The following is a 57,671-nucleotide window of genomic DNA, read 5'->3' as shown; positions in this document are numbered from 1 at the left end:
TTGAATCATGCAAGGTAGCCTACAGCTTTGGTATTGCTGATGATGTTTCCTGGGACAAGTATATGGCAGAACGTGGTATAGATGTATATATGTATGACCACACTATAGAAGGCCTGCCTGAGGAGAATCAACATTTTCATTGGCAGAAGACGGGGGTAGCAGGTGTCTATGACAGTGCTGTCCCCGAGCTTCGTACCCTGCCGCAGCTTATGGAGGACAATGGCCATACGGGCAGGAGCGGCATGATACTGAAGATGGACGTGGAGGGGGCAGAATGGGAGGTTTTCAGGAACCTGCCTGCAGGCTTCCTGAATTGCTTTGACCAGATACTGCTGGAGCTCCATGACATGAATTCCCTGGAGAAGTATCAGGATATCGCTGCTTCCCTGAAGACCCTGAATGAAACACATCAGCTGGTACATGTGCATGGCAACAACTGTGCCCACTACCTGATGTGCAATGGCCTGGTAGTGCCAGGCGCAATGGAATGCACCTATATCAGCAAGGAAAAATACAGCTTCAAGGAAGATGAGACCTTCTATCCTGACGAGCTGGATGCCAGCAATGACCGCCGCTGGCCTGACATCATGCTGGGGCGCTGGGGCTGAAACGAACAGACCCGTGTCTGCATAAGTTTTGATGGGTGATTTGACAGAATGAGGTTTTTAACAAATGGGGATTATAGATATCAGCAATTCGATTGCCGATAAGGATGAATTGATTAGCAGGATAGAGGCAAAAGCAGAAGAGAAGGGCCTTTACCTCGGAGATGGGGGGGAGGGGTACATTGGCAGCGTGACGAAGCTGGCAGAGCAGCTGGCGTTATGCAAGCGATATGCAGCCCTCATGAAGAGTAGTGCAAATATCGGGGAATGGCCGATTACTTCCCACAGGAGAAAAATAGGCTGGCTGATAGTATTCTGCAAAAAGGTAGTCCGCAAATTATTGAGGTGGCTCCTGAACCCATATTTTGAACAGGTATCAAACTTCAATAAGAATGCAGTGCTGGCTGTCGATAATCTTGTCAGATTGCAGGAAAAAATTATTGCCATGGAAAAACAAAAGAGGATGTTTTAGTTATGAATATCAATCAATTCCATTCGGGGGTGGCTTATGGGGATGCCATCACCAATCAGATGCTGATGTTGCAAAAGTTGCTTAGGGAACGAGGCTTTCATTCTGAGATATATGCCGAGCATTTGTCATCTGAAGTAGAAGGGGATATAAAAAGCATCTTTGCATACGAAGGCAATCCCAATGATATTCTGATAGTACACCATTCCATGGGGATGGATGCCTTCGACAAGATAGAGAGCCTGCCGGACAAGAAAATACTGATATATCATAATATCACCCCGGAAGAGTTCTTTGAAGATGAAAACACCAAAAAATATATTCGGAAGGGCCTGGAACAGCTGAAGGAATATAGCCGGGTGGCGGATTATTACATCGCCGCTTCCAACTATAACCGCAGGGATATGATTAAGGCCGGCTTTGACAACCAGATTGATGTCATGCCTGTGAACATATCTGTAGACAGGTTCGACAGAGTCAGGGAGAATAAGACCCTGCTGAAGACTCTTGAGGGAAAGACAAATATCATCTTTGTAGGGCGGATAGTAGGCAACAAGAGGCAGGATGATGTCATCAGAAGTTTCTCTGTATACCATAATATCTACAATTCCCAGAGCCAGCTGATTCTGGTAGGAGCCCCGGGTTCTCCCCAGTACATGGAGGAACTCAGTGCTGAGGCAGCAGCCTTTGGTGTGAAGGATGCTGTCATTTTCCCGGGAAAGGTGCCGGAGGAAGACCTGAAGGCATATTATATGGCTGCTGATGTTTTCCTTTGCATGAGCGAGCACGAAGGCTTCGGGGTGCCACTTCTGGAGGCTATGCACATGGGGGTGCCCGTGATAGCCTACAGGGCAGGGGCGGTAGCAGAAACCTTAGGTGGCTCAGGCATCGTGGTGAATGAGAAGAATCACGATTTCATTGGTACGCTGATAGATGAGCTTGTGGAGAATGATGAGCTGAGAGAGAAACTCATCAAACATCAGCATCAGACGATAGAGCGCTTGCAGGAGAGCAATGCGGAAGAAGTGCTCTTTAGGGCTATTGACAATGTAATCAGTGGTGCCCGCAAGCCTAATGTGCAGATGCAGGGCCCGTTCGAGACCTCATACAGCCTTGCCATTGTGAACCGCAAACTTATAGAAGCCATCAACGAGAATGACAAGGTTGAGGCATCAATATACTGCACCGAAGGACCTGGTGATTATACGCCCAGGGCAGAAGACCTGAAGGATAAGCCGGTGGCAGAGAAGTTATGGAAGAAATCACGCAATGTGAAATATCCTGATGTGACAATCCGTAACATGTATCCTCCCAGGGCACATGACGCCAATGGAGGCTTGAATTTTTACGCCTTTGCCTGGGAAGAAAGCGTTATTCCCGAAGCATACATCAATGATTTTAACAAATATATTGATGGCATAGGCACAACAGCTCGGTATGTTACTGATAAATTGATTGAATGCGGTCTCAAGATACCCGTCAGGACTATTGGCAATGGTGTGGAACTGTGCCCTGACTTTGAAAACATCAAGCCTTTCGGTCTGGAGAGCAAAAAGAAGACGGTGTTTCTGCACATAAGCTCAGCCTTCCCCCGTAAGGGCGTAGATGTACTGCTGAAGGGATATTATGAAGCCTTTACTGGTGATGATGATGTCTGTCTCCTGCTGAAGACCTTCCCCAATCCCCACAACAAAGTGGACGAAATCATGGCAGAACTGAACAGCCAATATGGCAATCCGCCGGAGGTAGAGTGGATTAACCGCGATCTGCCGGAGGAGCAGCTTTATGGTTTGTACAAGGCTGCCAGTTGCTATGTCTCGGTGGCCAGGGGGGAAGGCTTTGGGCTTCCAGTGGCAGAAGCCATGTTGGCCAGGGTTCCTGTAATCGTATCTGCCAACAGTGGCATGAAAGATTTCTGCAATGACAAAACGGCATTCCTGGTGGCTAACCATCTGGAACTGGCTGACACCCATCTGAGCAACAACACCGGCAGCGGCCGGAAATCCTACTGGTATGAGCCGGAAATACCCTCCCTGGTAGAAGCCTTGCAGAACTTTGCTGCTTGCACGGATCAGGGGCTCATCAAGGACATGGTTGAAAATGCCCATAACCTTATTGCCAGTGAGTATAACTGGCAGGCAGTGGCCAGAAAGTGGGAGGCGTTTGTCAGGGATGTCGGGGCTGCGAAGTATGTGCCCAGGGTAGATATGGTGACCTCATGGAATACCAAATGCGGTATAGCAGAATATTCCCGGTCCTTGGTAGAATATACAGCCAACAGGGCAGATTACAGGATATATCCCAATTATGGGGGAACTGTCATACGGGAGGATGAGAAGTTTGTCCATGAGCGTTTGTGGCAGAATCAGTTTGATGTGGATCTGAACGCCCTTACCGAGGCATTATGCAGATCTGCCAGTGAAATTGTTCATGTCCAGTTCAACTTCAGCTTTTTCAGCCTGGCCAATCTGGCAGCTATGATTGATGAAGTGACCAAAGTAAAGAAGATGGTCATAACCTTCCATTCCACCAAGGATGTCTTGGATGGCGGTAGAACATATTCACTCAGGGATATAATGGACTCCCTGAACAAGCTTTCTGCTGTTATCGTGCACCAGCCGGAGGATGAGACCAGGCTGGCAGAATTTGGCCTGGACAAGGGACTGATTCATCGTATCCCCATAGGACAGGCCATGTACCCGGAGTGCAATGCACAGGTGATGAAGCGTGAGATGGGAATAAAGACATCACTGCTGATTGGCAGCTATGGCTTCCTGCTCCCCCATAAGGGGGTAAAGGAGACCGTCATGGCAATGCCGGAGATTCTCAGGCACTATCCTGATGCTATATATATGCCGGTATGTGCCTTGTATGATGCACCAGAGTCATTCAATTATTATAATGAATGCATGACAACAGCCAAAAAACTAGGCGTGGAAAAAAATGTGAAGTTCATCACCGACTTCCTGCCGGATGAAGAATCCATCAGGTATCTGCAATGCTGTGATGTAATTGGCCTGGTCTATGCACCCACCAAGGAATCTGCCAGTGCCTCTGTACGCTTTGGGGTGGCTGCCTTGCGGCCTGTCCTGACCACCAGGCAGGATATCTTTGCTGATTTGAAGGAGTTTACATATCAGATTCCTGATAATGACCCTGCCAATGTGGCGAAAGAGATACTGCTCATGGCAGATGAAAGCTCCAGGCAGAGGAACAACGAATATGTGGAGCGTGAGAAAGCATATATAAAGGATAATTCCAGGTATGTCGTAGCAAATAAGCTCTATGACATTTATAGGACAGTTGTGCAATGATGGCACATGCGTGCTGTGATGGAGGTCTAAGGTGCGAATAGTACAGTTGGTTCCCTTTCTTACATATGGTGATGCGGTAGGTAATGATGTGCTGGCGCTTCATCAGATATTGAAAGAGTTTGATGCGGAGACCAGGATATATGTTCAGGCAGTTGATACCAAGAGGATTGATGAAAGTGTGTATTCATATCTGCATGAACTGCCGTTGCTGGATGAGGAAGATGTAATCTTCTATCACATGGCCAGCGGTTCGACTGAAATGGTCCAGGCTTTGAAGAAACAGCGCTGCCGCAGGTATATCATCTACCATAACATTACTCCGCCAAAGTTCTTTTCAGGTTATTGCGAACCTGCAGTGATAGCTACACAGCAGGCCTTTGATGACCTGGAAAAATTACGGACAATTGTTTCCGGGTGCCTGGCTGACTCCGAATTCAACAAGAATGATTTGCTGAAGCTGGGCTATGATGTGCCCATGGCGGTCCTGCCTATCGTGGTACCCTTTGAGGACTATGCGGCAGAGCCATCGGAAGAAGTTCTGTCAGCATATGAAGGTGATGATTATGTCAATATCCTGTTTGTGGGACGTATTGCGCCCAATAAGAAGCAGGAAGATATCATAAAATCCTTCTGCTACTACAAAAAATATGTTAATCCCAAATCCCGTTTGTTCCTTGTGGGGAACTGGAAGGGGCAAGAAACATATTTTGACCGTCTGCAGAGATATGCAGCAGCACTGGGGGCAGAGGATATCTTCTTTTCAGGCCATATCTCCTTCAGGGAAATCCTGGCCTATTACCATCTGGCCGATGTGTTCCTATGCATGAGTGAGCATGAGGGGTTCTGTGTACCTTTGCTGGAGGCCATGTATTTCAACATACCTGTTTTGGCCTACGATTCCACGGCTATACCTTATACCATGGGGGGAGCGGGGGTAGTCTTCCCTGACAAGGAGCCTGCCAAGGTAGCCAGCCTGATTGATCAGGTGGTTCGCAACGAGAAGCTGCGCCAGACCATGCTGGAAAGACAGCAACAGCGTCTGGAGTATTTCTCCTATGAGAATATTGCTGGTATGGCAAGAGAATTCGTTTCTACTATTGCTGAGGGCGGGGAACTGCCTGGGGCATCCCTGGAAGACTCCCGACAGGAAACAGGGGTCCTTCAGGCAGCGGCCCTGCAGGCAGCCGCTCAGGTGCAGTGTAAGGAAGAACTGCTTTCTTTCGGGCAGATTCCTGTCCATCAGCAGGAATCCCTGCGCCACAGAATCCTGGTCAGGGGCTATAGGGCCGTGCATTCGCTGTGCCCGGTCTTTGCCGATAAGGTGAAGTCTTATATAAAAAGACATATCTTGTCCTGACGGGCTATTTGACCAATTTGAATGTTAGTGTCTATGATATGGGAGGAAATAAAAATGTCTAAGAAAGCGCTTATCACAGGTATAACTGGCCAGGACGGGGCATATCTTGCCAAACTGCTCTTGGACAAGGGATATGAGGTATATGGTCTTTTGGCACGCCGTGCTACCAAGACGGACTGGCGCCTGAAGTATCTTGGCATAGAGGAAAAGGTGGAACTTATCGAGGGGGACCTCACGGATGTGACATCCATCATTCGCGCCCTGAACATCGCCCAGCCAGATGAGTTCTATAACTTAGGTGCTCAGAGCTTTGTGGGCACTTCTTGGAGTCAGCCTCAGCTCACTGCTCAGAGCACAGGTGTAGGTGCTCTGAACTGCCTGGAGGCCATCCGCATCGTAAATCCCAAGATTAAATTCTATCAGGCTTCTACCTCTGAGATGTTCGGCGGTATGCCTGAGTATCCCCTCCAGTCCGAAGAAACTCCCTTCCATCCTCGCAGCCCCTATGGTGTGTCTAAGCTTTTCGCGCATTGGATGACCATTAACTACCGTGAGAGCTTCGACATCTTCGGCTGCTGCGGCATTCTCTTCAACCATGAGTCCCCTCTGCGTGGCATTGAGTTCGTTACCCGCAAGGTCACTGATGCCGTGGCTCGCATCAAGCTTGGTGTACAGGAAGACCTGCACCTGGGCAATATTGATGCCAAGCGTGATTGGGGCTTTGCAGGTGACTATGTGGAGGCTATGTGGCTCATGCTCCAGCAGGACGAGCCTGACACCTATGTGGTGGCCACTGGCCGCACCACCACAGTCCGTGACATGTGCAAGATTGCCTTCGAGCACGTGGGCCTGGACTATGAGAAGTACGTGGTCATCGATCCGAAATTCTACCGTCCCGCTGAGGTTGACCTTCTCCTGGGCGACCCCAAGAAGGCTGAGGCCAAGCTTGGCTGGACTGCCAAGACCAGCCTGGAAGAGCTTATCCACATGATGGTGGATGCAGACCTGAAGCGCGTGCAGGATGAGTTGAAGGTGAAGGCATGAGAATCCTTATAACCGGAGCTGCAGGTTTTGTGGGAGGCCATCTCATCAGAGCCTTTGCAGAGCACGGACATACGCTTGCTGCCATAGATTTGGGCAGCAGCCCCCTGTTTGGGGAATATGGGGTCAGCCATCATCAGGCTGACCTCCTGGACGGGGAGGCAATGCAGAAGGTCTTCAGGCAGGAAAAGCCAGAGGCCATCGTGCATCTGGCAGCTATTGCCAATGTGCCCTTTGCCTGGGAGCATCCTGGGAGGACCATGGCAGTAAATGTGGGAGGCACGGCCACCCTGCTGGAAACCATGGCCAAATGTGCTCCGGAGGCAAAGCTTTTGACCATCGGCTCCAGTGATGCCTACGGCCTCACCGCCAAATGTGGCAAGCCACTCACCGAAGACATGCCCTGCGAACCGCAGAATCCCTATAGCATCTCCAAGCTCTGCGCCGAGCAGCTATCCATGCAGCTGGCGAAAAAATTCAGCCTGAAGGTCATTGCTGCCCGCTCCTTCAACCACTTCGGCCCAGGCCAGAAGCCGGGCTTCGTGGTCAGCGACTTTGCAAGCCAGGTGGCGGCCATTGAGAAGGGGGAGCAGGAGCCTGTCCTTTCCGTGGGGGATTTGACAGCAGCCAGGGATTTCACTTATATCGATGATATCATTGCTGCCTATGTGGCCTTGACAGAGAAAGAGGTTCCCACAGGAATTTACAACATCTGTTCCGGTAAGCCGCGCAAGATAGAAGAAGTGCTTCAGGGGTTGCTGGCCCTGTCCGGCAGGGATATTGAGGTTAGGAAGGACCCTGCCAGGATGCGGCCTTCGGAGGTTCCCTTTTTCGTTGGTGATGGAAGCAAGCTGAATAAAGCAACGGGGTGGACGCCGGAAACGGATTTCCGGGCTGGCCTGGAGAAGACACTGGAATACTGGTGCAGCCAAACCATGAAGTCTTGACGGAAATTAAGGAATATAATTAGCATGTATAAGAAGTTTGTGTTTTCTTTTTTAGCACTAGCTGCTGCAATGTTGCTGGTGACAGGAATTTTCAACTACCTGGCAGACCCTTACAGTATCTGGAAGGTACACAGATATCCTGGCTTCAATATGTGGGCCACGCGGGCAGATAGCGTAGAGCGCATGGGAAAAGCAATTTCTCTGCTGTCAGTTGTTCCGCAGCCAGAAGTTGTCTTCATAGGGGCATCTCAGGTAGACTGGGGTATCGATGCTGAGAATGCCGCAGAGTTGTTGGACAGGCCTGTGTACAATTTAGGGATACTGGGTATGACGGCCTATGAGCAGAGACGTTATGTTGAGCATGTTTTGGCCGTAGATCCTTCGGCCAAGGAAATTATCCTGGCAGCTGACTTCACCAAATTTGTTTCAGGCTCACGGTATAAGACTCCCTTTGATGAAAGCCTTGTCGGTGTTGAGGCGCAGATAGGGAAAAAGTATGTTACTCCAGGAAACCTGGAGAAAACCCTGTTTTCATTTCAGTCCTTGAAGGACAGCTATGAATCTGTGAGGGCAAATCGCAAGCAGTCGTGGCAGGCGCCTTACTACAAAGCTGGCAAGACGCTGACCCATGAGGCTATGATGAGCTATTTCAATCGTGAGCACTGGCGTTTCAACCGTTCCTTGTTGCTGGTGCAGAGGGAAGGATGGCTGGAGAATCCCCAGCTTAATGAAAAATGCTTTCAGGAGTTTGAACGTATCGCAGAGATGTGCCGGGACCATGGCGTGGGGCTAAAGATATACCTGCCTCCCATGCATGCCGAAGCGGCCATAGCTTATGATGACTGTCTTTATACCTATGGTGCATGGCTGAACAGACTTTTGGACATAGCGCCGGTGTGGACCTTCTTTGATATAGATGCTTTATCAACATCACCTGTCCAGGAAGGAAAATTTTCTGAGAGTACCAATGCGTATTTTTGGGATTCCATACATCATAAAAGCAATGTAGGCAGATGGATTGTGGCGAGGTTGTACGGCAGGGAAGCTTCTGGTATGCCAGATAATTTTGGACTGGAGCTATCAGAGGCTAATCTGGGCGATTATCTAAAACAACTTCGGGCTAAGCTCAGGGCCTGGGAATCAATGAATCCAGAAGCTGTGGAGAATATAAAATATTACGCTGGTTTTTCTGATATTACACCCTCCGTTATAGCTCAAAAAACGAGGCAGGTAGAACCAGTGGTGGCCATGATGCAAGCTGGCTCTGTTGATGATGTGGCTGTTTTTCGATTGCGTCGTGAGGATTATCTGGAACTGAAAGGCAATGGTTTCCTGCCCCCTGAACTGCTGCAAAAATCATATTTGAAATTATCAAACTCACAGGGGCAAAGCTGGTATACACTGGCCGAGCCTGTTGTTTCCCCGGATACAGCAGAATTCATGCACAAGCGTGCCTATGAGAATTTAGGTTTTTTTGTCAAAGAGCCTTTGAAGGATGTGCCTGCTGATGATTATGATATCGTGTGGCTTGCGGTGACCAAAGATGGCAGAATATGTGTATCAGAATCTCTGGGAAAAATTACCGTGGTTGACTGAGCATGATTTTAGCAGGTTAAAATTTAGGATGGTACAACTGTGGCACATTGGATAGAAAATTTTAATGTGCCACAGTTGTTGCTTAAGAGGAGATTTTGTTTTATGACGATTAGTACAAAGGCTTTTGGAGCCTACGATTTGCGAGGCATTTACCCCGATGAAGTTAATGAAGAGTTATACTATCGTATAGGACGCGTTTTTCCTGGTTTGTTTGCTGCTCGAAAGGTGGCCGTAGGGCATGACATACGCCTTTCTGGCACGGCTTTGTCGGAGGCTCTTATAAAGGGACTGACAGAAGCGGGCTGTGAAGTTATGGATATTGGCCTTTGTGGTACGGAGATGATTTACCATGCAGCAGGAAAAATAGATGGCGGACTGATGGTAACTGCCAGTCACAATCCCAAGGAGTACAACGGCTTGAAGCTGGTGCGTGCAGGTGCAGTGCCATTGACTAAGGAAGAATTGAAGGCGCTGGCGGCAGCGGTACAGGAAGAAGCTGAGCTTCCATACGCAGTTGAAGTTCCTGCTAAAGCCGAGAAAGTAGATATGCTGGATGATTATTTGCAGCGTATACTGTCCTTTGTGGATGTGAAAGCGCTGAAACCGCTCAGAATCGTGGCTAACAGTGGAAACGGCTCTGCAGGTCCGGTATTAGAGGCACTGGCCAAGTGTCTTCCTTTTGAGATCATTCCTGTTTATGGGGAGCCTGATGGATCGTTTCCACATGGTGTACCAAATCCTCTGTTGCCAGAAAATCGTGAAGTTACAGCCCAGGCGGTATTGGAGCACAAAGCTGATTTTGGTGTAGCTTGGGACGGCGATTTTGACCGCTGCTTCCTCTACGATGAGAAGGGGCATTTCATAGAAGGGTATTACATGGTGGGCTTCCTGGCCCAGGCATTTTTGGAAAAGAATACCGGGGCTAAGGTTGTCTATGACCCACGCTGCATATGGAACACTATTGAGCTTGTAGAGACAGCTGGTGGTGAGCCTGTGGTCTGCAAGGGTGGTCACGCCTTTATCAAGGCCAAGATGAGGGAAGTAGATGCAGTATATGGCGGTGAAATGAGTGCCCATCATTATTTCCGTGATTTTTCCTATTGCGACAGTGGCATGATTCCCTGGCTTCTGGTGTCAGAACTTCTTAGCCGCAAAGGCAAGAACTTGTCTGCACTTTTGGGAGAGCGCATGGATAAGTTCCCTGTGTCCGGAGAAATCAACACCAAACTGGAAAGTGTGGATATGGCAGTTGGAATCATGGAAAAGGCAGAGTCCGTCTACGGCAGGGAGGCAAGGGAAATCCTGCACATTGATGGCCTTAGCGTGGATATGGGGGACTGGCGCTTTAATCTTCGCCGCTCAAATACAGAGCCTTTGATTCGTCTGAACGTGGAGACCAGGGGGAATGTGGCACTTTGTCAGGCCAAGACAGAGGAACTTTTGTCATTGATAAGAAAGTGAACTATGAGTATGGGGGGATGTAGGAGATTTTCGCCTGCTGAAATATTTCTTCACTCTCTTGCTGTCCATCGATATAAGGTATGTGTGATGGGAGACCTCGCCTGTGTTCATTGCGCAGGCGGGGTTTTTATGTTACCATGAGGAAAAATGGCGGTGTTTAGCTGGGGAGGGATAAATGTGGGCATGAAAACAAAGCTGCCAGTAGGCGTTGACGATTTCAAGCGACTGAGCGATGGGAATTACTACTTTGTAGACAAGACGCGTTTTATCAAGGACCTTCTGGAAGAGCACAGCGAAGTCACCCTCATCACCCGTCCTCGTCGCTTCGGCAAGAGCATGGCTATGAGCATGCTGAAGTATTTCTTCACACTGGAAGATGCGGAGGAGAACCGGGCGCTCTTTGCGGGGACGGACATCGAGCGGGCCGGAGCCACGTATATGCAGGAGCAGGGACAGTGGCCGGTGGTGCTGCTGTCTCTGAAGGATATCAAGCCGCTCACTTATGATGCTATGGTGGAGCAGATGGCTATCCGTATGCGTGAACTATACAAAAAATATGCTTATCTTTTGGATGAGGATGTCCTGCGGGGAGGAGATCACGATGACTTTCAGGATATTATCTGCGGCCGGGCTACAGAGAGTGTGTTGCAATTTGCAGTGAGTAATCTTCTGGGCTATCTTCATGAGTACCATGGCAAGCCTGCCATCCTCCTGATAGATGAATACGATGCCCCTATTCAGGCAGCCTGGTCTGCGCCGAATAGCTACTACGATGAGGCCATTGCCTTTATGCGCACCTTCCTCACCTCTGCCTTGAAGGGCAACACTTCTTTGCGTTTCGGAGTGCTCACAGGAGTGCTGCGCATTGCCAAGGAAAGCATCTTCAGCGCCCTCAATAATCTGGAAGTTTCTTCGGTGGTGAAGGGCAAGTATGCCGATAGTTTTGGCTTTACTTTCGAGGAAATTGCCCGGATGGCCAGAGAACTGGGGCATGAGGATAAGCTCCCCGAACTGAAAGAGTGGTATGACGGCTATAATTTCTCCGGGTATGAAATGTATAATCCCTGGTCAGTGGTGAACTATTTTGCCAATGCTTGCCAGCCTGACATTTTCTGGCTCAATACCTCCGGTAATGATATCATAGCTACCCTGATGAAACAGGCGGGAAGGAAGGATGAGAAAAAACTTCTTACCCTGCTGCAGGGAGGAACCATAGAGACTGCAGTCCAAGAGGGGCTTATCTACACGGATATCTATCATAGCAAGGATGCCCTCTATACCATGCTTCAAACCACCGGCTATCTGACTGCTCGCCATACGGAGCTGATGGGAGGTAGGACCTACTGCGAGCTGGCTATCCCCAATATGGAGGTTAGCACGGTCTACGAAATGGAAATTATCAATCGTTACCGTGGGGAAATGGAGGAGTCTGATCTCTTCATCATGTTGCGTCATCTTTTGAAAGGTCAGGGGGGAGGAATTTGCCCAGGGGGTGGAGGAATATCTGAAGCAGATTGCCAGCTTCCACGATACGGCTGAAAAGGAATCATTCTACCACGGCTTTGTGCTGGGCATTATGGCCTGGTTGATGCCAAAATATAGAGTGGTGTCAAACAGGGAAAGCGGCTATGGCAGGTTTGACCTTGGCATTTTTCCAAGGGAAGCGGGGATACCCGGCATTGTTATGGAATTCAAGGTGGCAGATAGTGAGGAGGCTTTGGCAGAAACAGCTAAGCAGGCCCTGGCACAGATAGAGGAAAAGGACTATCTGGCTGAGTTTCGGGTCCAAGGGGTAGAGGATGTCTGGCGTTATGGTGTGGCCTTCTGCGGGAAGAAAATCCGGCTGTTAGCGGGGGAGGTATATCGTTAACATAGGCCAGATAGTACATTTCGTGAAAGAACTGCTGCCATCAGGTATGTGTGATTAAGAAATGGTATTTTAAGAGTCCGTGTCTCTGTCTGCTCTCATTGCGCAGGCAGAGGCTTCATGTTATCATGGGGGATATTGTTGGTTTTCTGCTCTATTAAGGTGGGCTGGTAACCAAAAACTACAGGGATAGGGTATCTTAAGATGGGAGGATGTTATGAGATATGCAGCAATCCGTGCTGTGGCAGGGTATCTGCCGCCAACAGTTGAGAAGAACGATTTGACCACCCGTTCTGGTCAGGCGCTGGGCATCAGGGAGCGGCATCTGGCTGACGGTATGACGGCCTCGGAAATCGCCGTAGAGGCAGCGGAGAATCTGTTCAAGCGTTATAAAGTGGAACCCAAAAGTATAGACTTTGTGCTCATCTGTACCCAGTGGCCTGACTACCAGATGCCGAGCACGGCCTGCCTGGTGGCAGAGCGTCTGGGGCTGGAGAAATCCGTTGGTGCGCTGGATTACAATCTGGGCTGCTCAGGCTATGTCTATGGGCTGGCGCTGGCCAAGGGGGTGGTGGAGGCCGGCATGGCGCAGAATCTTCTGCTGATTACTGCCAGCCTCTATACCCAATGGGCTGCGCCGACGGATAGCGCCACCAGACCCGTATTCGGCGATGGCGCTACGGCGACGCTCATATCTGCCGTAGAGGCGGAGAAACCTTTGCTCTCTGACTTTGTCTTCGGTACTGATGGCAAGGGGTATGACAAGATTATTGCGCCTGTCGGTGGCAGCCGCTATCCCTTCCGCACTACGCCTGAGGAAACCATAGAGGATGACCATGGCTCCCATACCAATTATGATGCCTACATGGATGGGCAGGGCATCATGTACTTTACCCTGCACCGTGTACCCGGTCTTGTCAGGGAAGTGCTGGAAAAGGCTGGACTGGAGCGCAGCGAATTGGACTATTGCGTCTTCCATCAGGCGAATCACTTCATGTTGGAATTCGTGCAAAAGAAATGCAAGCTCATGGACGTACCCTTTTTCAACGATGTGGCAGACACCGGCAACACTGTCTCCTCAACCATTCCCTTTGGACTGGAGAGCATCGTGAAAGAAAACGACCCCGCAGGTCTCAGGCATGTCCTTCTGGCGGGCTTCGGCGTTGGTCTCTCATGGGCCGGCTGTCTGGCTGATCTGTCCATGATGCTGCCATCCGGCGATTCTTGACACATTATAAAGGGATAGGGTACAATGTCGTTTGCATGATTGAGTCTTTTATTGGTTTATGAAAGGAAAGTATACAGTGGCTAATAAGATTGACGAGCAGGAATTCCTTGATGTTGTTTCCGCCAAGATTCTGGGCGGGGAAAAGATAGAGATGGATGAGAGCCTGAAGGATATCAAGGCATGGGATTCACTTTCCAGCGTCAGCTTCCTGGCGCTCATGGATGTGGAGTTTGACAGCACCATCAATCCCCTTGAGGCGCGTTCGGCTCAGACCGTGCGTGATGCATACGAGCTGGCTTGCGAAGGGGTGGAGGACTGATGCGTGCCGCTTCCTTTGACTTTGACGGTGAGCGCTACGCTGTGACGGGGGCTTCCTCCGGCATGGGCAGGGAGATTGCCCTGCGGCTTGCACAGTCTGGCGCAAAGGTGCTGGTTTTGGCACGACGCGAGGAAAAGCTTGCAGAGCTGGCCGCCGAAGTGCCGGGGATGATAATCCCTGCAGCAGTGGATGTCTGCGACACCAAGGCGATGGAAGAGGCTCTGGGGCATTTCGTGCAAGAGCAGGGGCCTCTATCCGGTACTGTCCATGCGGCAGGTACGGCAGTTTTTACGCCATTGGCGGCCTACAATGCCCGCAAGGCGCAGAAGATGATGGAGACAACCTTTTGGGCTGGCATGGCCTTGTTACAGCTGGCGACCCGTGCGCCCTATGCAGGTGAACGAACCTCTCATGTGCTTTTTTCCTCAGCAGATGCGGTCTGTTGTGAGATGGGCAAATTTGCCTATGCGGCAGCGAAAGCAGCCGTCAATGCCGGGGTGCGCTCTGCAGCGAAGGAACTGGCCAGGAATGGGCATCGCGTCAATGCAGTCATGCCCGGCTGGGTAGCGACTGAGATGACGCAGAATCCCCTGGCTCAGGCTTATGCGGACCAGGAGGCTATTGCTGTCCGGGAGCTTCTGGGGATGGGGGAGCCTGCCGATGTGGCGGGGCTGGTGCTCTTCCTGCTGTCTGACAGCGCGCGCTGGATGACAGGAGCCTGCCTGGCTGTGGATGGCGGCTATTCGGCCTAAGGGGGATAGGCATGCTTTTTAATTCCTACACATATATATTCCTGTTTTTGCCGCTGGCGGTCAGCGGTTATTTTGCTTTGTCTCGATGGGCAGGCCTGCGCTGGGCCAATGGCTGGCTTGTGCTGGCCAGCCTGGGCTTCTATGGGTACTGGAATATCTATTTCCTGCCGCTTCTGGTGGGCAGCATTCTGGTGAACTATGCCATATCGCGCTGCATCGTGAAGTATCAGGCAGAACCACAGGGCCTCTTGACAGGCAAGACTTTTTTCATGCTTGGTCTTGCTTTTGATATAGGCATGCTCTGCTATTTCAAGTACATGGATTTCTTCATCAAGAATGTGAACAGGCTTATGGGGACAGATTTTGAGCTTTGGCATGTTATACTGCCCCTCGGCATCTCCTTTTTTACCATCACGCAGATGGTCTACCTGATTGGCGTTTATTTTTATGGGGACGGCAAAAAATACAAGGATTTTGTGGATTACTGCCTCTTTGTATCCTTTTTTCCGCACCTGCTGGCAGGCCCTATCCTCTACCACAAATCAATGATGAAGCAATTTGCAGATGAGCGTCTGCACAGCCCCCAGGCAGAGAATATAGCAAAGGGTATTGCCATGTTCTCCTTGGGGTTATTCAAGAAAGTCGTGATAGCTGATGCGTTGATCGCGCCGATTGCGGACGGTTTCGCCCATGCGGGTGAACTGGGTTTTTGGGAAGGCTGGGCGCTGGCTGTATGTTTTTTCATGGAAATGTATTATGATTTCTCCGGCTATACGGATATGGCTGTGGGGGCGGCGCGGCTGATGAATATCAAGATCCCCATCAACTTCAGCGAGCCATTCCGCTCGAAGAATCTCAGCGAGTTCTGGGGGAAGTGGCATATGTCCCTAACCTCGACCATTACTGCGTACATCTACACGCCCCTGGTTCTTTGGATGGGGAAAGTTACGCTCTGGCGTTCAATGCTTGCCACCATGCTTACGATGGTTGTCATAGGTGCCTGGCACGGAGCTGGCTGGACCTTTGTGGTCTTCGGCTTTATGCAGGGTGTGGGGCTTTGTGTCTGCCAGCTATGGAAAAGGCAGTCCTGGCTGTCTTTGCCGGATGGCGTTTCCCACTGGCTGACCATGGTCTTTGCAGCCTCCTCGTGTGTACTGTTCCGCGCAGAGAGTTTGCCCCAGGCCATTGAGGTATACAAGGCCATGGCAGGTCTCCGGGGACTGGACTGGCCTTTTGCCCTGGGGGGCGGCATGCTGGATAAGGTCCTCAATGCGTCGGGGTTGCATGGGCTGCCCATCTTTACATTGTTGCTGGCTCTCTGGCTGGCTGCGTTTAGCCACGACAGCAATGTGCTGGTGGACAAGTACTTCCGTCCCAACTTGAAATGGGCAGCCTTCCTCGCCGCCCTTTTCGTCTTCTCTGTTTTGCACTTCACTCAGGTGACGGCATTCTTGTACTTCCAGTTCTAAAAGCATAAAATGATCTTAGGGGCGCAGGGCTTTTCCTGCGCCTTTGTTTGTTACAGGTCAAAATGATATGTTCGCGGAGGGGGATTTGCCTTATACCTTAATCAGGTGTATAATGGCATCCGTTAATGGGATGATTTATTGCAAAGGAGATGCAAGATTGGGTACACCACAAACTGTGATTAGAAATTTCATGACGTCTTTGAATGGTACCAGACTGAGAGGCAGGGCGGCGCTGGATGAAGCGGTGCGCAGTACCTCGAACTATGGCAGTTGGCAGGATGTGCTGAACTCCATATACAACGACTGCAGGACCATGGGGGCAGATGCCTTCCTGAGGGACAGGTGCGGCATTATTTTGGGCGATAATGATACCGGTGCCATAAGCGGCAGCAATGCTGGCGGCGGCGGGGAAAAGACTGCTGAGAGCATTGTCCCTGAGCGTACAAATGAGTGGCGTATGCCCACCAGCTGGCGAACTCGTTGCAGCGACTATAATCTGACGGTGGATTGGACCAATACCAACCTGAATAACGCAGCTCAGGTGCAGGTGGTGAAGGGATTATACACCTGGTGGCTGGACGAAGGTCTGCGCTTGATAGATAATTCCTATGGCCTCAGCTTCAATGACACTGCAGCAACAGTAAATACCATCACTGTGAAATTTGAAGATGATGATCCTGATAATTACCTGGCCAAAGTAAACTGGCATTACAATGGCGCTGGCAAGACAGATGAACTGACACTTTTGGTGAATATGCGCTATTATAACAGCATTGATGGCAATAATGTGAATGGTAAATCTGCTAATACCAGCTTCTATCTTGATCGTGTGATAGCTCATGAGCTTGTTCATGCTACCATGGCGGCTAATATCACCTATGTAAGTGATCTTCCATACTACATACGCGAGGGGGCGTCAGAGCTGGTTCACGGCATTGACGACGAGCGTCCCGGTGATATCAGGCGTCTGGCTTCCAATCCTGACCAGTTGAAAGAGGTTCTTAACACCGATGAGAAATCAGGTGGTGACGAATATGCGGGGGGCTATATTGCCCTGCGTTACTTCGCCAAGCAGGCGGCAGCAGGCTCCAGCGGTCCGGCTCCCTGTCATTGGACTAAGGTGACTGCCAACGGCAATGGCAACGTATGGCTGTCCGGGTATGATGTGCTGGCGGGAAGGTCCTTTACTCATGACCCTGCTTTTCCGGATGCTACGGAGCTTGACGGCAGCAGTGTCACCAGCGAAGTCATCCTGGCTGGCAACAGCAAGAACGATCTCATCAAGGGCGGTCAGGGCAAAACCTCCCTCTGGGGCGGCGGCGCAAGCAATGATACCCTCCAGGGGGGCTCTGGACGGGATATGTTCTGGTTCGGTGCCGGGGATGGCAACGATGTAGTGACAAATTATGCGTCCGGCAATGATGTAATCAATCTCTACAGTGGTTCCCTCACCTCTTTTGGCCGCAATGGCAATAATCTCAAGCTGAACATGAACGATGGTAGCAGTCTCACTGTGCAGTCTTCTCCTGATGCAGTGGTGCTCTATTCCACGGACGCGGTGCATATCTCCGGAGCCAAGATTGGCGATAGCAATAAGGCCAGTGTCATTAGCTATACGGAAGCGGCATCCAGCTACTTTGGAGGCAGCGGCCGTGACACGCTGCAGGTCTCTGGCGGTGGCAATAAAAATGTCTGGCTGGATGGCAGTCAGGGCAAGAGCTACGCCAGCATCGAGATCATAGACGGCTCCGAGTCCACTGGCGCAGACCAGCTGGTGGGGAGCAGTGCTGCAGAATCCATCCAGGGGGGGCGGGGCCAGTCTTCTCTCTGGGGTGGTGCGGGCAGCGCCGATGATACCCTGAGGGCAGGCGCTGGCGACACGCATCTCTTCTATGGTTACGGCGAGGGCAATGATGTGCTGCAGAATACCGGGGCTAATGACAGGGTTATGCTCTACAACATGGGCCTGGATAAGATTACTGGGGCAGACATCGGCACCAGTGAAGTGAAGATTCGCACCACGGCAAACCAGACCCTCACGGTGCAGGGGGAGGCAGCCTTCACCCTGTCCGATGGCAGCACCTGGCGGGCTAACCACAATACCAAACAGTGGTCTGCCGTGTAAGCAGTATTGTTTCGATAATATGAAGGGGACGCTTTAGCGTCTCCTTTTTGATAGGGGGATTTTGATGCCCAAGGAATGCCTGTTGTCTCTGGCCCTCATTATGAGGGATGCGGCGGAGGAGATACTTGTCTGCCTGAGCAGTGTGGCCCAGGCGGTGGACGAGATGGTGATTGTGGATACGGGAAGCGTGGACGATTCGGTGAAAATCGTCCGGAGGTTCCTGCGGAAATGGCAGCAGGAAGTTCCCGGGCGGCGGGGAAAGCTCTATGATTTTGTGTGGCAGGATGATTTCTCCCTGGCGAAGAATTATGCCCTATCCAGGTGCCACGGTGAATTTGTGCTGTTTCTGGACAGCGATGAGAGCTTGTCAGAGGGAACCCGGGAAAATCTGCGGCCCCTGGCAGAAAGCTTGTCCGCAGGTGACATTCCCTCCGGTGTGAGGCTGGTGGCTGTACCTGGACAGGCAGTGCACGAGAGGAAAATTGACCTGCTGGAAATCTGGCGCGAGAATGTGGATCTGGACGGTACTCCGGTGGCAGGGGAGGCAGATGATCTGGCGGTGCGGCTGCTCAGGCGGCAGGAACTGCTGCGGTACCGGGGGGAGGTGCATGAGCAGCTGGTGCTCACCGATGGGCGGCAGACGAAAATCGCTGCTGCAGCAAAAGGGCTTCTCTCCATACGACACACAGGTTACCGCCCTGAGGTGAAGGCTCAGAAGAACAGACGCAATGAAGAGATCCTCCTGAAAGAGGAGAGGCAGGGAGGCTCCACCTTTTTGCTGGATTATTATCTGGCGGAGACCCATCTCTCCCGGCGGGAGTGGCGGGAAGCCATAGAGTGCGCCCAGCGCTCCTTTGGCTCAACCCTGCCTGTCCATGACCGGGTGGCTCCCTACCGCATCATCTACCAGGCACTCAGGGAGCTGGAGCAGGAGGCCTGCAGCCAGGCGGGGCTGGAGATAGCCGAGGGGGAGCCGTTGCCGGAGCCTGGGGATAGGGACAATGAGCACCTGCAGGCGGCCCGCTCCCTGCGGCAGCAGGGGGAGGCTGTGCTGGCAAAGGCAATGTCCGCTTTCCCCGACTATCCTGATTTTTACTATTTCCGGGGCGGGCGCCGCTGGAACGCAGGGGATAAGCCGGGAGGCAAGGCCGACCTGGAGCGGGCCCTGCTGCTGGCAGAGGCTTTCCCAGCTGCTCACCCTGAGGCAGATTTTAGATTCAAGGAATTGCTGCCGTCTTTGCGGGCGGTTTTGGAGCAGGTGCGTAAGGAGGCAGAGACTTAAAAAAGGCTTATTATGCCCACTCCGGGGGGCTGCGGGACAAACTTAAATCTATGAAAGAATCCTGCAGTCCCTTGCTGCTGTTTTAAAATTGTTGTAAAATTATGATATAGGGGATATGTCTGTCAGCAAGGGAGTGAGTGGCATGGCAACGTCGATGGAAGTCATAAGGAACTTTATGAGCATACTGGACGCTACCAATCTGCGGGGCAGGGCAGCCCTTGATGAGGCAGCCCGGCAAATGACGGGGCTTTCCAGCTGGCAGGCAGTCATTGACTATATGTATAATGACTGCAAGAGCTACGGCAAGGAGCGGGCTTTGGATTTCCTGCGGGAGAAGTGTGGCATTATTCTGGATAATGAGGATACGGGGGCCATCAGTGGCAGTGATGCGGGAAGCGGACCTGTGAAGACCGCTCTTAGCGTGGTGCCAGAAAATGATAACAACTGGCAGCTGCCTGCCTCAGGCTCTACCACCTATGAGGAATTCGGCCTGACGGTGAACTGGCCGAATCTGTCTTCCCTGCCAGAATCCCAGCTGCGGATTATATCGGGCCTCTATACCTGGTGGATTCCAGAGAGCCTGCGTCTGATCCGGATTCCTATGGCCTGACCTTCAATGAATCCGGCACCACCGTGAACACTATTTCCAGCATAAACTTTGTGAATCTGGCAGATGATACTCTGGCTCTGGTGAACCATCAGTACCATACGGATGATGGCAAGGCCACAGCCCTGAGCCTCACCATCAACATGCGTTATTATGCCAATTTGGGGGCAGATGTGAATGGCACTGCCAAGAACACCCATCTGGACCGGGTCATAGCCCATGAGATGACCCATGCGGCCATGGCTGCCAATATAGATTTCTTCCACACTATGCCCATCAGCGTCAAGGAGGGGGCGGCAGAGCTTGTACATGGTATTGATGATGAGCGGACACTGGCTATCAAGCAGCTGGCCAGGAACGCGGACAATCTGAAGACGGTGCTGTCCAGCGACTCAAACTACGGGGAGCACTCCTATGCAGGAGGCTACATGCTCCTGAGGTATCTGGCCCATCAGCTCTCAGGTGGCAGCGCGGCTCCTGCTTCGACGTCTGCGCCAGAGCCTGCGTCCACCCCCACCGATACCACCGAAACCAAGCCTAACGTCACCAAACTTACCGCCAAGAGCCCGGGCAGCTTCTGGCTGTCAGGCTATGATCCCCTGACGGGGGAGAAAGATACTGCCTATCCAAACTGCAAGGAGCTGGATGGCAGCGAGGTGACTGGCGAGGTGATTCTGGGCGGGAACGGCCAGGATAATCTGATCAAGGGGGGCAAGGGCAGCTCTTCCCTCTGGGGAGGCGGCGCCAGCAATGACACCCTTCAGGGGGGCTCTGGTCGGGATATGATCTGGTACGGCGCCGGAGACGGCCACGATGTGGCGAGCAACTTCACCCCCGGCACAGGGGGCAGCAGCGATGTGCTGAATTTCTACAGCGGAAGCTTGTCAGGCATCACAAGATCCGGCAATACCCTCCACCTTTCCATGGCAGACGGGGGCAGCCTGACGGTGAACACCACCGCAGGCTCTGACAGTGCTGTGCTCTACTCCACAGATGCGGCGGCCCATCTCTATGGAGCAAAGATTGGTGAAAGTGCCAAGGCCAATAACCTTTCCTATCGAAATGACCTGGCTTTCTTCCAGGGCGGCTCAGGCCGGGATACTCTGACAGCCTCTGGCTCTGATAGCAAGAGCATCTGGCTGGACGGCAGCCAGGGACAGAGCTTTGTCAGCATAGAACTCTTGGATGGATCCAAGTCCTCGGGCTCCGACCAGTTGGCAGGAGGCTGGGGAGAGGAGACCATCGCAGGCGGCAGCGGCTCAGCCTCTCTTTGGGGAGGCGCAGGCAGCGCCAGTGACACACTGCGCTCTGGGTCGGGCAGTAATGTGTTGTTCTACGGCTACGGTGAGGGCAATGATGTTATGCAGAACACTTCCTCAGGGGACAGGGTGATGCTTTATAATATGGGACTGGAGCATCTGACAGGAGCCCAGGTGAGCAAAGACATCATCAGCATCACCACCACCGCAGGCCATACCCTGACCGTCAGCGGCCAGGCGGGAGTCTTCACTCTGAGGGACGGCTCCAGCTGGAAGCCGGACCGTCAGCAGGGCAGCTGGTCAGCAGTATGAATTTCCGAAGAAGGGACGCAGGTCGTCCCTTTTTTTCTGTCAGACATAGCTATGGGAAGGTATAAGGCAGGTCGGGGGCGAATTACACAGGAGTGCAGTATTTCTGCGTCATGGTGTTCTTTATTACATTGCGAGGGAGTGAAGGACATGGCTGAAAATGCATCCTGGGAGATACCGGGAGAAGAATATAGCACCGAGATTTTGCGGGATACGACGGAGGAAGAGTCCGAGGAGCCGCTCACCACTGACTATACAGTCACCACCCTTACGGTGACAGAGGCCGGGAGCTACTGGCTGACGGGCTATGACCCCATCAACAAAAAAGCGGGGGTGGCCTATCCCAACTGCCGGGAGGTTGATGCCTCTGAGTGCTCCGGCGACGTGCTCATAGTGGGAAATGAAAAAAATAATCTTCTCCTGGCAGGCACGGGCAAGTCATCCTTGTGGGGAGGGCTGGACGGCAAAGATACCATGCAGGGGGGCTCTGCCAGGGACTTGTTCTGGTACGGGAACGGGGACAGCAATGATACAGTCTGGGACTTCACCCCGGGTGAGGAGGAGACTTCTGATGTACTGGTGCTCTACAGTGGCAGCGTCGCTTCCGTCAGCAGGCTGGGCACTATCCTGACACTGAAGATGTCTGATGGAAGCGGGCTGACTGTGCAGTCCTCTTCGGGAGCAGATGACGTGATCCTCTATTCCTGGGATGCCAAAGATATACAGAAAGCCAAAATCGGCAACAGCAACGGGAACAATACCATGAGCTATACGGAGGAAGTGCTCTACTATCAGGGGGGCAGCAAAAAAGATATCCTGACCCTGAGCGGCGGCACTGAAGCCAAGCTCATTTGGCTGGATGGCAGCCAGAAAGCATCTTATAACAGCATCGATGTCATAGACGGCTCCCAATCCTCCGGTGCAGACCAGCTGGCAGGCACCACGGCTTCAGAATCCCTGGTGGGGGGCAGGGCGGCTGCTTCCCTCTGGGGAGGCACGGGCAGTGCCAGTGACACCCTGCGGGCCGGCACGGGGGAAAATATCCTCTTCTACGGCTACGGTGAAGGTGATGACGTGATTCAGAATACCTATCGGAATGATACGGTGATGCTCTACAATATCGGTCTGGACCAGATATCCGCCACGAATATCAATGGCGAGCTCATCAGCATCAGGACTACGGCAGGCCAGACCCTGACGGTAAATGGCAAGACGGAGCTTTTCGTCCTGGGGGATGGCGCCAACTGGAAGCCTGACCGCAACAGCGGCACCTGGCAGAAGCTGTGAATCTGGGGATGAGGATGATGATATGAGGGGATGCACGGGCATCCCCTTTTTGCGGTGCAAGGAGAAGTTGGGCGGAAGTTTTGTCTTCGACAAAACCTGAACTATTGCGTATAATGAAATCAGTGATTTCTTATTTATAGAAAGGATACAACTGTATGGCAGAAAACAACATGGATTGGGAAATATATATCAGTTCTCCTGATTCTCAGGGGGGGCGGGCCCTCAGGCGGCAGGTGGCCAGGGAGGGCGGCTGCTTTCATTTCTGGGAGCCTAGGACTGAGGTATCCACAGATGAAGGGAAAAAGCAGGGGCTTTTGCTGCCATTTTTAGAGATTGGGGAGGACAACCAGGAAAAGTACCTGCCCAAGGTAGCTCTCTCCCTGCAGAAGGCCAGGGGCTTTACGAGGACGGTGCTGTTGCTGCGGGAGCCTTTGCCAGAAGTGCTGTCGCTGATGGGACGCCATCAGGAAAAGGGGCTGAAGGTGACGGCGGTCTGCGCCGGCAAGGGAGAACTCTACGGAGCCGAAAAGCCAGAGGAAGCGGCCGGCCCGGTGGAGGAATTGCTGGATGCTCTGCGAGAGCGCCTGGCTTCCTCCTCTCCCAGGAAGCGGCTGGTTCTTCCCTATGGTGAGAAAGAAAAGCTCCCACTCACCTATGCAGGGGACCTGGCCAGTGCCTCACTTTTTGTGCTGCGTCATGATGAGGAGGGCGTGCCTTTGCTGGTGGAGGGGGTGCCCTTCACCTATGGGGAGATGGCAAAAGCTGTGGCAGATGGTTTGGATTTTGGAGGGAGGCTCCAGTTTGGCAAGGGGAAGCTCCCCAAGGCCACAGTGGACAAAGAGGCTTTCCGGGTCATGCAGGGTCATGCGCTGCACCCCTTGCAACTGGTCCTGCCCTATCTTCTGCAGGTTCGGGCCAGGGGAGGAAAGCTCACCCTCTCTGCCTGTGTCATCATGCGGGATAATGAGACAGATATCGGCAGATGCCTGCAGTCCCTGGCTGCTGCTGATGAGATTATCGTGGTGGATACCGGCTCTGTGGACAGGTCCATAGAGATAGCCAAAGAGTACACGGATAAAATCTATCACTTTGACTGGATAGATGATTTTGCTGCTGCCAAGAACTTTGCCCTCTCGAAGGCCTCCGGGGACTGGATAGTTTTCCCAGACAGCGATGAGTTCTTCTCACAGGAGACGGCGGGCAATCTTCACCGCATAGCCGAGGACTACGACGGCCCCGGAGGGATGCGGCAGCTCATGGTGCGCCACATGAATGTGGATGAGAAACTGCAGCCTCTGGGCACAGAAGCGGCGGTGAGCCGTATCTTCACCCGTGGACTGCACTATGTGGGGGCTATCCATGAGTACCTGGAAAACGAGCAGGGCAGCAGCGGCCTGACCTACTCCATCCCCCGGGAGCGGCTCCTGATGAAGCACACAGGCTACAGTCCGGCGCGGCAGACAGAGAAGCGCCAGCGCAATGAGCAGATTCTGCGCAGGCTTCATGAGGAGGGCCGGGAGGTGGGCCTGCAGCATTACTACATGGGCAAGATACTCATGGGGGAAGGGAAGTATGCCGAGGCCCGGGAGGAGATGCTGAAGGCACGTGAGTCAACGGTGGTGCCCGCCAACCTCCGCTCGGAGATCTATCGGATTTGGTATAACGCCAGCCGCCTGCTGGAGGATGAGGCAGCCATGGAGGAAGCCCGTGAGGCCATGGAGCGGGAGCTGCCCAATATGCCGGATTCCTACGCCATCAAAGGAGTGGCTCTCTGGAACGAGGGGCGGGAAGAGGAGGCGGCTCCCTTACTTATGAAGGCTTTGGAACTTTCCCGGGATTTCCTGAAGCTTAACCCCCGGGAGATGGATGTAGTAGGGGAAGATATGCCTGCCATCGCCAGGGAACTGACGGAGTTCTACACTAAGCGGGGGGACAAAGAAAAAGCTGCAGCCGTAAAGGAGCTGGCAGCTTCGTTTGCCCTGGAAGCATGATTGGCCCGGGATGACAATTGTCATGAAAATTGTGTCAGTAGATTAGAAATATCTTGACGCTGCCCATGTTTTTAGCCTATAATAAGGGCATGTAGCGAGACAGATGGCACGGCAGGTGCCTTTTGTTATTCTTAGGATTTATCGCGGCAGCAACCTCCGGCCCCCTGTAGTGTATCGCCCACTACAGGGGGTTTTCGTGTGTCGGAGGGGCGAATGATTCAAAATTTAATGGAAATCTAATGAAATTTTAATTTAATTTTCACCGGCAACTACCGATATATATAGCAGGGAAGCGTCAGGAGGGCTTCCTGAGAGTCACAGGTCCCATGATAATTTTCTTGTTTTAGAATTTTTATTGCACTCTTCAAGGCACTGTGATAAAATATTTGTGTTAAAACCTCTATACCTAAAAAAAGTGGGATAAGAGGAGAAGGCGATAGTGGGGATAAGCCCATAGGGCTCCTCACTGATTTATCTATTTTTGAGGAGGTTGTATTTTATGGCAACTTTGAACCTGGGGAGCTTTTCTGGCCTTAAAAATGGCAGTGTGATTGGCTACTCTTCAGAAGCAACTGACAATTATAGTGCGGCTAAGGGCTTGCCTAGTGACTATGACAAGGTAGCTACTGTGAGCTCTATAACTGGTGGTTGGGCGGTTGATCTTGGGAGTGATACGACTGCTAATACGGTTCAGACTGGTTCTTCAAGCGATGCATGGAGCATTGTTGGTTCCAGCACCGTGACTGAGATTGAGACTGGCAACAAGGCTGACAGCGTGACCATCGGCACCACTTCTGAGACTGATGTTCGCATCAGCGTGGGCGAGGGTGCTGACTATGTGTCCGTTCAGACTGCAGCTGGCAAGCTGACTGTTCAGGCTGGCGATGGCGCTGACAGCGTGGTCGTTGGCGAAGCTAAGGACAACCTGAGTGTTGAGCTTGGCAATGGCAAAGACAGCCTGACTATCGGCGCTGTGACTGGCAACGTTATAGTTTCTGGTAACGGCAGCGATGCCAAGTATGTGAGCGTTACTTCCGGTAACGAGGTCAGCATTGAGCTCGGCGAGGGCGCTGACAGCGTTTATCTCGGCAGCGCAAGCAGCACGCTCAATATTAATACTGGCGATGGCAATGACAGCATTGTCGTCGGCAGCATCAAGGAAGAGGCTAATGGTACGATCCAGGTTGGCAACGGCAATGACTTCGTCAGCGTTGGCAGTGCTACCGGCAACCTGAGCGTCGAGATTGGCGAAGGTAAGGACAGCCTGGAGCTGGGTACGGTAGCTGGTGAGCTGGTTGTTACTGCTTCCGGCACTGATGCCAACTATGTAAGCCTCACCTCTGCTTCCTCTGTGAACATCACCCTGGGCAATGGCGCAGACAGCCTGAAGATTACTTCCGTTGTTTCTGGCTCCATCAACCTGGGCGAGGGCAAGGACAGCGTAGTGCTGGGCGGCCTTGACAAGGCTACCCTGACCGCTGGTGCTGGCAACAAGTATGCCGAGATTGCTTCCCTCAATGGTGCAACCGTTACCCTGGGCGCAGGCAATGATAGCGTCAGCCTCGGTAGTTCGGTTGTTGACTCCACCATCACCCTGGGCGAGGGCAATGACAGCCTCGTTCTGAACTCCCTGAAGGACAGCACTGTTTACGGTGGTGCAGGCAAGGATACTGTCATCGTTAATGATAGCCTTACTTCTGGCCTGATTGACCTGGGCGATGGCGCTGACAGCATCACGATTGCTAATCTCACGAATAGCGAGTCCAATGTCACTGTTGCAGGTGGCGAGGGCAAGGATACTATCGATGTGTCTGGCCTCACCGCTGGTACTGTGACCCTGACAGACTTCAATGCTCTTGAAGACGTGGTGGTTATCGGCGGCAATATTGACGACAGCGTTCATGAGAGTGGTCAGATTTCCGTTGGCAGCGGCGTGGTTCAGTTCACTAAGACCAGTGACAACTACTATGTTGCCAATGTGAAGGCAACTGGCTATACGGGCGTTGTTGCTTGGGCAGCTGAAGATGGCGGCGCTCTGATTAACGCCAGCAGCATTACTGACAAGTCTGTGCTTCTCGTTGGCAACGACAATAATGAGGGCGTAGACACCCTGATTGGCGGCAGCAAGAACGACAGCCTCTTAGCAGGCGGCGGCGACTATGTCTATGGCGGCCTGGGCAACGACAGCATTGAGATTGATCATAAGGATGCCAAGGGTACCACCTATGTGGCTCTCACCAGCACTGGCGGCACGGATTCTGTTGCCGGCTTCGCATCTGTAGGCGGCAGCAGCCTTGATGGCGATGCTATCTATCTCTTCGAGAACAGCATCAATGACCTCAAGTTCGAGTCTGGTACCAAGACTACGGCAAAGGTTGGCAAGGGTTCCCTGGTACTCAATAGTGTGGACAGCTCCCAGGAAGTTACCGTCAAGGTCCTCGACAACACCGGTACCACTTACAATGTTGATGTGGTTGGTGGAAAGGCTACCGTCAAGGATGTTACCGAGATGGCTAATATCTACTACGGTGCAAGCAAGTCTTCTGCCCTTGACTTCAACACGGTTGATGACGCTCTGGTGGTTGACCTGGGCAATACCGGCATCTTCAAGAACACCAGCAATGCAACTTACTCCGGCACCTTCGCTTCCGTCACCGGCGGCAAGGACAATACCGTCCTCATGGGTACTGCTGCTAACAAGGAGACCCTGATTGCCGGCACCGGCAACACCACCCTGTGGGGCGGCGGCAGCGCAGCTGATGTGCTGGATGGCTCCAATGGCCAGAGTGCTACCGATACCAACGTCACCTACTACTACACTGCAGGCGACGGCAAGGACACCATCCAGAATGCTAAGTGGGGCAGCAAGGATGGCGATGATGTCCTCTACCTCAGCGGTGTGGATATCACCTCTGTCAAGAACGATGGTTCCAACATCGTCATCAAGACCAGCAACAGCACTGACAAGCTGACCCTCTTAGGTGCTGGCTCTGCTACCGACACTGCCATCAAGGTTACCACCGATGGTGTCAACACCACCCAGGTGAAGATCGGCAAGACCGGTACCAACAACTGGACCTACAGCGAAGATGTTTCCATCTACATGGGCGGCTCCAACAACACTCTGAAGGTTGGCTCCGATGTGGATACTGCAAACATCTGGCTTGATGGCTCCCAGGGTGTAAGCTACGATAGCGTCAAGACTGTTGATGCTTCCAGCAGCTCCGGCACCCTCGTCATTGCTGGCACCAGCTCCGCAAACGAGAGCCTCGTTGCTGGCAAGGGCGAGACCAGCCTCTTCGGCGGCTTCGGCGCTTCCAACGACAGCCTCAAGGGTACCTCTGGCGGCACCACCACCTTCTTCTTCGGCAAGGGCGATGGCAGCGATGTTATCACCGGCAGCTACAGCGATGACAAGGTTGTGCTCTACAACGTTACCCTCGACGATATCACCAGCGGCAATGTGGGCATCGACACCAGCAAGTCTGGCGTCATGACCCTCAGCATGAAGGATGGCGATGCTACCAGCACCCTGACCATCAACAGCATGAGCTCCAGCTCTGTGAAGACCTTCCAGCTGGCTGATGGCTCCACTTGGGAGTACAACTACTCCAAGAAGACCTGGTCTCAGGCCTGATTGGCAGTTGACTCTAACTGAATAAATGAATCCCCCCTCCGCAATGCGCATGCGGAGGGGGGATTTTTTTGTCAATTTCAGGTTCAATTGATACATAAAATTTGACACCAAAGGTACAAAATTGTATTATATATAACGAGTACAAGATGTCCCCCACTTCCATAAGTGGGGGCGGCAAATTACTAACAGGCGGTGAGTTAATATCTCCCGCCTCGTTGAAAGGCCAAGAGGAAGTTTTGCCTACGGCAAAACTGGAACAATGGCCTTATAAGTCTAAATGATACAAGGGGGTGAAGCGATGGAGAAAAGGGTCTATTGCGCCAAGTGCGGCCAGGAACAAACCTACCGCATCAATTCTGTGCCCATGGTGGGACGCATCAAGGATGAGATGTACAGCTATACGGGACAAGAGGCGCGGTGCAGCACCTGCGGGGAGAGACTCCAGGTGGACGAAATAAATGATATGAACCTGCGGCTGCTCTATGACCTCTACAGGAAAAAGAAGGGCATCATCTCCCTGGAGCATATCCGGGCTATCCCTGTGCGTTATGCCATCGGCAAGCGCCCCCTGTCGAAGCTCCTGGGGTGGGGGGAGCTCACCTTTACCCGTTACTACGAGGGCTATATGCCCACCAGGCAGTATTCAGAGGTACTGAAACGCCTCTATGAAGATCCAGCCTTTTACAAGGAGATGCTGGAACGCCATAAAGAGCTCCTGGGCTCTTCCCGCTCCTATGAGAAGAGCCTGAAGGCGGTGGAAAAGCTCCTGGTCCTTTCCCGGAGCCGGGAGGACAGCAAAATAGACCGGGTCACCCGATACCTGCTCTACAGGTGTGAGGACATCACACCTCTGATGCTTCAGAAGGCCCTTTATTATATACAGGGGTTCCATTATGCCTTCCTGGGGATTTTTCCCTTTGAGGAGGACTGTGAGGCCTGGACCCATGGCCCGGTGTTCAAGGAAATTTACCTGCGCTACAAGGACTACCGCTATGAGCCGGAGCAGGAGAGGAAAGCTTTCGATGCTTCCGTATTCACTGCTGGGGAGAAGGTGGTATATGACAGCGTAATAAATTTCTTCTGCTGCTACAGCGGCCGGGTCCTGGAGCGCATTACCCATAACGAAGCCCCCTGGCTGAAGGCCAGAGGCAGCCTGCCCCTTTCCGCTTATTCAGAGGAAATCATCGGTAAGGAGTCTCTGGGGCAATACTTCCTGGCGGTGAAGGAAAAATACCATATGGTAAACCCCGGTGATATCAGAGCTTATGCGGAAGACATGTTCAGCCAGTCCTGTGTAGTGCCGGTAGGGTAAAGATAAGGAGTTTATACATGGAAACAAAAGAAAACCAGGAGTATACAGCCCTGGGAGCCCTGGAGAAATGTATCTTCAATCTGGGGCGCAAGGTAGAGAAGGGGACCCTGCGGCGTGAGCATCCCAATATGTGGGATCAGAGCATCCAGTGGGTGAACCTGGAGCGGTTGGCCAAGGACTACAAGATGCGGGGCAAGGTCCAGAAGATAGGCATCGATGAGCTGCGCGAGGTGCCTGCCCCGGCTATCGCCAAGCTGAAGAATGGCCAGTATGTCATGTTGGGGGCTCACAACGATGAGTCGGTCATGTTCCTGGATATTGCCAGGGACAAGGCAGTGGCCCTGCCCACCAGCAAGTTTGGCGAGGTCTGGACTGGCGAGGTCATGACCATCACCGCCAGGCTGAACTGGGAGGAAATCAAGCACAGATTCAATCTGGAATGGTTCTGGCGGGTCATCAAGAGGTACAAGCATGTCCTCATAGAGATCCTGCTGGCCTCGGCTTTCTTCCAGGCCATGGGCATCATGATGCCGCTTTTCACCCAGGTCATCATCGATAAAGTGGTAGGCAATGGCGGCCTTTCGACCCTTACGGTGCTGGGGGTGGCCATGGTGGTGCTGGCCCTGGTGCAGGCCATGCTTTCCGGTGTGCGTACCCATATCCTGAACCAGACCACCACCAAGCTGGATGCCATCCTGGGGGCGAACCTCTTCCGGCATCTTATCTCCCTGCCGGTGCCTTATTATGAGCACCGCCGGGTAGGTGATACCATCATGCGTGTGAACATGGTGGGCAGCGTCAGGCAGTTCCTGACGGGCACCTCCATGACTGCCCTGCTGGATGCGGTGTTCTCTGTGACCTTTGTGGCAGTGATGCTCTATTATAGCGTGGGCCTTACCATCATCGCCCTGGTTATCATCCCTCTCTATGTTTTCCAGACTTATTGGGCTTTCCCGATTTACTGGGACAAGATGATGCGGGCCATGGCCATGACCATGCAGCAGAGGAACTTCCTCATCGAGGCAGTCACGGGCATGCAGACGGTGAAGGCTCTGGCCATCGAGCCCCAGTTTATAAAGCGCTGGGAGAGCCTGGTGTGCCGCCATATCCAGCGTCAGTTTGACATGGCGGCTTTCAACCTGCTGATTACCGGTGGCAATGGGGCCATTCAGCTGGTGTCCACCCTGGTGATTCTATGGGTGGGCGGCTACAAGGTCATGAACGGCGAGTTCACCCTGGGCCAGCTCATCGCTTTCCAGATGCTGGCAGGGCAGGCTATCGGGCCTCTCACCAAGCTTCTGACCATGTGGCCGGATATCCAGCGGGCCGTGCTGGGCATGAGGATGCTGGGGGATGTGCTTCACAGCCGTATTGAGCCGGTGCTTATGCCATCTCCTCCGGGATTGAAGGTCATCCGGGGTGACATCGAGGTGAAGGATGTTTCCTTCCGCTATCGTCTGGACCTGCCCCCTGCCGTGGATGGAGTGAGCTTTTCCATTAAAGCCGGTGAGAAGATTGGCCTGGTGGGCCGCTCTGGCTCCGGCAAGTCTACCCTGGCAGGCCTTTTGGAAAAAATCTACATGGCAGATGAAGGCTCCATCACTGTGGATGGCACAGACCTCCGCGAGGCGGATTATCCCTGGCTGCGGAACCAGATGGGGGTTGTCCAGCAGGACAGCTACCTTTATAATGGCTCCATCCGCGATAATATTGCGGCAGGCAAGCCCGCTGCTTCCATGGAGGAGGTCATCAGGGCAGCCCAGCTGGCCGGGGCCCATGAGTTCATACTGGAGCTTGATGAGGGTTACGATACCAAGGTGGGCGAGCGCGGGGCCAGTCTCTCGGGAGGCCAGCGCCAGCGCATCGCTATCGCCCGGGCGCTCCTGACTAATCCGAGGATAATGATTTTTGACGAGGCCACCTCGGCTCTCGACTATGAGTCCGAGCGCGTCGTCATGAAGAATATAGAGGCCATAGGCCAGGGACGCACCATGATTTTCATTGCCCACCGCCTGGTGACGGTGGAGCATTGTGACCGTATTATCGTGCTGGACCACGGCAAGGTGGCAGAGCAGGGGACACCTGCAGAGCTGCTGGCCCTGGGAGGCATTTATGCCCATCTGCATGCACAGCAGTCGGTGGAGTGAGGGAGAGAAAATGTTTAAGAAATTTTGGCATAGATTTATCGAAGGGGATAAGGAAGATACGGAAACAGAGTTCCTGCCCTCTATCCTGGAAGTAACCGAAACCCCACCCTCACCGGTGGGCAGAGCGGTGCTCTGGACCATTGTGGCCCTGCTTGTCATTGGGGGCATCTGGGTCTTTGTGGGCGAGGTGGACGAGGTAGCCGTGGCCAACGGCCGCGTCATCCCCGTGGGTAACGTGAAAATTGTCCAGTCCCAGAACAAGGGGGCCATCAAGGAACTCTTAGTGCGTGAGGGGGACTATGTGGAAGAAGGCCAGACCCTCTTGGTGCTGGACACCACCAAGACCCAGGCAGACGTAGACCAGCTGAAGAAGCAGGTGGCCTACTACGCTATGACAGTGGACAGGCTGCAGTCTGAGATGAACGACCAGCCTTTCAATCCCCCTGACAACAAAGACGGGGTGCTGGACCAGAAGGATATCGATGCCCAAGTGTCTCTGTACAACAGTCGCCGCACCAAGCTCATGGCTGATATGCAGAAGAATTCGGCAGCCATCGCCCAGGAGGAGGCGGCCATTGAGTCAGCCCAGGCCCAGCAGCAGAAATACAGGGCCCTTTATGATGTGGCCTATGAGAAGGAACAGCGATTGGAGATGCTGTTCAATGAAAGCGCTGTATCTTATTTCCAGCTGTTGGAAGGCCGGGCTACCCGCGTGGAGTATCAGAAATCTGCCGAGGCCATGGACCAGGAAATCCAGAAGGAGCAGGCCAAGCTGGCTGAAGCCCGTGATAATCAGGCTACCACTGACAGCGCTTACCGTCAGGAAACCATGACCCAGCTGGTAGAGGCCAAGAGGCAGCTGAACGCCTACCAGGAGGAGCTGACCAAGGCCAACGAGACCAATGTGCAGTCTGAGATTGTGGCTCCTGTCTCCGGTCGTGTGAATCAGCTCGCTGTTCACACCGTAGGCGGTGTGGTAACTGAGGGCCAGGCACTGATGATGGTGGTGCCTGATGATGTAACCCTGGAAATCGAAGCCTATGCGGATAATAAGGACATCGGCTTCATCCAGAAGGGGCAGGATGCTGAGGTGAAGGTTGAGACCTTCAACTTCCAGAAGTTCGGTATGGTGGAGGCCAAGGTGGCCGAAATCAGCCCGGATGTCATCGACAATACCCAGGATAAGCAGAAGGACGGCAAATATCGCCTGACTCTTTCCATTGAGGATGACAATAGCGGCATCGGCCTTTCTCCGGGCATGAACGTGACAGCGGAAATCAAAATCAAGAAGAAGCGCATCATCGATTTCTTCCTGGATCCTTTCCGTCAGTACAAGGACGAAGCTCTCAGGGAACGTTAAAGGAGATTTTGCATAAATGGCTAAAATAGATTCTGCCCTGGGATGCCTGGTGCAGGTGGCTGCCCACTTCTCCATCCCGGCGGATATTTCCCAGCTTTCTCGTGCCTACATCACAGATACAAAACCAGTGGATACCACGGGACTTCTGATGGCCTCCAAGGAGCTGGGCTTGAAATCCCGGGCTTATGAGGGTGTGAAGCTTGAGAGGCTGGAAAAAATGCCCCGGCCCCTGGTCTGCCGCATGGTGGATGGCGGCTTCGTGCTGATTACCCGCATCGACGAAGATGGTGTAGTGCTATTTGACCCCCGCCTCAAGGAGGGGGAACAGCTGCTGGTGGTTAAGCGGGACTTTTTTAGGGATAAGTGGACTGGGGAGGCCATCCTCTTCACCAAGCGCTATCAGCTGGCTAAGGTACTTGATAAAGTAGAAGGATTCGGTTTTTCCTGGTTTTTGCCAGTGGTGTCCAAGTATAAGACATTGCTTTTGAAGGTGCTTTTCATTTCCCTGATTCTGCAGGTTTTCGGCCTGCTGACACCGTTATTCACTCAGACCATCATCGACAGGGTGCTGACTCACAGGAGCGTTTCCACCATGGATGTGCTGCTGGCAGGCATGATACTGGTGGCACTTTTCCAGCAGTGGATGCTGGCGCTGCGATCCTATCTTTTCCTTAATACTACCAACAAGATAGATGTGACCCTTTCACGGCATCTTTTTAAGAAGGTGACGGAGCTGCCTGCCAAGTATTTCGATAACTGGCAGGTGGGTGATATTGTGCAGCGTATGGGCGAGCTGGAGACTATCCGGGGCTTTTTGACAGGCACGGCTCTTACCATTGTGCTGGATGTGGCACTGGCAGTGGTGTATCTCATCGTGATGTTTCTGTACTCCAATGTACTGAGCTATGTAGTATGGTTTACCATTCCCATCTATGTGGTGCTGAATGCAATAGTGGCACCTATTTATAAGCGTCGCATCAATGAGAGCTTCCTGCTTTCTGCAGAGCAGAACTCTTTTAACATCGAGACTATCACAGGTATCCGCACCCTCAAGACCATGGGGGTGGAGCGTACCTTCCTGAAGCGGTATGAGGACATTTACTCCCGCTATCTGAAGAGTGCCCTGTCTGTGATGAATGTGGCCAATGTGGCCGGCAGTATCGGCATGTTCCTGCAGCTGGCCTTTAATCTGGCCATACTTTGGATTGGTGCCTATATCGTCATGGAGGGCAAGCTTACGGTGGGTGAGCTCATCGCCTTCAATATGCTGGCAGGCCAGGTCATTGCTCCGGTGCTGAGGCTGGTGAATATGTGGCAGAACTTCCAGACCATTAGGGTGTCCATGACCCGTCTGGCGGATATCATGGACGAGAAGAGCGAGCCGGCCTTCGACCCCAACCGCACTACCCTGCCCAGCGTCCGTGGTGACATCATCTTCGACAAGGTGAATTTCCGCTACAAGGCTGACGGCAAGAATGTCATTTCTGACCTTTCTGTGCGCATCCAGGCCGGGGCCAAGGTGGGCATCGTGGGCCGCTCAGGTTCCGGCAAATCCACCCTTACGAAGCTCATCCAAAGGCTCTATGTGCCGGATTCCGGCCGTGTCATGGTGGACGGGGTGGATATTGCCCAGGTGGAGACAGCCTGGCTGCGCCGTCAGATCGGCATCGTGCTGCAGGAGAATTTCCTCTTTGCAGGCACCATCAAGGAAAATATCGCCATCGCCATGCCCAATGCCACGGATGAAGAAATCATGATGGCAGCCAAGCTCTCCGGGGCAGATACCTTTATCCAGGAAATGCCCCAGAAGTACGACACCTTCGTAGGCGAGCGCGGCAGCCTTCTTTCCGGCGGCCAGCGCCAGAGGGTGAGTATCGCCCGGGCCTTGCTGCTGGACCCGAAGATTCTGATCTTTGACGAGGCTACTTCGGCTCTGGATACGGAATCCGAGCAGCTGATTTTGAAGAATATTGATGAGATCGCCAAGGGAAGGACCCTGCTTATGATAGCCCACCGTCTGTCCACGGTGAAGAAGTGTGATGCCATCATTGCCATGGATCATGGCAGGATTATGGAGGTTGGCACCCATGAGCAGCTGATGGCCAGGAAGGGTTATTATTACCATTTGTATGCTAGTCAGGAGTAAGTGATATGAATATACTTTTTTTACATCCGAATTTCCCGGGTCAGTTTTTGCAGCTTTCCCGTTATCTGGGAGGGACAGGCAGGCATAAGGTGATGTTCCTTTCCAAGGATCAGAATGGCTCCAAACTGCCGGGAGTACAGGTGGGGATGTACAAGAAGCCCAGGGCTGCTACCAAGGGCATTCATCACTATCTGAAGATGTGCGAGGAGTCCGTGCTGGAGGGCCAGGCGGTTATCAAAGGCATCAACGCCCTTAAGAACCAGATCAATTTCACCCCTGATGTGGTGGTGGGACATACGGGCTGGGGCTCTACCCTCTATGTGAAGGATGTGCTGCCCAAGGTGCCCCTGATTGGTTACTTTGAGTGGTATTATAATGCCATCGGTGGTGATTCCTGCTACTGGCCGGATGAAACTCAGACCATCGATGATATGTGTCGCATCCGCACCATCAATGCCCACCACCTGCTGAATCTTCAGGCCTGTGATGTGCGCTATACGCCCACCCAGTGGCAGAAGGCCCAGTTCCCCAAGATGTATCAGGAGGGCATGGAGGTTATCCATGAGGGGGTAGAGACTGATTATATCAAGCCTCAGCCGGGCAGGAAGTTCATCTTGCCGGAGCAGAAGCTGGACCTTTCGGACTGCGAGGAGCTGGTGACCTATGTGTCCCGGGGCTTCGAGCCTTACCGGGGGTTCCCGCAGTTTATGGACAGCATTCGCATTCTGCTGGAGAGGCGTCCAAAGTGCCATGTGGTCATCTGTGGCAGTAACAATGCATGCTACGGCCCCCAGCACTCCAAGGAGAAGACCTGGAGACAGGTGGAGGAGGAAAAGGGCGGCTACGACAAGAGCCGGGTGCATTTCGTGGGCCATTTGAAGCGTGAAGAGTATCTGATGCTCCTGCAGGCTTCCACTGTTCACGTATATCTTACCCGTCCTTTCATCCTTTCCTGGTCCTGCCTGGAAGCTTTGGGGGCAGGCTGCTGCCTGGTGGGCTCTGCTACTCCTCCGGTGGAGGAAGTGGTGGAAGATGGTGTGAATGGTCTTTTGGCTAATTTCCGCCGCCCTGAGCACATCGCCATGCGCATTGAGGAGGCTCTGGATGATCCTGAGCTGCGGGCACGTCTCTCCAAGGCTGCCCGGGAAACGGTGCTGGAGAAGTACGACCTCAGGGACTGCATGAAAAAGCAGCTCAACATGATTTATGGAGCGATGAAATAAATGACGGATATTGCGGCACAGATACCGCCACGGGCTAGAAGAGTGGTGGAGCTTGGTGTCTCGCGTGAAAGGGCCGGTGAGGCCTTTTTGCGTATACAGCCCCAGGCGGAATACTTTGGGGTTGTGTCAGACCAGGAAGAAATGAAAGAGGCCTCGCTCTTTCTCACTCATGTCTTTTGTGCAACCCCGGAAACTTTGGATTTTGAGGCTATGGGCCTTTATGAGGCAGATGTTCTCATTATCCGGGAAAATTTCCTGGAGGGACTTACAGGGGCGCGGCTTCGGAAATGGTGCGAGGTATTGACGGCAGAGGGGCTGGTCCTCATGGAGGTTCCAAATGCCTGCTATATACGTCCTTATCTTGAGCAGCTGGCGGGAAAGAAGCCGGGAAAACTGCATGGGTTTACTGCCGGGGAGGTCCGGGAAATCCTGCAGGAAGCAGGTCTTTTCCTGTTGCATGCCCAGGGCAGGTTTGACTCCGAGCGTGACCAGGAGCTGCGCCAGAGTGAGGCCAATAAAGCCTTGCTGCAGAATCTGCAGGTTTTCACGAATCTGCTGGGGGGAGAAAACACCCAGGAGAGGAACCCCTGGTTGAAGAGTTTCTTTTTCAAAGCGGCCAGGAAAGCTTTGCAGGATGAAGACAAGCTTCTGGTGCAGACCGTGTTGGGGGAGACCATTGTCACACCCAGGGTGAGAATCGTGGACCCGGGGAAATTCCTTTCCACTGAGGCCGGGGTTACTGCTGCTTTGGTGGGGAAGGATGAAAAGGCAGCCAGGGCACTGGCTGCTCAGTTCCAAAAGAAAATTTTTATCCGCCAGCGGATTTCCTTTAACTCGGCGCCACAGGCCTTCACCACCTTGGAGGTTCTCAGGCGGGATGGGTATCTTATCTTGGGCGAGATAGACGATAATCCTCAGGCCTTCATGAAGCCAGGGGATGTGTCCTGCCTGAGTTATATGGGCACCCATGCCATGCAGGTATCCACGGAGCCGCTGGCGGAGATTCTCAGACAGTACAATCCACATGTGCAGGTCATCAGGAACCAGCTTACCAGGCTGCCGGAAAAGCGTGATTATGAAGCTGAGCGGCAGGCCAGGTTGGCTAAGGGAGAGGACTATGTTACCTTCTTCTTTGGAGCGCTGAACCGCACCGAGGAGTGGCAGCAGGTCATGCCCATCATCAACGAGGCGGCCAGGAAGTACGGTTCCCGTCTCCGCTTCAAGGTGCTGTCAGACAGGGGGTTCTTTGAGTCCCTGGCCACGGAGTACAAGGAGTATATTGGGAACGAGAAGATGTATGGCGGCCAATTTGTGCCCTACCATATGTATGAGAAAGCGCTGGGCTCTTCAGATATTTCTTTCCTGCCACTGCGGGATAATGCCTTCAACCGCACCAAGTCCGATTTAAAATTCATTGAGTCTGCTGGTTATGGGGCGGTGGCCATCGCTTCACCTACGGTGTATGAGGCTACTTTGCGGGATGGTCGTACAGGCTTTATCTATCGCAGTCCGCAGGAGTTCAAGGCTCAGCTGGAACTTTTGGTGGAAAACAGGGAGCGGCGGCTGGAGACAGCTGATGCTGCTTATAACTATGTGAAAAGGGAAAGGCTTCTGGCCAACCATTACCAGGAAAGGCTGATGTGGTATCGGGAGCTTATTGCCAGGCGTGAGGAACTGGACAAAGAGATGGTAATGCGGCTGAAAGAATGGCAGTCCAGGCACCCGGAAGCATTTGTTAAAAAGAAAGAGGACAAGGCATGACGGAAGTACAGAAAATAGTTTACGAAGGACTTATGGGGTTCTATGAGAGCCATAAGGGCGGCCCTTTTTTAGGAAGCCAGCTGGTGGAATATATGGAGCCCATTTTCAAGCGGGCAGGGCTTCGTGAAGAGACGGCTGTAAGTGGTCAGCATATATTGGTGGTAAGGGATGATGCGGCAGGGGATTTTGTACTGTTTTCTCCCTTTATGAGGGAATTGCGACGCATTTATCCCGGGGCACATATTACCCTTTTTGCCTCAGACAGAAATGCAGAGCTGGCCAGGTGTTGTCCCTATATAGACAATATACTGATAAAGAATTTCGAAAGGGATAGCGGCAGCTTTTGGGAAATATATCCTATGCTGGCCCGTCATGCTGTGGAGCAGTTTGTGCCTTATCATTTTGACCTGGCCTTTGCCGGGCGATTGGGGCTGAAGTCTGCCAGTGTGCTGCTCATGTATATGGGCGGTGCCAAGCGACGGGTGACGTACACCCAAAATAGGCCCAAGGCGGATGGTACCATGGTAGATGTTGGCTGGGATGATCTTATCAGTATTCCTGTGCCTATTCTGAATAAGCTGGAAAGCGATGTGGACAGGGACCTCTACATTCTGGAGTATATCCTGCAACTGCCCATTGCCGACCGTCACCTGGAGCTCTGGACGCTGGCTTCGGACAGGGAGGCTGCCAGGCAGGCAGTGGAACCCCTGCTGGGGAAGAAGAACATCAAGCGCCTCTATACGGTCATGCCCTGTACCAGTGAGGCCTTCCGCCAGTGGCCCGTGGAGCGCTTTATTGAGATGTTGAAGGTCATCATGAAGAGGGAAAAGGATTTGGGTCTGGTGCTCATGGGTGGGAAGGGGGATGCTCCCCGTACGGAAACCGTAGCCAAGGCTTTCCCGGGCAGGGCTCTGTCTTTGGCGGGGAAACTCCCCTTCCGGGTCTCTGCTGAGGTGGTTGGCCTTACGGAGAAGTATATTGGTGATGATACGGCACTGATGCATATTGCAGCAGCCAAGAAGGTGCCAGTGCTCACCACCTTCCCTTATCCGGCCGAGCTGGGCCTCCGTCCCATGTCTGTGCCCATCAGGTTCCAGCCTTATCAGGTACCCTCCGTTATCTTGCTGCCGCCCAAGGCTGCAGGTGATAAGTGCAGGTTAAGTCACGGCACTGGCTGCAGCGTGGCTGCAGGGCCACATTGCATCCTGGGCATTACGGTGGAGAAGATGCTGGATGGCTACAAACGTCTCAATAAGTGCATAGAAGAAGGTCGCACTGCGTCGTTAGTGTTAAAGTAAAGGAGTGGGAGATATGCGGTCGAGAAGAACGATATTTCTGGCAGTAGTTCTTATAGTGGCAGTGTGTACAGCTGCTTTGGCCTATGGCAGGGAGCGCACTCCGGAGTACGCCCTCAGCGAAATCGCCCAGGGCATTGCCTCACTGGATTATGAGAAGGTTTCACGCTATGCTGACCTGCAGTCCGTGGTGACGGCCAGCTATGATGAGAGCACCGCCATCCTCTGTCAGGATATCGAGCGCCTTTCCCGCATGTATCCCCAGGACTGGTTCTTCCGGCATGACACGGCTTTTATGACTGAGTATATGGCAGAGAGGCGGGACGCTGACCTCGCGCTGATACTGGACACCATGAAATTCTTCCTGACGGGTGATACTCCCATTACCAGACAGGAAGGGGAGGCCCGCTGGATAGCTGACGAAACGGCAAAGTTCCTGCAGGAGTATGATGCTGAGGTGGTGAAGGTGGAGGAGACGGACGGCAGCGCCGTGGCAACCATCGCCATCAAGGGCCACGACACCCCCTACGGCCAGCTGGCTCCTAAGCTTACCTTGAAAGTTGCCATGGAAGAGCAGCAAGATGGCCGCTGGAAAGTGGTCCGGGTCAGTAATGTGAAGGAGCTGTTCTATCCTGTGGTGGATGGGATAGAGAATTATTGGACTATGCAGGGCTGGCAGTGAGGAACTGTCCATAAATAATTTTGGCTTTGATTTGTCTAAATCTCCATTTGCATGGCTGCAGTCCGCATAGCCTGAGACCGGGGCAGGCAAGGAGGCCGTCAGGTCGGAGCTTCTCGGGGCGGAGAGCCATGTTTTTCTTGAAAATAGAGGGAAATATGATATAATTGTGTTACAGTTCATCGTAGCAAATTTGCCGGACACCTGGGGTGTCTGTGCGCCCTTGCGCGGAATTGGAGTCCGTTTGCGCTCCGGTGGGCCAGGCTTTTTGAGATTTCACAGCAGGGGGATGAAAGGAGGGCATTCATGGGGTACAAACAGGTTCAGCCTTTGCGGTTTATGGGGAGTGTTTCTTATAATTCTGAATTTTTCTTTAATCCTTGGAGGCTCCTGTGGAATGACATGAGGAGCCAAACTGATGCTTTGGAGCAGAAGTTTGCGGATAAGAAAGGTCTTCCCTGTCGGCAGCTGCAGAGTGACATTGCAAGCCTGGCTGCATGGATGCATAAGAAGAAGGCAAAAGATAAGGTTGCCAAGGCGAATATGCAGTGGCTCGGTATGGTGCTGAATGGTGGCGCAGCCGCTGCTGCAGCCGGCAAGCTACTGTCCTATTACCGGGATCTGTGGAGCCTGGTGCGGTGTGGCGGAGACAGCGTTGACGCTGCCTATCGCTGCATTGACTTTGTGCGCGAGTTTCCCCAGAGGATTTCCTGGGATATGGAAGAGGCGCAGAAGAGGTGCGGCCTGGCCGTGCGAAAGGGCAGTGGGAGATTTTCAGATATGGTCTTTTACTCTGCTCAACCGCACCTTTTTGAAGAGAGTGTGTATGATAATATGCATAGTTTTTATAGCGCAAGCCTAGATGATGAGTCTAGGCTTGTTGTTGCTTGAGGGGGGCTTTTGCGTGGAGTACAGAGATTTTGTAAAAACAATAGAAGTAGACCAAATCAATCTGTCATCTCTGCATGTGGAAAAGAATGAAGAGTTCGCATCGGAGCTGAAAGATATCTCTGTGGCTATGGATTTTGGGGAAAAAGACCATTATGTGAAGCAGGGGAAGCTGCATGTGCTGTCCGGTCTGGCTGTCATCGCCCTGTCGTCCAAAATCGAGATCAAAGAGGGGAAGATGCTCAGTGAAGAAGAAATTGACAGCAAGGAAATATTGTTCAAAATCGAGGTCGTTTTCGATTTGTCCTATAACTTCAAGGATATAGAAGACCCGGATGAGTTTGTGCAGAAAAATCAGCAGCATGTGGAGAATTTCTGTGAGAAGAATGTCCCCGTCAATGCCTGGCCATATTTCAGGGAGATCATCAACAGCAGCACGGTCAGGATGGGGGTTCCTCCACTCACCATACAAGCGCTCAAGCGGGTGTGATTCGGAGGGATAGTATGTCTCTGTCATTTTTGGATGGTGCAGGAAAGTTTGCTGGCCTTCATCAATTGATAGAAGAATTGCAAAAATTTGTAGAGAATCAGCCGCTGGCATACAAATACATTGCCCGTGTTTTTTCCGCCAGCAGGAAAAATCCCGCCGCGGAGCATGAACAGGTGAAAGTTCTCATAAAAGTGACTATTGAGCATCCCCTCAGTGAATTGTCTGCGGAAGAGCAAAGAAAGCTGGTTTCAATCCTGGAGAAGGTATATGCTTGCCCGGAAAGCGATTTCCAGCGCGTCAGGAGCGATTTCCTGGAATTTGTGCTGTTTAGGTGGAGCAGGTTCTTCATCCCCGGATTGGCAACGGCCAAGCTGCACATGGAGCCTACTGTGCGGGATGGGGGCAATAATATCAGCCAATATGACAAGCACTGTGATTTCGTCTGGCATTGGCGTGATGATGTGCCGCTGGTCTTCTGCGAGTGCAAGGCAAATATTTACAATACGATAAATGTAGGCAAGAGCCTACAAAAGCAAGGAGAAGGCAAGGAGAAGATCCTGTATATGCATGAATGTCATGATTATTTGCAAAAATGCTATGCCGTTCCCCGCATGATGCTGGCTTTCTACAATGAAGAGTATGAAGATGTGGAGGAAACATTGGAATCATGGGGCATGCCCTATTTTGAGTTTCTGGGGCCAAGGGAAATCATCAGTCAGGTTGCCAGCGTTCAGCCATGACAGCGACTACGGGCGCCTCTGCCCGGAGCTGACTTTGAAGGTGGCATTGGAGCAGCAGGGGGACGGGCGCTGGAAGGCAGTCCGGGTCAGCAATGTGAAGGAGCTTTTCTATCCCGTGGTGGACGGGATAGAGAATTACTGGACGCTGCAAGGGTGGCAGTAAGTCTTGATTTTGGGTTTAGATGATGGTATACTTTGATTAGTACTTAAGGTACGAGGGGTCATACTGCAACCTAAGAAAAAGCCCCCGGGAGTTGGTCACTCTCGGGGGCTTTTTTGCGCAATTGGTCAAGTTGCGCCCAGCCAGGTGCCACATTTGCGGATGCTCTTACCGCCCCAGCATCTGCAGAATCAAGGTTCCAAGCATGCTGCTTATCACCCCTATCAACAGCTCGAGCAGGATTAAACGAAAGGTCATAACCGCAACCTCCCTTCCTTGCCAGATTAGCTTGGTCAGGGCTGTGGCAAAATCATTATAACGCAATTTTTATGATATTGGCAAACTGTCCTTAAAAATGGTACAATGAATAAGTTTACAAATTGACAATAAGGATGTGCAGTTTATGCCGATTAAAATACCCAATAACCTCCCAGCCACCCATGTGCTGGAGGGGGAGAATATCTTTGTCATGGACGCTGACCGGGCCTATAGCCAGGATATCCGTCCACTGAAGATACTCATACTGAACCTAATGCCCATCAAGTCCGTGACGGAGACACAGCTTTTGAGGCTCTTGGGCAATACTCCCCTGCAGGTGGAGGTGGACTTTATCTATACGGAGTCTTATGTGCCCTCCCATACTTCCCAGGATTATCTCACGGAATTCTACGGCACCTTTGCTGAAGTGCGGCATAAGAAATACGATGGCTTCATCATCACCGGCGCTCCCGTGGAGAACATGGAGTTCGAGGAAGTGGCCTACTGGGATGAGGTGGCGGAGATCATGGAGTGGTCCAAGACCCATGCTTACTCTACCTTCCATATCTGCTGGGGAGCGCAGGCGGGGCTTTACTACCACTACGGCATCAAGAAGCATCAGGTGGGGGAGAAGATTTTCGGGGTATACAAGCACCATCTCTGCGTGGAGAATGAGCGCCTACTGCGCGGCTTCGACGATGAGTTCTTCGTGCCACACTCCCGCCATACGGAGAACCGCAAGGCAGAGATAGAGAAGGTGCCGGAGCTCACTATCATGGCAGAAGCAGAAGGCAAGGCTGGCCCCTATATCATTGCGAACCTGGCTAAGCGCCAGTTCTTCATCACAGGGCACGCGGAGTATGACCCCATGACTTTGAAGGCAGAGTACGACAGGGATGTAAAAGCCGGTATGAACCCCAATGTGCCCAGCAACTATTATCCCGATGACGATCCCGGGAGGCCTCCCATTGTGCGGTGGCGCAGCGTGGCGCACCTGCTCTTTGCCAACTGGCTGAACTACTATGTATATCAGGAGACTCCTTATGAACTGGACGAGCTGAATAAGGATGGCGACGACTGAGGAGAGACTGATGGAGAAGAACCTGACCAGTATCATAATACTGAGCTATAATACCCTGGAAATGACCCGCATGTGTCTGGAGAGCATCCGTGCCCACACGCCGGAAGCTTATGAGCTCATTGTGGTGGACAATGCCTCTGAGGACGGCTCCCTGGAATATCTGAGGGAGCAGGCAGATGTGAGACTGATAGAGAATCAGGAGAATATGGGCTTCCCAAAGGGATGCAATCAAGGTCTTGAGATAGCACAGGGAGACAGCCTGCTGCTGCTGAACAGCGATACAGTAGTGACGGAGAACTGGCTCGGTAACCTTAAAAAAGGGCTGTACAGCGAGGAAAAGGTGGGGGCGGTCAGCTGTGTTGCCAACTATGTTTCCAACCGCCAGCAGATAGACGTGCCCTACGGTACGGATATGGAGGCCATGCAGGTCTTTGCTGCTGGTTTCAATCACAGCAATCCTGCCAAATGGGAAGAAAGACCGCATTTGGTGGGGTTCTGCTATCTATTTACGCGTGAAGTATACGAAGCCGTAGGTGGTCTGGATGAGCGCTTCACCCCCGGGAACTTCGAGGACAATGATTACAGCCTGAGGATATTGGAGCAGGGCTATAAGCTTCTGCTGCTGAGGGACACGTTTATACATCACTGGGGCAGTGGCTCCTTCAAGAAGGTGGAGAAGGAAAGCAGGGAAAAGAGCCCGTCTTATATAGCGCTCTCTCAGCACAATATGCAGAAGTTCTTCGAGAAATGGCAGTTGCCTCCCTCATACCTGCACAAGTCGCCGGAGGAAGTAAGGGAATATATCAGCCAACAACGGCAGAGAGAAATGCAGCTGAGAGAGCAGCCTGAACTGCTGCGAAAGGCAGTCGTGGTTATTCCTGCCTATAAGGAAAGCCTAAGTCCTACGGAGGAAATATCCCTGCGCCAGTTGCGGCGGGTATTGCCCTGGTGCAGTAAAATCTTTGTAGTGCCAGAAGGGCTGCAGCTAAGATATGGCGGTCTGGAGGAAGGCTTTGAGGTGCAGGAGTTCCCCCGGGAATTCTTTCAGGGAATTGAAGGCTACAGCCGCCTGTTGCTGACGACGGATTTCTACAGCCGCTTCAAGGACTACGAGTATATACTGATCCATCAGCTGGATGTGTTCCTGTTTGAGGACAAGCTGTTGGAGTTCTGTGATATGGGCTATGACTATATAGGAGCGCCCTGCCCAAAGTTTGACTTCACCTGGCATCTGGTGGAGGCACAGGTAGGCAATGGAGGACTTTCTTTGAGAAAGGTAAAATCCTGTCTGAATCTGTTGCATAAGCATAGACGGCTTTTGAAAAAACATCCCTATAGTGGCATTTTCCTCAACAATGAGGATAGTTTCTTTGGCTATGCAGGTACTCATTTGACAGATTTCAAGGTACCGGATGTGGGGACGGCCCTCACTTTTGCCATTCAAGATAATATCTGTCGCGTGTTGAAGGGGGATTTGGAGCTGCCTCTTGGTATACATGCCTTTCATAAGATCAACTCTCAGTTGTGGCGCAGTGTCATAACGAGAGAGTACGCCTATCCAGATTATGAGGTCATACGGGATGGCGATTTTAGGAATATGAGTCTGCAAGTGTATCTGCGAATGCGCAAAATACTGCCGGTGCAGGCGCTGTTCGGTGCCCTGAAAGCAGGCGAGCACCAAAAGGCATTGTCAATCATCAGGAAGTGGCACAGACCTGAAATCTTGTCTGCTGATGATTGGGATTTTCTTACGGCTTATCTGGATACATTGGTGCTCTATGCGAAAAATAGGGAACCAGAGCTGAGGAAACGAGCAGATATCAAGGCCAGCAAGGCTTTTCGGGAAGATCTGACCAAGTTCATAAGCCGGATTCTGAAAGCACGGGGAGCGTCTACCTCTTCATGGATATTAGGACTTACCAGAGCGACTTTTCAAGGAATGGAAAGATAAGGAATACTTTCGGCACTGGATGAGGATATGTTTCATTGGTGCGGTGGTAGTAGGGATTATATAGGCGAGCGGATAGCATTTGCGAAGAAGGTGGTGGACTCCCCTGCCCATAAAAATTAAAATACGCTTAAAATCTGATTGAAAATCAGCCTGAAATGAGATATAATAATTTCAAAGGCTCCCTATTTGGGAGACGGATAATATAAGACGAACTAGTATAGGCAGAAAGGATTCAGCCGACGTAACTAGGGGCAAGGAGGTAGATGCTATGATCATAGCAGCCCAGAATGCCCACGTCATCGAGGCTGAGGTTCGCGAAGCCGAGACCAGGCGTGAGGTATGTGCCGGAGAGGATTTCCGCAGCATGGTGGCAGAGGATGTGCGCCAGCAGACCTTGGCGGAGATCCAGAAAGAAAACGAACTGTGCGGCCTTGGCAACATCAAGCGTGACTTGCAGCTGCAGATAAACAACCCGCACCTGCTGAACATCCATCGTCGGGTTATGGCTGACGGCAGCTACATCATCACGGAGAAGCACGGGGAAGCACAGGTGTCTCACTACTGCAAGCGTCTGACTTGCAAGCTGCTGACGGTGGAATATTGACAAAGGTATATTCTGGGTGCCCTTGAGGGGGGACCCTTTTATTTTGCCTTTCTAAGGAACTGTGCAGAAATAAATCGGTCAATAGAGCGCAGAACAAATTTTCATAGGCTAGGCGGAGGAGGTCGCCATAGTGGGGCTATGGCGACCGACGACAACAACGTCTAGGGAAATTTGGGCAAGCTATATAACTGATTTATTTCGTAACAGTTCCTAAGGGCAGGGATATGGGCAGCCTGCGGCGAAAGAATCCCTCGTTGAGCGATTTGTAACGTAGCGAGAGCAAAGGGAGGTATCTTTATGCCCAAGACACGAAGTTATGCTGTGCTGTGCTTTGCCCTGTGCAGCTTCCTGCTGGCGCTGGTGTGGACACCGGCAGCGGCGGGGCGGCTTCCGGCACGGGGGAGCTTATCATTTACCACACCAATGATATGCACGCCCGGGTCCAGCCCCAGGACGACTGGGGAAAGTCCATCGGCCTGCCGGAAATGGCAGCGGTGGTGAAGAAGGCCAGGGCGGAAAATCAGGCTGTGCTCTGGCTTGATGCGGGTGATACTGTACATGGTATGCCCATGATCAATGTGTCCAAGGGAGAGAGCATGGTGCCACTGCTGAATGAAGCGGGGATTGACGCCATGGTGCCCGGCAATCACGACTTCAACTACGGTTCAGACCAGCTGGAGAAACTTGCCAAGGAAATGAATTTCCCCGTGCTTTGCGCCAATATGGTGCGGAAGGATAATGGCAAGCTGGTTTTCCCTGCCTACAAGATTTTCAAAGTGCAGGGCCTCAAAGTGGGCGTCTTTGCCCTGACCACTCCGGAATGTGCCTACAAGTCCAGTCCTGCCGGTGTGGCTGGGCTGGTTTTTGAAAATCCCGTGGACAAGGCCCGGGAGATGATCAGGAAGCTCAGGCCCAAGTGTGATGTGCTCATCGGTCTCATGCACATGGGGCTGGACGCCAGCAGCGAGTTCACCAGCGAGCGCATTGCCAGGGAAGCGCCGGGCATGGACCTGATTGTGGACGGCCACAGCCACACGTCTTTGCAGCAGGGCCTGCAGGTGGGCAAGACCCTGATTGCCCAGGCGGGCTACTATGAGCATAACCTGGGAGAGGTCAGGATAGAGGTGGAGAAGCACCGCATCACGGGCATGAAGTCCCGCCTGCTGGGCAAATCCACCTTGGAGAATCTGGGCATAGCTCCGGATGAAGGAATCGCCAAAAGCATTGAGCAGGTCAAGGCAGACAGCGAGAAGCTCTTTGCCAAAGTGGTGGCTCATAGCGACAGGCAGCTCAGCAGTGACAGGCTGCTGGTGCGCCGTCAGGAATCGGAGCTGGGCAACCTCTGTGCCGATGCCATCCGCTGGCAGACGGGGGCGGAGATTGCCGTGGTAAATGGCGGCGGCCTGCGGGCAGATCTGCCCAAGGGGGATGTGACTCTGGGCAACTGCCTGGCCATCTTCCCCTTTGGCAACACCATACGCATGGCGGAGGTGCAGGGCAAGGTCATCCGCCAGATGATGGAACACTCTGTCTTTAGCTATCCCGCTTCCTTTGGCGGCTTCCTTGATTTCTCTGGCATGACTGTGGACTGCGACCCCACCCTGCCGGTAGGCAGCCGCATCAAGGAAATCAAGGTGAACGGCGTGCTGCTGGATGATGAGCGCATCTACACCCTGGCCACCAATGACTTCCTCTTTGCAGGGGGAGACAACTACGAGATGCTGAAAGGATCCAAGATCGTAGGGGAATCCAATACCTGCGAGGAAGTCCTGTCCAACTACCTTAATCAGGTGGGTATCCAGGATATCAGCACGGGCCGTCTGACCATGGAAAAGGTGCTGGAGGTGCCTGCAGAGGAATTGGATGTACCTGAGGCCGCGTAAAATTCAATGATGTTTGGAACACCCCCATGAGAGCTTGTGGGGGTGTTTATTTTATTTGACATACCCTGTTATTTTTAATGAAATTATAATCTTTTTTTAATGTTGTATAAACAATCTTGTTTTAATATAATTGCAGTGAGTATGAATATTAGAGGGGGAATATAGATGAAGAGGAAACAGCTGGGCTTGGGGGCGCTGGCTTTGACTCTGGCAGTCAGCGGACTGGTGCAGCCTGCAGTGGGCAGCTGTGCCGCCCTTTCCTTGGATGAGGCCGTCGAGATGGCCCTGGCCCAGAACACCGGGCTGAAGGTGACGAAGAAGGGGGAAGAGACAGCTGAGGCACAGCTGCGCCAGGCCAGGGGCAATAACGGCGTGTCCGTGTCAGCTAGCGACAATCTCTCTACGGGCAAAAGAAGCGGCGGGGAGAGGAGTGACAGCAACAGCCTGAGCCTTTCCGGCAGTCTGCCCATCTACTCAGGTGGCAAGAATCAGGCCAATATCAAGTCACGGGAGATAGGCGTGGACACGGCGAAGCTGGCCACGGAGCGGGAGCAGGAGGATCTGAAGCTCTCCGTCATCAAGGCTTACTATAATGCTTTGGAAGCCAAGAAGAACATCGATGTGAATCAGGAGTCTGTGGACAACTATCAGGCGCACCTTACCAATGTGCAGCAGCTCTACTCCGCCGGCTCCAAGGCGAAGATTGATGTGCTGCGCTCCTCTGTGGAGCTGTCCAATGCCCAGCAGGACCTCATCAGGTCCCAGAACGCTTATGAGGTGAGGCTGGCAACCCTGCGGAATTATATCAATATGGACAGGGAGGAACCCCTGACCCTCACTACGGACTTTGCCTATGAGAAATTCAGCCCTGAGCTTAGTGAGGCTGTGGCTTACGCCTACAGCAACCGCAAGGACCTGCTTTCTGATGAGTATGTGGTGGAGCAGAAGGAACTGGCCATCAAGGCGGCCAAGGCGGGATTCCTGCCTACGGTGAATCTCAGCCTTGGGCTGGGGCAGTCCAATGATTTTCACCCGGGCAGCGATTCCAGCCACAACTGGTCCGCAGGCGTGGGGGTCAACTGGAATATCTTTGACAGCGGTGTCACGAAAGCCCAGGTGGATGAGGCAGAGATTGCCAGGGATGTGGCAAAGCTGAACCTGGAGAAGGACAAGGAAACAGTGGACCTCACTCTGCGCACCGCTTACTACAATATGCGGGAGGCAGAGAAGCGCTTCAATTCCACCAGCGATGCTGTGAATCAGGCAGAAGAGGACTACTACATCGCCACGGAAAAATACCGGGCAGGCGAGGGCCTGATGCTGGATATCATCGATTCCCAGCTGGCTCTATCCACAGCCAAGTTCAACTACATCAGCGCCCAGTATGACTATGCAAGGTACAAGGCAGAAGTGGAAAATGCCATGGGCGTTTCCCTGACTGAAAGCGAACTGGCAGCTGCATCTAAATTAGGGCAGGAGTAACGAGTAGGTCTTACCTCCACCGCTTGCGGGGGAGGTGGCAGCCGAAGGCTGACGGAAGGGGGAGAAGGGCAGTTGCTCTTTTTGCCCCTTCCACCACCTTCGGTGGTCCCCCCTTCCCCGTTTCACGGGGCAGGTAATTATAACGAGGTGATTTTATCTTGAACAAGAAAATTATAGCAGCCGTGCTAACGTTGCTTTTATTAGCTGGCGGCGGCTACTATGCCTACACCAGCTATCAGCAGAAGCAGGCCGCCGAGCAGGCGGCTGCGGTGAAGACCGTGAAGGTGGAGCGCATGAATATCAAGTCCACAGTTTCCGCCACGGGCACTATCCGCCCGGTGGACTCCGTAGAGGTCAGCGCCAAGATTACTGCCCGCATCAAGAGCATACTGGTGAAGGAAAACGACACGGTGACGACGGGGCAGACTGTGGCTATCCTGGACGGCAAGGATTTTGAGGCCCAGCGTGACCAGGCCCAGTTCAAGGTCACCAATACCCGGGCCAAATACAATCGCGCTGTGTACCTGCACGGCATTGGGGCAGAAACTGATGCAGACCTGGAGGATGCTACCCTGAACTATCAGACGGCAGTATCAGCCCTGTCTGAAGCGGAAAGCGACCTCAATGAAACTGTCATTGTGGCCCCTATGGATGGTGTAGTGGTAGGCGAGCCCCAGACTGTGGGCACCATGGCAGTGCAGGGAACCAGCAATCCCACGGTGATCATGCGCATCGCTGACCTTTCCAGCAAGCAGATTCAGGCGAAAGTGGATGAGACGGATATCGGCAATGTGAAGGTGGGCCAGGAGGCAACCTTCACCGTGGACAGCTATACTGGCAAGACTTTTACGGCCAGGGTTTCCAAGATTTCCCAGACGGATACCAGCAACAGCTGGAACACCAATTCCTCTACGTCCTCCTCCAGCTCCAGTTCCTCTGCCAGCGTCATCTACTACTATGTGACCCTGGATGTGGATGACCCGGAAGGGATACTGATGCCCTCCATGACCGCCCGGGTGGAAATCAATACAGCCAACAAGGAAAACGCACTGGTGGTGCCCATTTCCACTCTCAAGACTGACAGCAACGGCTCCTATGTCATTGTGAAGAATCCCGACGGCACTCAGGAGAACCGCTACGTCATGACAGGCATCTACAGCGATGAGTATGTGGAAATCCTGGAGGGACTCACCGATGGTGAGGAAATAGTGGCTGACTATAAAGCCAAGGCAGGTGCTGGTGACAGCGCAAAAAAAAAGAATCAGGGCGGACCGCCTCCCATGTGACGAGACAGCTGAGGAAGTAGTTATGGCAGAAAAAGACAACCGCCATGTGACCATCAAGCTCACGGGCATACGCAAAGTATATAAGATAGGCGGGGAGGAACTGGCGGCGTTGGACGGTATCGACCTGGACATCCATCAGGGGGAGTTTGCTGCTCTCATGGGCCCCTCCGGCTCGGGCAAATCCACGCTGATGAATATCCTGGGCTGCCTTGACCGTCCCAGCACCGGCTCTTACAAGCTGGACGGGGAGGAAGTGGCGGGCCTTAGCGATGATAAATTAGCCATCACCCGCAATAAGAAAATCGGCTTTGTGTTCCAGAACTTCAACCTGCTGTCCCGCATTTCGGCTCTTGACAATGTGGCCCTGCCTCTGGTCTATGCCGGGGTGGGCAAGAAGGACAGGCTGGAGCGGGCCATGCAGTGCCTGCAGGCGGTGGGCCTTGAGGACCGGGCCGACCACCAGCCAAATGAACTTTCCGGCGGCCAGCGCCAGAGGGTGGCTATCGCCCGGGCCCTGGTGAATGACCCGCATATCATCATGGCAGACGAGCCCACAGGCAACCTTGATACCAAGTCCACCAAGGACATCATGGAAATCTTTGAGAGCATGCACGAGATTGGGCGCACTATCATCCTGGTCACCCATGAGCCGGAGATTGCTGCCTGTGCCAGCCGGCAGCTGTTGGTGCGTGATGGGAAGATCACCCGGGATGCAGGGAAGGGAGTGGTGATGGATGTTATCTGAGCAGGCGAAGTCCTTCAAGCTCCCACCCTTCACCGCCAAGGCCCACAAGTTCTGGCTCAACGATGCGCGGCAGTGCTTCGTGATGGCTATCATAGCCCTGAAGGCCAACAAGATGAGGACCTTCCTCACCATGCTGGGCATCATCATCGGCGTGGGGGCGGTGATTGCCCTGGTGTCCGTGGGCATGGGGGTCAAGAGTAATGTCACCAGCTCCATTTCCAGCCTGGGCTCCAATATGCTGATTGTCTCTCCCGGCTCCTCCAATCGCGGCGGCGTCCGGGGGGCGGCAGGCTCCATGCAGACTTTGAAATACGATGATGCCGAGGCCATCAAGGAGAAGATCAAGGGCATTGACTATGTTTCGCCCACCGTCAGCGGTTCTTATCAGGTGGTCAACGGCAATATGAACTGGAATACCTCCGTGCAGGGGGTGACGCCGGAACTCATGTCCATCCGCGCCCTGACTGTAGGCTATGGCTCTTTCATCAGCCAGAGCGATATGAACAAAAGGCAGAGAGTGGCCGTCATCGGCACCACAGTAGCTTCCAATCTCTTTGGCACGGACAATCCCGTGGGCAAGAATATCCGCATCAACAATCAGCCCTTCAAGGTCATTGGCCTTTTGGAAAGCAAGGGCCAGTCCTCCATGGGGCAGGATCAGGATGATATGATTTACATCCCCCTGACTACGGCCCAGGAGCGCATGCTGGGCATCACCTACGTCCAGTCCATCAACGTGCAGGTCACGAGCCAGGACGATATGGATCAGGTCCAGGCAGAGATAGAAACTCTCCTGCGGCAACGCCATCACATCCTGGCAGGGAAGGATGACGACTTCAATGTGCGGAATCTCACCAGCCTTATGGAGGCGGTGAGTGAGAGCACTTCCATGCTGACCATCCTCCTGGGCTGCATTGCGGGGATTTCCCTGCTGGTAGGCGGCATCGGCATCATGAATATCATGATGGTGTCGGTGACAGAGCGCACCCGGGAAATCGGCATCCGCAAGGCCCTGGGAGCCACTTATGGCAATATCATGATGCAGTTCATGATTGAGTCCATGGTGATAGGCATCGTGGGCGGCATCATCGGCATAGTGCTGGGGTGCGGGGCTTCTCAGATCATCGCAAAGCTGGGCAGCTTCCAGACCCTCATCACGCCCCTGCCCATTTTTGTGTCCTTCTTCTTCGCCGTAGGGATAGGGCTTTTCTTCGGGATCTACCCGGCCAGGAAAGCGGCTAAACTGGATCCCATTGAAGCGCTTAGATATGAGTAACTCTATATAAGCCTCCACCGTTTACGGGGGGCGCGTAAGCGCGGGAGCCCTGCGGGCTCCCTGGGGGTGGCAGCCCAAAGGGCTGACGGAAGGGGGGCTAGGGGTCGAACAAGTATCTTTTAAGTATACTGTTCGGCTGCTTATTCCCCCCTTCCACCGGCTCCGCCGGTCCCCCTCCCCCGCAAGCGGTGGAGGCTTTTTTTATGCCTTTGCAGGATTAACTACAGAGGTGGTAGAATTTACAAGCAGTGCAATAATATTTCTTTATCGTAGAAGGGGTCGATTCAATCGTGAAGATATTGGTTACTGGCGTGACGGGCCAGCTGGGGTATGATTGCGTGAAACAGCTGGAGAGCGAAGGGCAGGAAGTGCGGGGCGTTTCCAGCAAGGAGTTCCCTCTGACTGAGCCTGTGAAGATGGAGGCTTATCTGAAGAAATTCCGCCCCGAGGCGGTGATTCACTGTGCTGCCTATACAGCAGTGGATAAGGCTGAGGATGAGCCTGAGGCCTGCCGGGTGGTGAATAGTGAGGGCACCCGTGTACTGGCCAAGCTGTGCAGGGAGATTGACGCCAAGCTCATTTACATCAGCACTGATTACGTATTCCCAGGAACGGGAGAGGAAGCATACAGCGAGGACGCTCCTACTTCTCCCGTGAATGTCTATGGCGCTTCCAAGCTGGCAGGTGAGGAGGCCGTCAGGGAAATCCTCACGAAATACTTCATCGTGCGCATTTCCTGGGTCTTTGGCTACAATGGCAAGAACTTCATCCGCACTATGCTGAAGCTTTCCGAAAACCATGACAAGCTCACTGTGGTGGATGACCAGGTGGGGTCCCCAACCTACACCCGTGATCTGGCGGTGCTGCTGGCAGAGATGGTGACGTCCGACAAGTACGGCACTTACCACGCCACCAACGAGGGCTTCTGCTCCTGGGCTGACCTGGCTATCGAGACTTTCCGGCAGGCCGGGGTGAAGGTGGAAGTGGAGCGGGTCACCTCTGACAAGTTCCCCACCAAGGCTGTCCGGCCCCATAACTCGCGCATGAGCAAGGAGGCTTTGGACAGGGCAGGGTTCAACCGTCTGCCTAGATGGCAGGATGCGGTGGGAAGATATCTTATCGAACTTCAAAAGTAAAATACGGCTGTTCATTTTCTTTGGCGCAAAGAAAACGAACCAAAAGGTAAATATGCCAGTGGCATATTTACCGGCCTTGCATTTCATCCTGAAATCCAACGGCCGCAAGAGCGCCCATCCATGGGCGCCGGAGTGCGATACTGTCCTTCGTGAGAGTACATCACTGTGTGGTGTACTCTTTTTTTACTACAGGGAAAAGAAAATCCTCTCTGTGCGTACAAAAATGGCAAAAATCTCTTGTTAAGATGTAATGTTTCTGATATACTTACACAAGTAGTAATACAAGTGGACTAATATACAATAAGGAAGGATGGTGTGGGGAACTGGTAGAAAATAAATTAAACAAGATTGCGTAGGATGAATTTTCACTGTCAAGGCAGAGGAGTGAGGCGTAGCGGCGCTACGTCGAACGACGATAACGCAGACAGGGGGAATTCAGACAAGCAAGATGTTTAATTTATTTGCGGACAGTTCCCTAAAAGAGGGGATGTCTAAGATGTTGAAGAAAGTAAGCAAGAAATATCAGGAAACAGCCCTGATCAAGCTCATCGCCATGGGCCTGGTAGTGGGCATCCTGCTGGCGCTGTTTGCACCGGCAGCAATCCCAGTGGTTTCCGTTTTCGGTGACCTGTTCGTCAAGGCCTTGAAGGGCGTGGCACCCATTCTGGTGTTCGTGCTGGTCATGAACGCCATGGCCCAGAAAAGCGCCGATGCCAGTGCGGCTATGAAGCCCATTGTGCGGCTTTATGTGTTCGCTACGTTTTGCGCCTCCCTGGTGGCGGTGCTTTACTCCTTTGCTTTTCCCACGGCTTTGCAGCTGGCGGTGACGGATGCCGAGGTGGCGCCTCCCTCCGGCATTCTGGAAGTGCTCCACAACCTGATTCTCAGTGTGGTGGACAACCCCATCCATGCTTTGGCCAGCGCCAACTACATCGGTATCCTGGCCTGGGGTGTGCTGGCAGGCATCGCCCTGCACTCTGCTTCAGACAGCACCAAGGAGATGCTGTCTGACCTGGCCAAGACTGTGACCAAGATTGTCCAGTGGGTCATCCGCTTTGCTCCCTTCGGCATCATGGGCCTGGTGGCCAATGCCATCGGCGAGAGCGGTCTTTCCTCCATGGTGAGCTACCTGCAGATCCTGGCAGTGCTCCTGGGCGCTTTCTTCACGGTGGCTCTGATCATGAACCCGTTGATCGTGTACCTGCACCTGCACAGGAATCCGTATCCGCTGGTTTGGACTACTTTGAAGGAAAGCGGCGTCTATGCGTTCTTCACCAGAAGCTCTGCTGCCAATATTCCCGTGAACCTCTCTCTCTGTGAGCGCCTGGGGCTGAATCCGGATACTTATTCCATTTCCATTCCTCTTGGCGCTACCATCAACATGAGCGGCGCGGCCATCACCATCGCGGTGCTGTCCCTGGCAGCTGCCCACACCATGGGGATAAGCGTAGACCTGCCCACGGCTCTCCTGCTGTGCATCGTGTCCACGGTAGGCGCTTGCGGCGCTTCCGGCGTAGCCGGCGGCTCCCTGCTGCTGATTCCCGTGGCCTGCTCCTCCTTCGGCATCGGCAATGACATTGCCATGCAGGTGGTAGCAGTAGGCTTCATCATCGGCGTACTGCAGGATTCCTGCGAGACGGCTCTCAACAGCTCCTCCGACGTGCTGTTCACCGCCACGGCGGAGCTTTCCCAGAAGGCCAAAGAAGGCACGCTGACGGCTGACGATATGGTGCCGAATAAATAAAAAGAGGCTTGCTCAACCAAGTTGGAAGAGCAAGCCTTTCAATTATGATAAAACCAAGGCAAATGCCCGGCGCTCATGGATGAGCGCCAAAAGCGGCCCTTCGTGTTTGAGGATCAAACCGGGGCCGCTGTTTCTTTTGGTTCGTTTTCTTTGCGCCAAAGAAAATGAACAGACGAACCTTACTTGTTAATAATCAACGCAGTGAAGACAAGGTCTTCCGTGCTGGATGCATTGGCAATCCCGTGCTTCTCCCCTTCGGGGCAGAAAGTGGTAGTCCCTGCCCCAATCTCTTTCTCCGTGCCATTGTCATTGTATACGGCCTTGCCGGAGAGGATATGATAGGCCTCTGTATTCCCTTTATGCTCATGTACCCCGATGGAGCAGAGGGGCGGGATGATGACCTTGGAGAACATGGCGCACTTGCCGTCAAGTTCCTCCTGACCCAGCAGATGAACGATGGTGATGGTGCCCTTGCCGCCGGCTTTTTCTGTAGCCTGTACGGGTTTTGCTTCAATAAATGCCATAGCAAACTCTCCTTTTCTTTTGGAAATTATTTTGGTAGAATAATATATACTATTTTAGCATTTATTCCCGCGGAGGTACATAAATAATGGTATATTTGCTCAAATTCGGCGCGAGTTTCATTCTGCCGCCGGGCATTTTCATAGTCTTTCTCTTTTTCTACAGCATTCATCTTTGGAAGCATTCCGCCAGTGGCGGCGGCATTTACGGCTGGCAGAGGCCTACGCTCAGAAAGAAGGTGGCTGCCATGCTGATGGCCTTCACGATTATTTTCTATTTGTTCTGCACGCCCTGGATGGCGGAAAAGGCCATGGGTTGGCTGGAAGGGGAGTATCAGCCGCCCAAGAAAGCCACGGGTGATGTGGTCATCATGCTGGGGGGCGGTGCCTATGCGGATACCCCGGATGTGAGCGGCCAGGGCACCCTCTGCGCCGCACCTTCGGCGCGGCTCCTGACGGCGGTGCGGCTCCAGCGGCAGCTGGATGTGCCTATCCTCCTTTCCGGCGGGCAGGTCTATGAGGATACGGGGGCTGAGGCAAAGATTGCCAAGCGCATCCTGATGGATCTGGGGGTGCCGGAG

45 protein-coding genes (2 of these 45 only partly in view) are annotated in these 57,671 nt (G+C 52.9%); 44 read left to right on the top strand and 1 reads right to left on the bottom strand.

Annotation, left to right across the window (positions count from 1 at the left end; all coding sequences use genetic code 11):
* The 43 genes from P159_RS18295 to sstT form a co-directional block, all read left to right on the top strand.
* On the top strand, positions 1–608 hold the 3' portion of the coding sequence (locus tag P159_RS18295) for an FkbM family methyltransferase (RefSeq protein ID WP_037376858.1). Its footprint begins 499 nt before the window's first position; 608 of the gene's 1,107 nt are visible here — the last part of the coding sequence; its start codon lies beyond the left edge, outside the window; it ends in the stop codon at positions 606–608.
* 64 nt (positions 609–672) lie between these two features.
* Positions 673–1,077: a hypothetical protein gene (locus tag P159_RS0103430; RefSeq protein WP_029541439.1), complete on the top strand. Its 405-nt coding sequence runs from the start codon at positions 673–675 to the stop codon at positions 1,075–1,077.
* Between the two features lie 2 nt (positions 1,078–1,079).
* Positions 1,080–4,388 (top strand): glycosyltransferase, encoded by a 3,309-nt coding sequence (locus tag P159_RS0103425; RefSeq protein ID WP_029541437.1) that lies wholly within the window; start codon positions 1,080–1,082, stop codon positions 4,386–4,388.
* A 31-nt stretch (positions 4,389–4,419) separates the two neighbouring features.
* A complete protein-coding gene (locus P159_RS0103420; protein ID WP_185753588.1) occupies positions 4,420–5,745 on the top strand; it encodes a glycosyltransferase in 1,326 nt (441 codons plus the stop codon).
* A 54-nt stretch (positions 5,746–5,799) separates the two neighbouring features.
* Complete coding sequence (gene gmd, locus P159_RS0103415; RefSeq protein WP_029541433.1) at positions 5,800–6,789, top strand: GDP-mannose 4,6-dehydratase; 990 nt, start codon at positions 5,800–5,802, stop codon at positions 6,787–6,789.
* Positions 6,786–7,733 carry a GDP-mannose 4,6-dehydratase gene (locus tag P159_RS0103410; protein WP_029541431.1) on the top strand — a complete coding sequence of 316 codons (948 nt, stop codon included), beginning with the start codon at positions 6,786–6,788 and terminating at the stop codon, positions 7,731–7,733. Before gmd ends, P159_RS0103410 begins: the two co-directional genes overlap by 4 nt.
* Positions 7,734–7,757: 24 nt before the next feature.
* A complete protein-coding gene (locus tag P159_RS0103405) occupies positions 7,758–9,329 on the top strand; it encodes a hypothetical protein (RefSeq protein WP_029541428.1) in 1,572 nt (523 codons plus the stop codon).
* 102 nt (positions 9,330–9,431) lie between these two features.
* Positions 9,432–10,790, top strand: coding sequence for a phosphomannomutase/phosphoglucomutase (locus P159_RS0103400; RefSeq protein WP_029541427.1), 1,359 nt, complete (start codon positions 9,432–9,434; stop codon positions 10,788–10,790).
* Between the two features lie 183 nt (positions 10,791–10,973).
* On the top strand, positions 10,974–12,329 hold the full coding sequence (locus tag P159_RS18290; protein ID WP_318253502.1) for an AAA family ATPase: 1,356 nt from the start codon (positions 10,974–10,976) through the stop codon (positions 12,327–12,329).
* The gene (locus P159_RS20160) at positions 12,283–12,660 is read left to right on the top strand and encodes a PD-(D/E)XK nuclease domain-containing protein (protein ID WP_051650080.1); all 378 of its coding nucleotides are present in this window, start codon (positions 12,283–12,285) and stop codon (positions 12,658–12,660) included. The genes P159_RS18290 and P159_RS20160 overlap by 47 nt, the downstream gene beginning before the upstream one ends.
* A 214-nt stretch (positions 12,661–12,874) precedes the next feature.
* The gene (locus P159_RS0103390; protein ID WP_029541425.1) at positions 12,875–13,885 is read left to right on the top strand and encodes a ketoacyl-ACP synthase III; all 1,011 of its coding nucleotides are present in this window, start codon (positions 12,875–12,877) and stop codon (positions 13,883–13,885) included.
* Between the two features lie 76 nt (positions 13,886–13,961).
* Complete coding sequence (locus P159_RS0103385) at positions 13,962–14,204, top strand: hypothetical protein (RefSeq protein WP_051650079.1); 243 nt, start codon at positions 13,962–13,964, stop codon at positions 14,202–14,204.
* Complete coding sequence (locus tag P159_RS0103380; protein ID WP_029541422.1) at positions 14,204–14,956, top strand: SDR family oxidoreductase; 753 nt, start codon at positions 14,204–14,206, stop codon at positions 14,954–14,956. The genes P159_RS0103385 and P159_RS0103380 overlap by 1 nt, the downstream gene beginning before the upstream one ends.
* An 11-nt stretch (positions 14,957–14,967) precedes the next feature.
* Positions 14,968–16,425 carry an MBOAT family O-acyltransferase gene (locus tag P159_RS0103375; RefSeq protein ID WP_029541420.1) on the top strand — a complete coding sequence of 486 codons (1,458 nt, stop codon included), beginning with the start codon at positions 14,968–14,970 and terminating at the stop codon, positions 16,423–16,425.
* A gap of 157 nt (positions 16,426–16,582) precedes the next feature.
* The gene (locus P159_RS0103370) at positions 16,583–18,550 is read left to right on the top strand and encodes a hypothetical protein (protein ID WP_185753587.1); all 1,968 of its coding nucleotides are present in this window, start codon (positions 16,583–16,585) and stop codon (positions 18,548–18,550) included.
* A 64-nt stretch (positions 18,551–18,614) separates the two neighbouring features.
* The gene (locus tag P159_RS0103365; RefSeq protein ID WP_029541416.1) at positions 18,615–19,832 is read left to right on the top strand and encodes a glycosyltransferase; all 1,218 of its coding nucleotides are present in this window, start codon (positions 18,615–18,617) and stop codon (positions 19,830–19,832) included.
* Positions 19,833–19,974: 142 nt separating this feature from the next.
* Positions 19,975–20,442 (top strand): hypothetical protein, encoded by a 468-nt coding sequence (locus tag P159_RS0103360; RefSeq protein ID WP_185753586.1) that lies wholly within the window; start codon positions 19,975–19,977, stop codon positions 20,440–20,442.
* Positions 20,397–22,010: a calcium-binding protein gene (locus P159_RS0103355; protein WP_029541413.1), complete on the top strand. Its 1,614-nt coding sequence runs from the start codon at positions 20,397–20,399 to the stop codon at positions 22,008–22,010. The genes P159_RS0103360 and P159_RS0103355 overlap by 46 nt, the downstream gene beginning before the upstream one ends.
* A 147-nt stretch (positions 22,011–22,157) precedes the next feature.
* Positions 22,158–23,294 (top strand): hypothetical protein, encoded by a 1,137-nt coding sequence (locus P159_RS19070; RefSeq protein ID WP_029541411.1) that lies wholly within the window; start codon positions 22,158–22,160, stop codon positions 23,292–23,294.
* Between the two features lie 155 nt (positions 23,295–23,449).
* A complete protein-coding gene (locus P159_RS19065) occupies positions 23,450–25,285 on the top strand; it encodes a glycosyltransferase family 2 protein (RefSeq protein ID WP_029541410.1) in 1,836 nt (611 codons plus the stop codon).
* Positions 25,286–25,784: 499 nt separating this feature from the next.
* Positions 25,785–28,922, top strand: coding sequence for a hypothetical protein (locus P159_RS0103340; protein WP_029541408.1), 3,138 nt, complete (start codon positions 25,785–25,787; stop codon positions 28,920–28,922).
* A 298-nt stretch (positions 28,923–29,220) separates the two neighbouring features.
* Positions 29,221–30,234 (top strand): type II toxin-antitoxin system antitoxin SocA domain-containing protein, encoded by a 1,014-nt coding sequence (locus P159_RS0103335; protein ID WP_029541406.1) that lies wholly within the window; start codon positions 29,221–29,223, stop codon positions 30,232–30,234.
* A gap of 17 nt (positions 30,235–30,251) precedes the next feature.
* Positions 30,252–32,381 (top strand): peptidase domain-containing ABC transporter, encoded by a 2,130-nt coding sequence (locus P159_RS0103330; RefSeq protein WP_051650078.1) that lies wholly within the window; start codon positions 30,252–30,254, stop codon positions 32,379–32,381.
* A 10-nt stretch (positions 32,382–32,391) separates the two neighbouring features.
* Entirely contained in the window at positions 32,392–33,741 is a 1,350-nt protein-coding gene (locus P159_RS0103325) for an HlyD family type I secretion periplasmic adaptor subunit (RefSeq protein WP_185753585.1), read from the top strand.
* Between the two features lie 16 nt (positions 33,742–33,757).
* Complete coding sequence (locus P159_RS0103320) at positions 33,758–35,887, top strand: type I secretion system permease/ATPase (protein WP_051650077.1); 2,130 nt, start codon at positions 33,758–33,760, stop codon at positions 35,885–35,887.
* 5 nt (positions 35,888–35,892) lie between these two features.
* Positions 35,893–37,110, top strand: a complete 1,218-nt coding sequence (locus tag P159_RS0103315) for a glycosyltransferase (protein ID WP_029541394.1) — start codon at positions 35,893–35,895, stop codon at positions 37,108–37,110.
* Positions 37,111–38,871: a glycosyltransferase gene (locus tag P159_RS0103310; protein ID WP_029541392.1), complete on the top strand. Its 1,761-nt coding sequence runs from the start codon at positions 37,111–37,113 to the stop codon at positions 38,869–38,871.
* Positions 38,868–40,169: a glycosyltransferase family 9 protein gene (locus tag P159_RS0103305; RefSeq protein WP_029541390.1), complete on the top strand. Its 1,302-nt coding sequence runs from the start codon at positions 38,868–38,870 to the stop codon at positions 40,167–40,169. Before P159_RS0103310 ends, P159_RS0103305 begins: the two co-directional genes overlap by 4 nt.
* A 13-nt stretch (positions 40,170–40,182) precedes the next feature.
* On the top strand, positions 40,183–40,848 hold the full coding sequence (locus P159_RS0103300; protein WP_029541388.1) for a hypothetical protein: 666 nt from the start codon (positions 40,183–40,185) through the stop codon (positions 40,846–40,848).
* Between the two features lie 303 nt (positions 40,849–41,151).
* Positions 41,152–41,736: a hypothetical protein gene (locus tag P159_RS0103295; protein ID WP_029541386.1), complete on the top strand. Its 585-nt coding sequence runs from the start codon at positions 41,152–41,154 to the stop codon at positions 41,734–41,736.
* A 13-nt stretch (positions 41,737–41,749) separates the two neighbouring features.
* Entirely contained in the window at positions 41,750–42,223 is a 474-nt protein-coding gene (locus P159_RS19060; protein WP_029541383.1) for a hypothetical protein, read from the top strand.
* Positions 42,224–42,237: 14 nt separating this feature from the next.
* Positions 42,238–42,963, top strand: a complete 726-nt coding sequence (locus P159_RS0103285) for a hypothetical protein (protein WP_029541381.1) — start codon at positions 42,238–42,240, stop codon at positions 42,961–42,963.
* Positions 42,944–43,126: a hypothetical protein gene (locus tag P159_RS0103280; protein WP_029541379.1), complete on the top strand. Its 183-nt coding sequence runs from the start codon at positions 42,944–42,946 to the stop codon at positions 43,124–43,126. The genes P159_RS0103285 and P159_RS0103280 overlap by 20 nt, the downstream gene beginning before the upstream one ends.
* A 400-nt stretch (positions 43,127–43,526) precedes the next feature.
* Entirely contained in the window at positions 43,527–44,462 is a 936-nt protein-coding gene (gene metA / locus P159_RS0103270; RefSeq protein WP_029541377.1) for a homoserine O-succinyltransferase, read from the top strand.
* Positions 44,463–44,472: 10 nt separating this feature from the next.
* The gene (locus P159_RS19055) at positions 44,473–46,413 is read left to right on the top strand and encodes a DUF5672 family protein (RefSeq protein WP_051650075.1); all 1,941 of its coding nucleotides are present in this window, start codon (positions 44,473–44,475) and stop codon (positions 46,411–46,413) included.
* A gap of 268 nt (positions 46,414–46,681) precedes the next feature.
* A complete protein-coding gene (locus tag P159_RS0103260) occupies positions 46,682–47,017 on the top strand; it encodes a hypothetical protein (protein WP_029541374.1) in 336 nt (111 codons plus the stop codon).
* A 338-nt stretch (positions 47,018–47,355) separates the two neighbouring features.
* Positions 47,356–48,900, top strand: a complete 1,545-nt coding sequence (locus P159_RS0103255; RefSeq protein WP_185753584.1) for a bifunctional UDP-sugar hydrolase/5'-nucleotidase — start codon at positions 47,356–47,358, stop codon at positions 48,898–48,900.
* A 165-nt stretch (positions 48,901–49,065) separates the two neighbouring features.
* Positions 49,066–50,382: a TolC family protein gene (locus P159_RS0103250; RefSeq protein ID WP_051650073.1), complete on the top strand. Its 1,317-nt coding sequence runs from the start codon at positions 49,066–49,068 to the stop codon at positions 50,380–50,382.
* Positions 50,383–50,537: 155 nt separating this feature from the next.
* Positions 50,538–51,668 (top strand): efflux RND transporter periplasmic adaptor subunit, encoded by a 1,131-nt coding sequence (locus P159_RS0103245; RefSeq protein ID WP_185753606.1) that lies wholly within the window; start codon positions 50,538–50,540, stop codon positions 51,666–51,668.
* Between the two features lie 22 nt (positions 51,669–51,690).
* The gene (locus P159_RS0103240; RefSeq protein WP_029541367.1) at positions 51,691–52,413 is read left to right on the top strand and encodes an ABC transporter ATP-binding protein; all 723 of its coding nucleotides are present in this window, start codon (positions 51,691–51,693) and stop codon (positions 52,411–52,413) included.
* Between the two features lie 82 nt (positions 52,414–52,495).
* On the top strand, positions 52,496–53,689 hold the full coding sequence (locus P159_RS0103235; protein ID WP_029541365.1) for an ABC transporter permease: 1,194 nt from the start codon (positions 52,496–52,498) through the stop codon (positions 53,687–53,689).
* Positions 53,690–53,979: 290 nt separating this feature from the next.
* The gene (gene rfbD, locus P159_RS0103230; protein ID WP_029541363.1) at positions 53,980–54,825 is read left to right on the top strand and encodes a dTDP-4-dehydrorhamnose reductase; all 846 of its coding nucleotides are present in this window, start codon (positions 53,980–53,982) and stop codon (positions 54,823–54,825) included.
* 496 nt (positions 54,826–55,321) lie between these two features.
* On the top strand, positions 55,322–56,569 hold the full coding sequence (sstT, locus tag P159_RS0103225; RefSeq protein ID WP_029541361.1) for a serine/threonine transporter SstT: 1,248 nt from the start codon (positions 55,322–55,324) through the stop codon (positions 56,567–56,569).
* 179 nt (positions 56,570–56,748) lie between these two features.
* On the opposite strand, the gene P159_RS0103220 is transcribed toward sstT, so the two are convergent.
* Positions 56,749–57,093 carry a cupin domain-containing protein gene (locus P159_RS0103220; RefSeq protein ID WP_029541360.1) on the bottom strand — a complete coding sequence of 115 codons (345 nt, stop codon included), beginning with the start codon at positions 57,091–57,093 and terminating at the stop codon, positions 56,749–56,751.
* A gap of 86 nt (positions 57,094–57,179) precedes the next feature.
* Here P159_RS0103220 and P159_RS0103215 point away from each other — a divergent pair, with 86 nt between their 5' ends.
* On the top strand, positions 57,180–57,671 hold the 5' portion of the coding sequence (locus P159_RS0103215) for a YdcF family protein (RefSeq protein WP_029541358.1). 306 nt of this gene lie beyond the right edge of the window; the window shows 492 of its 798 coding nt (coding positions 1–492); its start codon is at positions 57,180–57,182; the stop codon falls past the right edge of the window.

The organism is Selenomonas sp. AB3002, from assembly GCF_000702545.1.
Classification (GTDB): Bacteria; Bacillota; Negativicutes; order Selenomonadales; family Selenomonadaceae; genus Selenomonas_B; species Selenomonas_B ruminantium_A.
The sequence above is the reverse complement of the archived record's forward strand: the minus strand, read 5'-3'. Positions and strand labels throughout refer to the sequence as shown.

Bases quoted from the DNA above. Each gene is read 5' to 3' on its own strand.
- P159_RS0103430 (WP_029541439.1), top strand. From the start codon at position 673: ATGGGGATTATAGATATCAGCAATTCGATTGCCGATAAGGATGAATTG.
- P159_RS0103425 (WP_029541437.1), top strand. From the start codon at position 1,080: ATGAATATCAATCAATTCCATTCGGGGGTGGCTTATGGGGATGCCATC.
- gmd (WP_029541433.1), top strand. From the start codon at position 5,800: ATGTCTAAGAAAGCGCTTATCACAGGTATAACTGGCCAGGACGGGGCA.
- P159_RS0103410 (WP_029541431.1), top strand. From the start codon at position 6,786: ATGAGAATCCTTATAACCGGAGCTGCAGGTTTTGTGGGAGGCCATCTC.
- P159_RS0103405 (WP_029541428.1), top strand. From the start codon at position 7,758: ATGTATAAGAAGTTTGTGTTTTCTTTTTTAGCACTAGCTGCTGCAATG.
- P159_RS0103400 (WP_029541427.1), top strand. From the start codon at position 9,432: ATGACGATTAGTACAAAGGCTTTTGGAGCCTACGATTTGCGAGGCATT.
- P159_RS18290 (WP_318253502.1), top strand. From the start codon at position 10,974: ATGAAAACAAAGCTGCCAGTAGGCGTTGACGATTTCAAGCGACTGAGC.
- P159_RS0103390 (WP_029541425.1), top strand. From the start codon at position 12,875: ATGAGATATGCAGCAATCCGTGCTGTGGCAGGGTATCTGCCGCCAACA.
- P159_RS0103380 (WP_029541422.1), top strand. From the start codon at position 14,204: ATGCGTGCCGCTTCCTTTGACTTTGACGGTGAGCGCTACGCTGTGACG.
- P159_RS0103375 (WP_029541420.1), top strand. From the start codon at position 14,968: ATGCTTTTTAATTCCTACACATATATATTCCTGTTTTTGCCGCTGGCG.
- P159_RS0103365 (WP_029541416.1), top strand. From the start codon at position 18,615: ATGCCCAAGGAATGCCTGTTGTCTCTGGCCCTCATTATGAGGGATGCG.
- P159_RS0103360 (WP_185753586.1), top strand. From the start codon at position 19,975: ATGGCAACGTCGATGGAAGTCATAAGGAACTTTATGAGCATACTGGAC.
- P159_RS19070 (WP_029541411.1), top strand. From the start codon at position 22,158: ATGGCTGAAAATGCATCCTGGGAGATACCGGGAGAAGAATATAGCACC.
- P159_RS19065 (WP_029541410.1), top strand. From the start codon at position 23,450: ATGGCAGAAAACAACATGGATTGGGAAATATATATCAGTTCTCCTGAT.
- P159_RS0103340 (WP_029541408.1), top strand. From the start codon at position 25,785: ATGGCAACTTTGAACCTGGGGAGCTTTTCTGGCCTTAAAAATGGCAGT.
- P159_RS0103335 (WP_029541406.1), top strand. From the start codon at position 29,221: ATGGAGAAAAGGGTCTATTGCGCCAAGTGCGGCCAGGAACAAACCTAC.
- P159_RS0103330 (WP_051650078.1), top strand. From the start codon at position 30,252: ATGGAAACAAAAGAAAACCAGGAGTATACAGCCCTGGGAGCCCTGGAG.
- P159_RS0103325 (WP_185753585.1), top strand. From the start codon at position 32,392: ATGTTTAAGAAATTTTGGCATAGATTTATCGAAGGGGATAAGGAAGAT.
- P159_RS0103320 (WP_051650077.1), top strand. From the start codon at position 33,758: ATGGCTAAAATAGATTCTGCCCTGGGATGCCTGGTGCAGGTGGCTGCC.
- P159_RS0103315 (WP_029541394.1), top strand. From the start codon at position 35,893: ATGAATATACTTTTTTTACATCCGAATTTCCCGGGTCAGTTTTTGCAG.
- P159_RS0103310 (WP_029541392.1), top strand. From the start codon at position 37,111: ATGACGGATATTGCGGCACAGATACCGCCACGGGCTAGAAGAGTGGTG.
- P159_RS0103305 (WP_029541390.1), top strand. From the start codon at position 38,868: ATGACGGAAGTACAGAAAATAGTTTACGAAGGACTTATGGGGTTCTAT.
- P159_RS0103300 (WP_029541388.1), top strand. From the start codon at position 40,183: ATGCGGTCGAGAAGAACGATATTTCTGGCAGTAGTTCTTATAGTGGCA.
- P159_RS0103295 (WP_029541386.1), top strand. From the start codon at position 41,152: ATGGGGTACAAACAGGTTCAGCCTTTGCGGTTTATGGGGAGTGTTTCT.
- P159_RS0103285 (WP_029541381.1), top strand. From the start codon at position 42,238: ATGTCTCTGTCATTTTTGGATGGTGCAGGAAAGTTTGCTGGCCTTCAT.
- metA (WP_029541377.1), top strand. From the start codon at position 43,527: ATGCCGATTAAAATACCCAATAACCTCCCAGCCACCCATGTGCTGGAG.
- P159_RS19055 (WP_051650075.1), top strand. From the start codon at position 44,473: ATGGAGAAGAACCTGACCAGTATCATAATACTGAGCTATAATACCCTG.
- P159_RS0103260 (WP_029541374.1), top strand. From the start codon at position 46,682: ATGATCATAGCAGCCCAGAATGCCCACGTCATCGAGGCTGAGGTTCGC.
- P159_RS0103250 (WP_051650073.1), top strand. From the start codon at position 49,066: ATGAAGAGGAAACAGCTGGGCTTGGGGGCGCTGGCTTTGACTCTGGCA.
- P159_RS0103240 (WP_029541367.1), top strand. From the start codon at position 51,691: ATGGCAGAAAAAGACAACCGCCATGTGACCATCAAGCTCACGGGCATA.
- P159_RS0103235 (WP_029541365.1), top strand. From the start codon at position 52,496: ATGGCTATCATAGCCCTGAAGGCCAACAAGATGAGGACCTTCCTCACC.
- sstT (WP_029541361.1), top strand. From the start codon at position 55,322: ATGTTGAAGAAAGTAAGCAAGAAATATCAGGAAACAGCCCTGATCAAG.
- P159_RS0103220 (WP_029541360.1), bottom strand. From the start codon at position 57,093: ATGGCATTTATTGAAGCAAAACCCGTACAGGCTACAGAAAAAGCCGGC.